The organism is Rheinheimera texasensis DSM 17496 (assembly GCF_000711985.1).
Classification (GTDB): domain Bacteria; phylum Pseudomonadota; class Gammaproteobacteria; order Enterobacterales; family Alteromonadaceae; genus Pararheinheimera; species Pararheinheimera texasensis.
Window position 1 is genome coordinate 1 of sequence record NZ_JONU01000015.1, and the last position, 57,671, is coordinate 57,671.

The window sequence follows — 57,671 nt, forward strand, 5'->3', positions numbered from 1 at the left end:
AAGCGGGAAGCCGGCCAAGAGATGAGTCATCCCTTGTGCCTTGAGCACACATAAGGGTTGTTGGAGACCACAACGTTGATAGGTGAGGTGTGGAAGCGTGGTGACACGTTAAGCTAACTCATACTAATTGCCCGAGAGGCTTAACCATACAACGCCCAAGTTGTTTTGCGCGTGTGTGTTGTGAAACGAATTATCAGCTTGCTTTAGTTAAAGACAGACAAACAGTTTTTGCCTGGTGGCAATAGCGCTGTGGAACCACCTGAATCCATTCCGAACTCAGAAGTGAAACGCAGCTGCGACGATGGTAGTGTGGCAGTTGCCATGCGAGAGTAGTACACCGCCAGGCTCCCAATACACAAAACCCCGCTCAGTGAGCGGGGTTTTTTGTATTTAGAATCCGGCGGTTTACTCTCGCAGAGTAGTACAGTGAAGACCGAAATAGACAACGCCAACAGTTTGGCTCGTCTGGCCGTCACACGGCGGCTGAACGCCCTGAGGTCTGCGAGGGTGCAGACTCCCACGAAGCCGCAATGGTGAGTTCAATAAAACTGTCAAAGGCATGGGAATGAATGATGCCAACAGTTTGACATCATTCCGGGGGAGCACACCCGAAGCTCCGCGAGGGTGCAGACTATCAAGAAGCCGCGATGGTGAAACCACCCGCCACTTCTCACAAAATCTGAAAAGTTAAAATTCCTCCTCGCACCTCGACAAACCCAGCTTCGCCGTTAACACTCAAAAGTCTGATCTGGAGAGTCTTATCGTGATGGAATTGCTGAAGAACTGGTTAACCCGCCGCCCATTTGCCCAGTCTATGGCGCTGTTATTGCTTTTTGCGAACGGCGGATTGGTGTTTTTGTTGCTGTTAGCTGTTCAGGTACTACCCGTTCCTTTTAAAACCCTTATGTCTGTTGGAATTCCAGCATGCTTTATGCTCAATCTGATATCAGCTGTTTTATGGTATTTCGTTTACGAACAAAGTGCTCGGCAGCATCACCAGCAGCAGATGATTGCTGAGTTAACCAGCAGAGTAGATGATTTACTGCAAGACGCTTATCTGCCCGTCAGTCGTGATACCAGCTTAGCTGACCGTCTGACATTGCTGCGCCAGAGCCTCCAACATCAGGTTAGGCGGGAGCAGGAAATTCGTCAGTTGGTGCGGGTGCAGGGCTTGGTTGACCACGAGCTGGCCATCGGTAATCGCATCTATTTTGAAAGCAAACTCCAGCATTACCTGTTAGATCCGGCTGAACCTCAGTCTGGCGCATTATTTCTGATCCAGCTAAGCCACCCGGAGCTCAGTATTGGTCCCAATGATGCGGTACAGCGGCTTGCCGGTAGCGCCGATTTGGTGCAGCAGCTGGTGAATCACTTACCGCTTACAGTGTTGGCCAGAGTGGCCGACGCCGATCTCGCGCTGCTAATTCCGGGGATGGAACAAAAAGATGCCGAGCAGCTTGGCGACCGGCTGGCGATGGTGTTAAGTCGCGCCAGCTTTTTTGCCGGTTACGAAGATTTTGACTTAGTCCATCTCGGTTACGTTATCTATCAGCAAGGCCAAACTGCCTATCAGGTGATGTCTGAGGCTGATATGGCGCTTAAAACAGCGCAGTTGCAGGGGCCGAATGCTGCTTTTGGTTTTTATCCTGAACATAAACCAAAAATTAAAGGTTCGGTTTGGTGGCGGACAGAACTGGCTAATGCACTGAAAGAACAGCGATTTCTGCTGAGTTTTCAACCGGTTTTTTCCTGGCAACAACACGATATTATTCAACATGAGGTATTAGTCCGCTTGCAGACCAGTGATGGGGAAAAGTTAGCGGCTGCGGTATTTTTGCCAATGGCGGTGAACTGCGGTTTAACGGCACAGCTTGATCAATATGTGCTGACCAAAGCGGCGCGGTTGTGTCAGCTGGAGCAGAAAAATGGTCTGCGTTGCAGTGTCAACCTGACGGTTGAATCATTGTTAAATCAGGAGTTTATGCAATGGTTACAGCAAAACCTGCAAAATGGTCAGTTGCAGGCAGCACAGCTGGCGCTGGAAGTGGATGAATATCACCTGATTAAACAATATAAAAAGCTGAAGCCGAAGCTGATCAAGCTGCAACAGCAGGGTTTTAGTCTGATCATTGACCATGTCGGCCTCAATATCAGTCCTTGTCAGTATTTAACCGAGTTGCCGGTGGATGCGGTCAAACTGCATGCTTCTGTAGTCCGGCATATTGAAAACCAGCTGGAGCAACAGTTATTTATTCGCGGTTTAGTCGCCAGCCATCAGAGCAAAGGCGTCAAGGTGATAGCGACCGGCGTTGAGAGTCAGGCAGAATGGCTTTGTCTGCAGAAATTAGGTGTCAGCGGGGCTCAGGGCTATTTCTTCAGTCAGCCGCTCGCCGAACTGATGCCACAGGCGCAGCTCAGCTGATTTGAGCTGCCGATATTGCTCTGATGAAATGCGCTGTTGCTGCAATAAACCATCCAATCCCTGTAATCCGCCGGTATGAAAAAATACGATGCGCTGACCTGGTGCTACCTGCTGTTGTTCCAGCTGTAGCAACAGGGTACGAAATGCTTTGCCGGTATAGATTGGCTCCAACGGCAAATTCTGTGTACTCAGTTCCAGGCAAAGCCCCAGCGTGGTCTGGTCAAAACGGCCATAACGTAAACCGCTACAATCCGGTAGCAACTGCCAGTTGTGTTGTTGTGGAACTAAGGAGTTGATTTGAGCAGCAAGGCCAGAGTCCTGCACCACACTGATACCAAGCACCGGTAAGTGCGGATGACCCAAGGCCAGACCGGCGACAGTTCCGCCGCTGCCGGTGGCGCAACAAATCAGGTTGGCAGGGCCATCCGGCGTTTGACTTAACTGCAGCTCCGCCACGCCTTGTAAACCCAAAGCGCTGGTGCCGCCTTCCGGCACTATCAGCCAGTTGGGGAATTGTTGCTGTAATGTCGAAAGATATTCAGGCTGATGGCGCAGCCGGTACATTTGCCGGTCAACAAAGCTGAGTTGCATACCGTGCATCTGACACGCGGCTAAAGTCGGGTTGGTGACCACCGAATCCTGTCGTACAATCGCATGCGTTTGAAAGCCAAAGGCTTTTCCTGCGGCGGCAACGGCCGCAAGGTGGTTGGAGAAAGCGCCGCCGAAGGTCAGAATTCCCGTTTTTTCATATTGTTGTATATGCTGGATATGGTACTTTAGTTTTAACCATTTATTACCCGCAATCGCAGGGACCAGGCAGTGCAGGTGGCAGACCCACAGTTCGGTCTGAGATTGCTCCAGCAGTGGCAGAGAAATCCGTTGCCAGTGTTGACGATAAAACGGTGAATTCACAAATGCAGCCAGACCCGGCAAAACCAGATCAATAAGGTGTCAGAGTGTTTGCATGATACAGAAATTTACGCACAAGTTCCGCAGTTCAGCCAGCCGCCCGCGTCAGGCTGCGCAGATCGCCGCGATTTATCTGCAGGCTGAACAGCTGAAACTGGTGTTGGTTCGCAGCGCGGATCAGGTGGTATTAAAGACTGAAACTATGCGTCTGGTGGATAGTCAGCAACGCGTCAGTGCCTGCAGTCAGCTGGCCCGTGAATTACCGAAAAATACTGCGTTGTGTCTGGTACTGAGTGCCGACAGTTATCAGCTGGTGCAGCTGGATAAACCGCCACTAGCTGAAGTGGAAATGCGACAGGCCTTGCCCTGGCAGATCCGCGATTTGGTCAGCATCCCGACCGATGATTTAATCGTAGATTACTGTGACGTGGCGGAGCCCGCCAGTCAGCAGCAGGCCAAAATTCAGGTTGTTGCCAGTTCCCGCAGCCTGCTGGCGCCATTATGTAAAGTGTTGCAGCAAAGCCCGGCACAGCTGATAAATATCCAGCCGGATGAGTGGCTGGCCCGCAACTTATTACCTGTTCAGCCGCAGGCGGTGCTGTTGCTCAGCCATCAGCCCGGCCAGGAGCTGAATATCCAGATCGTTCGCAACGGCACTTTGTATCTCAGTCGGAAGCTTCGCGGTTTTACCCGCATTGATCAAATGAGCTTCAGCGACCTGAGTCTGGGCTTGCTCGACAATCTGCTGCTCGAAGTACAACGCTCACTGGACTTTTTCGAAGGGCAGATGCGACAGGCGCCGGTCAAAGAGATTCTGTTTTTATTACCGAGCCCGGAGTTACCGGCGATCCTGCAGTATTTTGGCCAAAATGGTTTTACGCAGGTGCGGGCTTTGGATGTAGCCGCCTATATGCCGGGTAGCAGCCTGGCGGAGCAGGCGGATTATTGGTTGCCGCTGGCCGGCGCTTTGGAGTTATTGCTGAGCGCGGAGGCATCCCTTGAAACAACGCATTAATCTGTATCAGGCCGGCTTACAGCCGGTACCACAGCGCTTCGCGTTGCCAACTTTATTGCGTAGCTGTGCGCTGGTACTGCTGGTGATTGCCGCTACCGCAGGCACTTTGCAATATCAACTGCAACAACAACAAACGCAAACTAACAAGTTTCAGGCCGCGGTGCAGCAAAAGTCAGAAGAGTTAGCCAATTTACAACAAGCGCTGGATAACCGGCAGCCGGAGCAGTCGTTGTTGCAGCAAGTGGAACAACTCAACATTGAGATCGGACAGAAACAGCAACTGTTGCAGTATTTAACTGCCGACCAACAAGCGCAGCCGCCGCAATATGCCGCCGTGCTACAACAGCTCAGTACGCAGGATTTACCGCAGTTCTGGCTGCGCAGTTTCCGCCTTGGTAAAGCCGGTGTCGAATTTAACGGCGTCACCCGCGATGCCGCGTTGGTACCGAAGTGGTTACGTCTGTTGGGCCAAAGTCCGCAGTTCAGTGGCCAGCAATTTTCTGCCGTGTCTTTTCAGCCATTGGCGCAGGACTATCTGCAATTTCGCGTCAGCAGCAGCGATGTTGCGGTCGCAGCGGAGGGTATGCGATGAGTCAGTGGCAACAACTGTGTGAGCAGTATATGCAGCTGCAACTGCGTGAGCGCCGGCTGATTTTTTTCGCCGCACTGGCGATGTTGCTGTGGGTTGGCACTATCTCTGTGGCTGAACCTTTGTGGCGTTCGCTGCAGACCAGTCAACAGCAGCAAAAAATGACGCTGGGCCAGATGGCGCAACTGCAGCAGCAGGTGGACGCAGTCTTACAAGTGCTGAACAGCGATCCAAACGAACAAGTACGCAGCCAAATTAACGAGCGGCAGCAACAGCGGGAACAGTTAAACAGTCAGATTAAACAGCTGACTGGCCGTTATGTCAGCCCTGAGCAAATGTTGCCTTTGCTGCAGGACGTACTGAAAAGCAGCCCTGGCGTGAAGTTAACCCAGCTGCGCAGCCTGAAACCCGAAGTGCTGCAAATCGGCGCTGCTACTCCAACGCCTACGTCAGCTCCGGCGCCGGTGCCTGCAGCGCAGACCAATACAGCGCAGGCCAATACCGAGCCGCCAGCAGCAACCCCTCAGCTGTATCTGCATAAAACCGAAATCATTTTCAGCGGCCAGTACGCGCAGTTGCAACAGCTGCTGCAACAGCTCGAACGCTTGCCATGGCAACTGCACTGGCATCAGTTAGAGTACAAAGTATCAGAACACCCTCAGGCGGAATTACGGCTGGAATTGGAGACTATCAGTGAACAAGCTGAATATCTGCGGATTTAGTCTGCTGTTTGTCAGTATTCTTTGCCTGCCGGTGTGGGCGGCGGATCCGACCGCGCCGGAAGCGGTGCTGAGCGATAGCACTGGCGTCACAGCAGAGGCACAGCAGATCCCGAAATTAAGTCTGATCCGGCAGGAAGGCAAAGAGCGTCTGGCCATTTTAGACGGGCAGCCGCGTCGGGTTGGCGCCATGCATGGCAGCTATAAAGTGATTTCTATCGGTGCGGGTCGGGTGACCTTAGCGCAGGGGCAACGTCAGCTGACGCTGCAATTATTTCCTTCAATGACAAAGTAGCGGATTTTATGGCGAAACCCTTTCCACTGATCGCAGCGCTGGTGCTGCTGCAGGGCTGTAGCATCACGTCAGAATCTGATGTGTTAGCGCGATCGCAGGCTGAACTGAATAAAGCGCAACAAGCGCCGGCCAAACCTAAACCGCTGCAAATTCCGGCGGCGGTCAGCGCGGATGTGTTAAGTGCCAGCGCCATGCCGCTCCAAAACACTCCGGTGTTGCCGCGTTTTAATCTGGCTGCAGCTGCGGTTCCGGCGGCGGATTTTTTTGCGTCCCTGGTGACAGACTCGGATTTTAGTATCGTGGTGCATCCGGATGTGCGCGGCACTGTCAGCTTGCAGTTAAAGCAGGTCACACTGCCGGAAGTGATGGCGGTGGTGCAGCAGATGTATGGTTTTGATATCCGTCAGTCCGGGCTGATTTATCAGGTGTATCCGGCCGGGCTTCGCACTGAAACCATTCCGGTGAATTATTTGCTGATGCAGCGCCATGGTCTGTCGTCGATTGCAGTCAATTCCGGTGGGGTATCGCAGGACCAGCAAAATAGCAACCAGGGTAACAACCGCAATAACCAGAATAATAACCAACAAAATATGGACGGCCAGAATGGCCTCGGCGGGAATAATCAGCAGCAACAATTCAATGGCAGCATGATCCAAAGCAGCAGCAAAACTGACTTTTGGAAAGACTTACAGGAAGCGGTGCGCGGCATTTTAGGTTCTGCACCGCAGCGTTCTGTGGTGGTGTCACCGCAAGCAGGCTTGGTTACAGTTCGGGGTATGCCGGACGAAATCGCTGCAGTGCGGGCCTTTTTACAACAAACCGAGCAACATCTGCAGCGGCAGGTGATCCTTGAAGCCAAAATCATTGAAGTTACGTTGAGCGATGATTATCAGCAAGGTATTAACTGGCAAAGTGCGCTCGCCAATATCGATTCCACCAACCTGACGCTGAGTAATACTGCCGGCAGTTTTGGCAATAAAATCAGCAACGGTCTTGGTGGTTTAACCTCCATCGCCTTTGAAAATGCTGATTTTGACGGCGTGATTAGTTTGTTATCGACCCAGGGCGATGCGCAGGTGCTGTCGAGCCCACGCGTCACGGCGGTGAATAATCAAAAAGCGGTGATTAAAGTCGGCCAGGACGAATACTTTGTTACCGATGTGTCCAGCAATACCACCACTGCCACCAACGGCGTGCAAAGCACCACGCCGAGTATCACCTTACAGCCGTTTTTCTCCGGGATTGCGTTGGATGTGACACCGCAAATTGATGCCAGCGGTCAGGTGATTTTGCATGTGCATCCGTCGGTAACTGAAACTGCCGAGCAGGTCAAAACTATTCGTTTATCAGAAGAAGAAGTGGTGCTGCCGCTGGCGCAAAGCAATATCCGCGAGTCGGACACTATTATCAAAGCCAGCAATGGCGAAATTGTGGTGATCGGTGGCCTGATGCAAACCGTGATCAGTGACCAGGAAAGCGGGGTGCCGGGGCTGCGTTCGTTACCTTTGCTTGGCAATTTGTTTAAGTCGACCAGCAAATCAGAGAAGAAAAAAGAGCTGGTGATTTTGCTGAAGCCAACGGTCACCGGTGCTGAAGTCTGGCAACAACAAATTCAGCAGTCCAGCCTGCAAATGCAGGACTGGCAACAACGGCGCTGATGATGTATCTGAGCCACTTTCAATTGCAGCAGTACCCGTTCAGCCTGACGCCGAATACCGGTTTTTATGTCGGGCTGCAGGGACACCAGCAAGCCATGGAAGTGCTGCAAACCGCGTTAAATCACGGCGAAGGTTTTATCAAAGTGACCGGCGAAGTCGGCACCGGTAAAACCTTGTTGTGCCGCAAGCTGTTGAATGAAGCGCCGGCGCACTGGAGTCTGGCCTATATTCCGGACCCCAATCTTGACCCGCAGCAGCTGCGCTGGGCTTTAGCACTCGAACTCGGCTTAAAGCAATCCGACAATATTGACCAGCTGCAGCTGGCACATCTGTTACAGCGCCAGTTGTTATTGCTGGCCGGCGCTGGCCGGCAGGTGGTGCTGCTGATTGACGAAGCCCAGGCGCTGCCCGACGACACGCTGGAAGCGCTGCGGCTTCTGACAAATCTGGAAACTGAACAACGTAAACTGGTGCAGGTGGTGTTATTTGGTCAGCCAGAGCTGGACAAACGTCTGGCCCAGCCGGGCTTTCGGCAGCTGCGGCAACGCATCAGTTTTTCTTATCAGCTGGCGCAGTTACAGCAGCCGGAAGTGGCGGCCTATCTGCGTCAGCGTCTGCAAATTGCCGGCAGCGCGCTGATGTTATTCAGCCCGCTGGCGGTCTGGTTATTGAGTTATTACAGCAGAGGCATTCCGCGGCTGATTAATCTGCTGGCGCACAAAGCACTGCTGCTGGCTTATGGCGCCGGACTGTCGCGCGCTGGCTGGCGACAAATGTATCTGGCCGCCGCCGATACTGAAGATGTGCGTCATCCGGCGCTGCACTGGCTGCTGGTCGCGACGGCGACGCTGGCGCTGTTATGGTATCTGGCACCTTCAGCATTGCTGAGCTGGAGCCTGCGATGAGTGTGATTAACCAGATGCTGCGCGATTTAGACAAACGCCAGGCGGCAGATCCGGCGCTGCTGCGCACACCGGCGCTGACCGTCGCAAAAAAGCGGCACTGGTACTGGGCGCTATTGTTGTTACCGGCCTTGTGGTTAGGTGTTGAAATTGGTCAGCTGAAGCTGGAACCGGTCTCAGCTCCAGAGGTTGTGTCCGCAAAGCCGCAAGCTGAACCAGATGCAGCGGCTGCGAGCCTCAGCTCCGGGATTGCACCAGCAACGCCGGTCGCAGCCAGTCCAGAACCTGTCCTCATAGCAGCAGACAGCAATGAAGTCGCGCCTGCCGCTGAAACCCAAGTTCCGGCGCAATCAGCCAGCATGCCCCCGCAGCGCGAGGCTGTTTTGCCAACAGTGCAACATTCACAAACTGCGGTGCAACAACTGCCAGAGCCTGCAGAGACTGAAATTGTCGCCGGATCTGATGCCGCTGCTGAGGCTTATGCGTTGGCAGACGCTGATGCAGCGTTTTTGGCAGAGCCTGAGCCAGTAACACAGCCTTCAGCGCCAATTGTCAAACCACAAATGACCATCTCCGCAGCAGATCCGCAGCGCGTAGCCCAGCAGCAACAGCGCGATTTGGTCGCGCTGCAATGGGCCAATATTCAGCAACTTGCCGGCATGCAGCAGTGGCAGGCTCTGTTAGACGCGCTGACGCCGGCCTTAGCGCAACAATATCCCCAGCAGGTTTTGGCGTTGGAAGCGCACGCTGCGCAACAAACCGGTCAGACCGCGCGGGCGCTGCAGGCCTACGAGCGCTGGAGCCAGCTGGCGCCAGAGGATAGCCGGCCCTGGCTTGGGCTTGGCACAATGCTGGACCAGCGCGGCCAGTGGCCTGAAGCGCAACAGGCTTATCAGCAGGCCTTGCAACTGGGCGGCTTGAGCCCGGCCAGCCGGCAATTTATTCAACAGCGTCTTGCCAGCGCTTCCGGACAATAATATGCAAAGACCCCGTTTAAAAATGCGTCTGGGTGACCTGCTGGTGCATGAAGGCATCATCAGCGAACAGCAGCTTAGTAATGCCCTGGCGGCACAAAAACAAAATGGCCGCAAACTCGGCGCTACCTTGATTGAGCTGGGTTACCTGACTGAAGACCAGTTGCTGCAATTCCTCTCGCAGCAGCTCAATGTGCAGTTTCTCGATATCGCACAGCGCCGCATCGAGCCACGTGTGGCGCAAATGCTGCCGGAAGTACATGCCCGCCGTTTGCGCGCTTTAGTGTTGGAAGACCGCGGTGATTCGGTGTTACTGGGCATGAGCGACCCGGCAGATTTATCCAGCCTGGATCAAATCGCGCCGCTGCTGGAGCCCAAGCAGATTGAAATCGCCGTGGTGCGTGAAAGTCAGCTGATCGAAGCCTTTAACAACCTGTATCGCCGCACCCAGGAAATTCAGAGTTTTGCCCACCAGCTGCAGGAAGAATACGAAGAAACCGAAACTATCGACTTCGCCGCGCTCAGCACTGAAGGTGAGCAGGACAACACCATAGCGCGGCTGCTGCAGTCGTTGTTTGAAGACGCAGTGCAGGTGCGCGCCTCGGACATCCACATTGAGCCCGACGAAAAAGTGCTGCGCATCCGCCAGCGTGTCGACGGCGTGTTGCAGGAAAGTGTGTTGCAGGAAACCGGTATTGCGCCAGCGCTGGTGCTGCGGCTGAAATTAATGGCAAGTCTGGATATTTCGGAAAAACGCCTGCCGCAGGATGGCCGTTTTCAGATGAAAATCAAAGGCCGCACTATCGATGTGCGGATGTCGACGATGCCGGTGCAACACGGCGAATCTGTGGTGATGCGTCTGCTGGACCAAAGTGCCGGTTTACTCAGCCTGGAAGAAACCGGTATGCCGCCGGCGATCGTCGCGCGCCTGCGTCGTATTATCCAGAGCCCGCATGGCATGGTGCTGGTCACGGGGCCAACCGGTTCCGGTAAAACCACCACGCTGTATGGCGTGTTGTCGGAGCTGAATCAACCCGGTGTCAAAATCATCACAGTAGAAGATCCGGTGGAATACCGCTTGCCGCGGATTAATCAGGTACAAATCAACCATAAAATCGGCCTCGATTTTGCCGGTGTGCTGCGAACCAGCTTACGCCAGGACCCGGATATTCTGATGGTCGGTGAGATGCGCGATCAGGAAACTGCGGAGATGGGTTTGCGCGGCGCTTTAACCGGTCACCTGGTGTTGTCGACCTTGCACACCAACGATGCTGTCACCAGTACGCTGCGGCTGATTGATATGGGCGCTGCGCCTTATCTGGTGGCCAGTGCACTCAGGGCTATTCTGGCGCAGCGCCTGGTGCGCCGCGTGTGTCAGCATTGCAAACAACCTTATCAGCCGGATGAGCTTGAACAAACCTGGCTGAAGCATTTCCGCGCGCCGGCCAGTCTGCAGTTCTGGCGCGGCCGAGGTTGTCAGTCCTGTAACTATTCCGGTTATAAAGGCCGGATTGGTGTGTTTGAGCTGCTGGTGCTGGATAAACCGCTCTCCGATGCGCTTCGGCGCAACGACACGGAAGAATTCGCCCGCATCGCGTATAGCTCTGTGAATTTCAGCACGCTCGGCACTATGGCGCTGGATTATGCGAAGCAAGGCATCACCAGCCTCGACGAAGTGATCCGGGTGTCGGAATATGTTGATCTAGACGCTATGGCGGGTAAAGCCTGATGGCCAGCTTTCGCTACAGCGCCCGCGATATGCAGGGCCGGTTGCAATCCGGTGAGATTGATGCGCCAAGCGAAAGTGCCGTGGCCGACCAGCTACAACGCCGGCAACTGATCCCGCTGAATATCAGCGAAATCGCGCCAGAGCGGCAGTTAAAACTGGACCTGTCCGGCTGGTTTGGGCCTGTAGTGCGGCTGCCGGAGCTGATAGTGTTTGCCCGGCAAATGTATTCACTGATGAAAGCCGGTATTCCGATCATCCGCGCCATTCGTGGTCTGGCTGAAAGCACCAGCTCCAAAGCGCTGAACACAGTGTTGCTGGATTTGGCCGAGCAGCTGGAAAAAGGCCGCAGTTTGTCGGTAGCGATGGCCAGTCACCCGAAAATATTTAGCCGATTGATTGTCAGCATTGTGCATGTTGGCGAGAACACCGGCCGGCTTGATGACGCATTTGCCCAGCTGTCGGACTATTTTGAACAGGAAATGGAAACCCGCCGCCAGATTAAACAGGCGACGCGTTATCCGTCTTTTGTGCTGCTGGCGATTGTGGTGGCGATGGTGATCCTGAATATTTTTGTCATTCCGCAGTTTGCTGCGATGTTCGCCCGCTTTGACACTGAATTGCCCTGGACCACGCAGGTGCTGATTAATACCTCAGCGTTTTTCGTTAATTATTGGCCCTGGTTATTGCTGGGGTTGGCGGTTGCCGGCTTTTCGCTATACCGCTATCTGCAAACTGAAGACGGCCGCTATCGCTGGAGTCGTTACAAACTGCGGTTGCCGCTGATGGGCGACATTATCAATCGTGCCACGCTTGGCCGTTATGCCCGCAGTTTTGCCCTGATGCTGCGCGCCGGCGTGCCGCTGACCACTGCGCTCAGTCTGGTAGCGGAAGCGGTCGACAATGATTTTATGGCGGACAAAATCCGCGAGATGCGGCGCAATATCGAACGGGGCGAAAGCCTGGTGCGTGTATCGGCACAAAGCGGTTTGTTTACGCCGCTGGTGATGCAAATGCTGGCGGTCGGTGAAGAAACCGGCCAGATGGATGACATGTTGCAGGAAGTAGCATTGTTTTATGAACGGGAAGTCGCTTTTGATCTGAAGTCGCTGACAGCGAAAATCGAGCCTATTCTGATCACTGTGGTCGCGGTGATGGTACTGTTATTGGCCCTCGGGATCTTTACCCCAATGTGGGACATGCTTAGTGCTTATCAAAAAGGCAACTGAGCCAGCTTGGCAATCGACAGAAAAGCTGTCATTAATTAGTGAACCAACAATTATAAATTATTGATTTAAGCCCCGGAGAACTGCTTATGCGTACTATCTCAAGACAACAACAAGGCTTTACCTTAATCGAATTAGTCATTGTCATTATTATTTTAGGTTTGTTGGCCGCTACGGCGTTACCAAGATTCCTCAATGTCACTGAAAAAGCCGAAGACGTTTCAGTAGAGGGCATCGCCGGTGGTTTTGCCTCAGCCGTGGGGCTGGTGCGGGCTGGCTGGGAAATTGCCGGTCGGCCGAACAATAACGTCGCGACGAACCAAACCCGCGTGGAGTACGACAATGTATTTATTGGCGTGGATGGCACTATCGGTTATCCGTCAGGTGACCCAGCCGCAGATACCCGTGCCACGGCAGTAGATGCCGCAGATTGTGTGTTCCTGTTTAACAATCTGTTCCAGCAAGCTGGTGCTGCGACTGTTGATGCTACTTTTGATACCACTGATGACTTCTTTGCCCGTGCCGCTAGCAACGTCTGTGAGTATCACCAGACTGCTGGTTTAGCCGCTGCGCCAGCAGCCGGCGTCGGTGCGACAAATGGCTTTACCTATAACCCAGCAAACGGTAACGTATTGTCTTTCCTGAATAAACCTAACTAATCGAGTGATTTGATGCAAAAGAGTAAAGGTTTTACCTTAGTTGAACTGGTGATTGTGATTGTGATCCTCGGCATTCTGGCTGTGACGGCCGCGCCGAAGTTTTTAAACCTGAGTAGTGATGCCAAAATCAGCACTGTGAATGGCGTCAAAGGCGCATTGCAATCGGCTAATGCTGTGCTTTACAGCAAAGCTGTATTAGCTGGTGAGCAGAAGAAGGCATCAGGATCTGTTACTGTCGATGGTGTGGCTATTGCTCTGGTGAATGGTTACGTCGATGATGATGATGAAGAAGTTGGAAAAGTGTTGGATTTAGAGGGTGGTTTTACTGTCGCTCAAGCGACTGCCGGTACTTATACTTCAACACCATCGAATGTGACGGTCGCGGCAACTGATGTTGTTATCTATACCGGTTCTGTTCCTACAACAACATCAGCTTGTATGTTGGTGTATACCGCAGCGGCGAGTAACACTGCAAAACCCACTTATCAGATAGTCAATAGTGGTTGTTAAGTTGGAATGAAGCGAGTATTACCTTCAGCCGGTTTTACCCTGATAGAACTGCTGGTGGTGATCCTGCTGATAAGTATTCTGGCGGCTACGGCCGCCAGTCGTTTTTTTACTACTGACGACATCCAGCCGCAGCAACAACGCGATGCGGTGATTAATTTATTACGCCAGGTACAAATGCAAAGCATGCAGGACAGCAGCGGGGTATATAGCCGTTGCCCGACTGTGTTATTGCAAATGAACGTCGCCGGCATCGCCCGGCAAAATGCCTGCAATGCTTCCGCCAGTTTCACTGTGGACAGCAGTGACCTTAGCCAAATCAGCACCAGCGGTAGCACCGTCAGCAGCAGCGCGGGCAGCTTGCCGCTGTATTTGCGTTTTGACAGCTGGGGCCGTCCTCGCAGCAGTTGCAGCAGCGGTTGCACCATTAGTTTTGCTGCTGGCGGTGCGACCAGTAGCCTCTGTATCGAAGCCAGTGGTTATATCGGGGCCTGCTAAATGATCAAAAGCCCACGCCCTTTCCGCCGCTACAACAGCAATTTCCGCAATCAGCCCGCAGCCATGCTGCAGCGTGGTTTTACCCTGGTTGAACTGGTGATCGGTATGGTGGTGCTGGCGATTGCGCTAACGCTGCTGACCGGCGTGTTGGCACCGCTGCACCGCGATTCTGGTGCTATCTGGTTGCAGGTACGCAGTGCTGAACTGGCGCAAAGCCTGCTTAGTGAAGTGATGGCACGCTCCTTTGATGAAAATTCCAGCCGCAGCGGCAGTCCGCTGCGCTGCGGTGAAACCGGTGCCGCCAGCTGTGCCGCCAGTATACCCGCCTGTCCGGTCAGCGGCATGTCTGCAGTGACCGAAGAAGCCAACCGGCAGGATTACGACGACGTTGATGATTTCCATTGCCTGCGCGCTGATGCGGCGACTTTAACCGACTGGCTGGGCACCAGTCTGGCCAGCCGCTACGCCAATTATCAGCTGGCGATTAATGTCAGCTACGACGGCGTTAACGCCGGCGCGGCCAGCAATAATCTGGTTAAACGCATCACGCTGAATATCACGGCGCCGGATGGCACAGTGCTGACGTTCAGCGCCTTAAAGGGCAATTGGTAATGCGCCGCCGTCCTGTCTTTACCCGCGGTTTCACTTTGGTGGAACTGGTCACAGTGATGGTGTTATTGGGCATCGCAGTGGTTGGCTTGTCGACGTTGCTCGGCAATATGTCCGGCATTTACCTGCAATCGGCGCAGCGCGAACAGTTGCTCGGGCAAAGTCGCTTTGTGCTGGAGCGGCTCAATCGCGAACTGCGTGATGCGGTGCCGAACAGCCTGCGCGTCAGCAACAGCGGCAGCTGGTCTTGTCTGGAGTTTGTGCCTTTTAGCGCCGTGGTGCGTTATCGCACAATAGCGCTGCAGCCAGATACGCTGATGACGATGGACGTGGTCAGCCTTGATGCGACTTTTACTGCCGCCGCCGGACAGTGGCTATTGGTTTATCCGACCAGCCCGGCGGATATTTATGCTGCATCCAGCCAAAAAGTGCAGCTGCACAACACGCCACTGCTCAACGACAGCGATGGCAAAGCCGTGACTTACCGCTTGCAGCTGAGTCAGGCCTTTGGTTTTGGCACCGCATCGCCGGCGACTCGGGCTTATTTATTGAATAGCCCTGTCAGTTTTTGTGCGCTCGGCAATGAAATTCGCCGCTATGAAGGCTATGGGCTACAAAGCAGCCAGCCTGTGCCCGGCAGCGGTTTGAGCAATGGCGCGCTGATGGCGCGTCAAATCAGCAATAATTTAGCCAGCCAGCCGGTGTTTGAGCTGGCAGCGGATACGTTGACCCGCAATTCATTAGTGCAAATTCAGCTGGAGTTGACGTCGGAGCAAGACAGCGGCACCGTGCTCAGTTACAGCCATTTAGTGCAGGTGAGTAATGTCCCTTAAGCTGCATCTTTTATCACCAAACGCAAAACGCCGCCGCCAGTCCGGCAGTGCACTGGTGATCGCCGTTTTTGTGCTGTTATTCGGCAGCCTGATTTTGCTGGCGTTGGCACGGCTCAGTACTTCATCCGGTACCTCGCTGATTTATGAAGTACAGGGCCAGCGCAGTTATTGGCTGGCAAAATCGACATTGGAATTAGGGTTAGTGCAGCTGTTTCCACTCAATCAGACGGCGCAAAGCTGTGCGGCAGTGAATACCGCGGTACGTAACTGGAACAGCAACGATTGGGCCGGGTGCCAGAGCCAGCTGTCTTGCAGCGAAGACACCGTCGACAGCAAAAAATGGTTCCGTTTGGTCAGCACTGCACAGTGTGGTGACGGCGACTTGCTGACCAGCCGGGTGCTGAGTGCGGAGGCCAGCGAATGAAATTCCGGATGCTGGTGAGTCTGCTGAGCCTGTTCAGTGCCGGTGCACTGGCGGTTGACCCGGTCTGCGACACAACCTGGACGAAAACCACTAGCAGCTGGACTTGCAACGGCAATGGCAAAGTGACCTTCAGCAGTAATACCAGCTTTGTGCCAAGCAGTAATTTAACGCTGATTGCCAACAATGGTTTTGCGCTGAGCGGCAACACGGTCGGCAGCGCCAACATTCGGGTGAATTTTGAATCGAGTTATGGTGATTACAGCATCAGCGGCAGCACTGTTTATGGCAATTTGACGGCGTCGAGCGGCACTTACACCATCAGCAGTTCGACCGTGAATGGCAGTATCACCACAGGCGGCAATATCACGCTGACCAGCACCACTGTCACCAGCCTGGTGACCAGCAGCAGTAATACCATCACTGCAACCAACAGTAATCTGCAAGGGGGGCTGACCTCACGTTCCGGCATCACGCTCAGTGGTGGCACGGTTAATGGCGCTATTACCATGACGGCACTGAATATTGTCCGGCTGACCGGTGTAACCATGCCAACCGGCAGTATCAGCGGCGCCAGTCATGTTTATCTGGATAATTCAGACCTCGGCAGTGCATCGGCCAATGTCAACGTTACTACCGGCAGCAATGATATTTATGTGCAGGGCGGTTCGGTGATTTATGGCAATTTGTCGGCAGCCGTGAATTCCAATGGTACTGTGCAAGTACAAAACGGTACTGTTTACGGCACTTGCCTGCCGAAATCCAATCCGGTCAATGCCTGTAATGCCACGCCACCGGCCAGCGTGCATCATTATGAACTGAGCTACGCTAGTCCGGGCGTCACCTGCGAAGGCGAGCCTGTGACCATAAAAGCCTGTACTAATGCCGCCTGCACCACGCTCTATAGCGGCACGACTTCAGTCACGCTGGCAGCCACCAATAGCGGCAGTTGGACGAACAGCAGCCCCACTTTCAGCGCTGGCAGCGCCAGCAGTGCCTTGCGAAAAACTACCACAGGCAGTTCAGTCATCAGTTTAAGCGCAGCCAGTCCAACGGCCAGTAACGCGTTGGTGTGTAAAAATTCCGGCGCGACCGACAGCAGCTGCAGTATCAGTTTTGCCGACACCGGCCTGAAAATTTTTGCCACCGACAGTGTGTCAGCTGTGCCTAATCTGGTGTCCGGTGTGAATTACACCGTGAAGTTACGCGCTATTCAGACCAATACCACCACAGGCGCCTGTCAGGCCCGGGTGCAAGGGACCCGGACTGTCGGAGTTGCGTTTCGCTGCCTAAACCCAGCGACTTGTGTCAGTGGGCAACGAGTCAGTCAAGGCAATGTTGGCATCGGCGGCACTGCAGCCAGCAGTAACCCGAGCTATACCAATGTGCCGCTGACTTTTGATAGCAACGGTACCGCGAGCGTACCGTTTAACTACAGTGATGTCGGACAAATCGCTTTGCATGCCCAGCTTAGCCTGGCAGCCAGCGGCAATGATCCAGCCATCACGCTGACCGCGCCTGCGGCGACGCCAGTGGTAAAACCTTATCAAATCCGGGTCAATTCGGTCACTATGGCCAATGCGACCGGCACCAATCCCGGCTCGACCAGCAGTGGCAGCGGTTTTGTTGCCGCAGGGACTCCATTCCGGCTGGTATTGGATGTGCTGAATAGCGCCGGCAATCTGACCCCGAACTTTGGTAAAGAAAGTAACGCTGAGACGTTAAAAGTTGGCTTTGTCAGTTTGGTCTATCCGTCAGCCGGTGGCACCGGATCAAACGCTTATCTGAGCAATGTCAGCAGTTTTACTGCTGTCAGCGGTAGCGCCGGGCGTTTTCAAAATGTGCAGCTGCAATGGCTGGAAGCCGGCAGTATCACGCTGCAGGGGCTGCTTAGCGATGGCGATTATCTGGGGGCCGGTGATGTGGGTCTTAAACCGGCAAGCAGCACCATAGGCCGGTTTTATCCGCAACATTTTGTGCTGAGTAACCCCAGCAGCGCCAATCTGTGTGGCAGCGGCAGTGCGGCGTTCAGCTATATGAGCCAACCTGGTGTGCCATTAAACTTTACCCTCGAAGCGGTCAATACCGCCGGCACCAGGCTGTTGAATTACCACAGTGCCAGTTATACCGGCACTGCCGGGATTGGCCTGGTGGCAGAAAACAATGGCAGCAGCCATACAGCAAGTCTGGAAGGCCGGCTGACCGGGCAACCCAGCCTGACCTGGCAACAAGGCCGTTATCAGTTTATTGCCAGCACTTTGCAGCTGGAGCGGGGGAGCACTCCGGATGGCCCTTTCCTGAATTTTCAGCCCGGCATTAAAGTGTTAGCAGAGCAAGACAGCCGTAATCTTGAAAGCACAGTGTTGAACATGAACGCGACGACCAACGGCACTTGCGCCGGCACGGCCTGTGATGCGGCAAAACTTGGCAATGAACTGAAATTTTATTATGGCCGTCACCGGCTGGAAAATGCTTACGCCAACGCCTTTCAGCCAGCGCCGGTGGTGCTTAAAGCCGAAGTCTGGAATGGCAGTCAGTTTGTGTTGCACAGCGCCGACAGCTGCAGTGATGTAAAACCGGCGTCTCTGACTGCCACCGGTACGCCGGCGCTGACCGTCAGCGGCAGCAATACCCAACTCAGTAGCGGCATCAATCCGGTCAACTCCTTGCTGTTGTCGGCGCCGGGGCAAAATGGTAGCTGGAGCCTGCAATATCAGGCGCCGGTCTGGCTGAAATACAACTGGAACACCAACACTGCAGGTGATGAGGATCCGTCAGCTACCGCGTTATTTGGACGCTACCGCGGCAACGACCGGCTGATTTATCAGCGCGAGCAATAACAACGCGTTTACAGCAGCGCTTATCCTCTCACACTCAGCACAATTGCAGCTTGGTTTCAGTGGCGAAAAGTGTAAGATAAAGCTATCCAGCCGGCGCATTGTTACTTAAAATGTGCGCAAAATTTTGTCTAGTAAAGACCGGAGCCTCATCAGAGCAGGCGTCGCCGGTTTTTGCTGTTGTTGGCGCCCCATTCAGAAGGATTAACACTGTTCATGTTAAAAAAATTACGTGGTTTATTTTCCAACGATCTGTCGATTGACCTGGGCACGGCCAACACCCTGATTTATGTCAAAGACCAAGGCATAGTGTTGAATGAACCTTCAGTGGTTGCGATCCGGCAGGAACGCGCCGGCGGTCCTAAAAGCGTCGCCGCTGTAGGCCACGCCGCCAAACGCATGTTAGGCCGCACCCCGGGCAATATCAAAGCCATCCGCCCAATGAAAGACGGTGTGATCGCCGACTTCTACGTCACAGAAAAAATGCTGCAGCATTTTATCAAACAAGCCCACAGCAACAGCTTCCTGCGCCCAAGCCCACGCGTGTTAGTCTGTGTGCCTTGTGGTTCTACCCAGGTAGAACGCCGTGCCATCCGTGAATCAGCCCAGGGCGCCGGGGCCCGCGAAGTTTACCTGATTGACGAGCCAATGGCCGCAGCCATCGGCGCCGGTCTACCAGTCTCAGAAGCGACCGGTTCTATGGTGGTGGATATCGGTGGTGGTACCACAGAAGTTGCGCTGATTTCATTAAACGGCGTGGTGTATTCATCTTCCGTGCGCATCGGCGGCGACAAATTTGACGACGCCATCATCAACTACATCCGCCGCAACTACGGCATCCTGATAGGTGAAGCCACCGCTGAGCGCATCAAGATGGAAATCGGTTCGGCTTATCCAAGTGATGAAATCCTCGAAATCGAAGTGCGCGGCCGTAATCTGGCCGAAGGGGTGCCTCGCAGCTTCACTATGACCAGCAACGAAATCCTCGAAGCTCTGCAGGAACCGTTAGCCGGTATCGTTTCGGCCGTGATGGTAGCGCTGGAACAATCGCCGCCAGAGCTGGCGTCAGATATTTCTGAGCGTGGCATGGTGCTGACCGGCGGTGGTGCTTTACTGCGTGACTTAGACCGCTTGCTGATGGAAGAAACCGGCATTCCGGTGGTCGTTGCTGAAGACCCGCTGACCTGCGTCGCCCGTGGTGGTGGTAAAGCACTGGAAATGATTGATGTACATGGCGGTGACGTGTTCAGTTACGACTAACTGAACCTGTCCGGCGGCCGAGTACATGAAACCTATTTTTGATCGCGGACCCTCACTGCCGCTGCGCTTATTTTTTGCGCTGCTGGCCAGTGTGGGTCTGATCACATTAGATCACTACACCAGCAGTTCAGCCCAGCTGCGCAGTTATTTGACCGCAGCAGTCAGCCCGTTGTTTTATCTCGCGAATTTACCGCAAGACCTGATGTTCGGCGCCTCCGAACAGTTTAAGTCGCAACAAAAAATCCTCGAAGAAAACCAGACCCTAAAAGACACTTTGTTACTGCAAAACGGCCAGCTGCAACGGCTGCAGTTTTTACAGCAGGAAAACGACAAGCTGCGGGCGCTGTTAGGTGCCAGTCCGGTGACTGAAGGCAAACGGCTGATTGCCGAAGTGCTGGCGGTCTACAGCCATCCGTTCAGTCATCAGATTGTGCTGAATAAAGGCAGCAAAGACGGCGTCACTATTGGTCAGCCGTTGATTGACGATTTAGGCGTGCTGGGGCAAGTGGTCAGCGTGGGGCCAACCTCGAGCCGGGCCATTTTAATTGCCGACAACACCCATGCGATTTCTGGCCGGATTGAACGCACCGGTTTAAGCGTGGTGGCCGAAGGCATAGGTCAGGCCAACGCGCTGCGCTTGATCCATTTGCCACACAGTACCGACGTGGTTGAAGGCGACCGCTTACTGACGTCGGGCCTTGATGGTGTCTTCCCGGAAGGCTACCCAATTGGCCGTATCAGCAAAGTCTATCGTGATGCGCGGTTGCCATTCCTGCAGGTCACCGCTGAACCTTACGCCAAGTTGGACCGAATTCGTTATGTGTTGTTGGTCTGGCCGCATCAGGGCACCACAGCGGCTGATCCGGAAATCGTCAATCCGCCGGAAACCACAGAGCCGGAGCAGAAATAATGCAGTCAAACTGGCGTTTTTTATGGATCCACCTGACGTTGCTGTTGGCGTTATTGCTGGCGGTAATGCCATTACCGGCTGAAGTGAAACTATTCCGGCCGGACTGGCCTTTGCTGGTGCTGTGTTATTGGGTGCTGGCGCTGCCGCATCGCGCCAGTATCGGCACTGCTTTTGTCATGGGGTTTCTGGTTGATGTGATGGTCGGCACAGTGCTTGGCGTCAATGCGCTGGGCTATTCGGTGGTCACTTTTATCGTTGCAGCCAATTATCTGAAGATCCGGAACTTTTCCATTCTGCAGCAGGCCTTATTAATCGGCATGTTGCTGGCTTTGTACCACTTATTGCTGTTCTGGCTCAGTCATTTCCTGACCGGTGTGTATTTCCGCGCAGCTTATTTATGGCCTGTGCTGACCGGTATGTTAGTCTGGCCGTATATTTTCCTGTTTTTGCGCCGGATGCGCCGCCAACTGAAGATCCAATAATATGACCCGCATTGCGCTTGCTTCCGCTTCACCGCGTCGCCGTGAATTGTTATCTCAGCTTGAAGTGAATTTTATCGTGGTGCAGGCGCCGATTGACGAAGCAGTGTTGCCAGGCGAAGTGGCGGCAGATTATGTATTTAGGCTGGCCAAAGCCAAAGCGCTGGCCGGTTTTCTGGCGCAGCAGCAGCCCCTGCCGACGCTGGGTGCAGATACCATCGTCGTCGTTGACGGCGAGATCCTCGGGAAGCCACAGGATCAAGCGGATTTCTTACGCATGATGCGGTTATTGAGTGGCCGTTGTCATCAGGTCTATACCGCAGTGGCGCTGTGCCGCGATGTCGCTTGCGAGCCTCAGGCGGTGACAGTCGCCACTGACGTCTGGTTTGGGCCTATGACTGAAGCGCAGATGTTGGCTTATTGGCAGAGCGGTGAGCCAGCCGACAAAGCCGGTGGTTATGGCATTCAGGGCCTGGGTGGTCGTTTTATTGAAAAAATTCATGGCAGCTATTTTGCCGTAGTCGGTTTGCCATTATTTGAAACCGCCGCATTGCTGGCGGACTTGCCGGAGGCTGTATGAGCGCCGAACTGCTGATTAACGTCACGCCGAGTGAAACCCGGGTGGCGCTGATTGAAAATGGAGTGTTGCAGGAAGTCCATATCGAACGTCAGGCCCGTCACGGCCTGGTTGGCAATATTTATATCGGCAAAGTCAGCCGGGTTCTGCCGGGCATGCAAGCAGCCTTTGTCGATATTGGCCTGGATAAAGCGGCATTTTTACATGCGTCCGACATTATCCAGCGCGATGCCAACGATCTGGAAGTTAAAGTGGCGGCAGTCAAAGACATCCGCCTGCTGGTGCATGAAGGCCAGTATTTATTGGTGCAGGTGGTGAAAGATCCGCTTGGCACTAAAGGCGCACGGTTGACCACCGACATCACGCTGCCTTCGCGTTATCTGGTGTTTATGCCGGGTTCACCTCATGTTGGCGTGTCGCAACGCATTGAATCCGATGAAGAACGTCAGCGCTTAAAAGACATCGTCTCGACTTGTCTTGATGACGATAACGGCGGTTTTATTGTCCGCACTGCGGCCGACGGTGCCTGCGAAGTCGAGCTGCTGCAGGATGCGCGGTTTTTAAAAAAACTCTGGGCCAAGATCCAGAAGCGCAAACAAAAACACCGCAAAGAAGCGATGTTGTACGAAGATTTAACGCTGGCGTTTCGCATTCTGCGTGACTTTGTCGGCAGTGATTTAGAGCGTGTGCGGGTCGACTCCAAAATGACCTGGCAGGCGCTGCATGCCTTCACTGAAGAATTTATTCCGCAGATGACCGAGAAGCTGGAATATTACCCCGGTGAGCGGCCGGTGTTTGACCTGTTTGATGTCGAAAACGAAATTCAGCGCGCGCTTGACCGTAAAGTCCCGCTGAAAAGTGGCGGTTATCTCATCATCGACCAGACCGAAGCGATGACGACTATTGACGTCAATACCGGCGCTTTTGTCGGCCACCGCAACCTCGAAGAAACCATTTTTAATACCAATATCGAAGCGACGCAGGCGATTGCCCGTCAGCTCCGATTACGTAACCTTGGCGGTATTATCATTATTGATTTCATCGATATGCAAAGCGAAGAGCATCAGCGCCGCGTGTTGCATAGCCTCGAAATCGCTTTATCGCGCGATAAAACCAAAACCAATATTCATGGCTTTTCCGCGCTTGGCCTGGTCGAAATGACGCGCAAACGCACCCGTGAAAGTCTGGAGCATGTGCTTTGTACTGAATGTCCGGTCTGTGCCGGCCGCGGTTCGCTGAAAACCGTTGAGACGGTCTGCTTTGAAATTATGCGCGAGATTGTCCGGGTGAACCGCGCTTACGCCGCCGACAAGTTTGTTGTGTATGCATCACCAGCGGTTAAGGATGCTTTAATCAACGACGAATACCATAACCTGGCTGAGCTGGAAGTCTTTATCAGCAAGCAGATTAGTGTCGTGATTGAACCACAATATACCCAGGAACAATTTGACGTGGTGATGATGTAGTGGCGCGGCTTCAGCGTGCCGGTTGGTTTTGTCTGCACAAACTCTGGCTGCTGTTTGCGGTCGGTGTGGTGCTGCTTGCCACGCTGGTGACGCTGCTGCGGGTGGGTTTGCCATATGCCACCGGCTACAAAACTGATATCGAACATTTTATCGCCAGCCAATATGGTGCGCCGGTCAAGATTGGCCAGCTCAGCGCCGCCTGGCAAAGCACAGGCCCGGCCTTGTTACTGCAAGAAGTTGCAGTACAATCGCCGGCTGGTGACACCTTATTGCAAGTCGCCGAACTGCGGGTGCGCCTCGATTTTTGGGCCAGCCTGACCAGTCTGCAACTCAAAGCCGATGATTTTGAATTATCCGGCCTGCATCTGACCATCGACAGTCAGCGCCTGCTGCAACAAAACGCTGATACTCCGGCGACCGACGCGGAACCGCTGTTCAGCGCGGTGGAGCAACTGCTGTTTCAGCAGCTGAAAAACTTCACGCTGGTCGACAGCAAACTGACGCTGCGTTCGCAATATACCCCACCGATTGAGATGCAAATCCGCCGGCTGGCCTGGCTCAACGCCGGCGAGCGCCATCAGGGCTCCGGTGAAGTCGAAATCGCCGGCGTGACCGGTAATGCGCTGGCATTTGTGCTGGACCTGACCGGCGACAGCCTCGGCAAAAGTCGTGGCCAGCTGTATTTGTCGAGCAATGACCTGAACGTGTTGCCCTGGTTCGAAACCCTGCTGCCAGAAAGCCGGAAGTTGGCGCGCGCCGATATTAATTTCCAGGCCTGGGGCGATATTGCCGGTGGCACTTTGCAGCAAATTCAAATCGCGCTGGCGGAAAACCGGCTGATGTGGCGTCAGGACGACCAGACGCAGCAGCTGAGCCTGGGCAAAGGCCAGTTATTGTGGCAACCGACCCAAGACGGCTGGCAGTTATTATCCAGCCAGCTGACGCTGACGTCGGGTATACAAAGCTGGCACGACTTCCAGCTGCAGCTGGTCAGTCAGCAGGGCGTTTATTCCGGTTCGCTACAACAATTGCAGCTGCAGGCGGCGGTGCCGCTGGCGCAGTTATTTGCAGAGGACTCGGCTGCGCTGCGGAAAATCCTGTCGTTTCAGACCGATGCGCGCATTACCCAGCTTGGCATGCAGCTGAACGGCGACCGATGGTTTGTCAGTGGCGATTTTATCGATTTTAACTCGGTGCCGGTCGACGATGTGCCTGGCCTGACCGGGCTCACCGGCCATTTCAGCGCCAGCCCCAATTATATTCTGTTGGATTTACAAGGCGTAGATGGTGCACTGAGTTGGGGCGAAGCCTTTAGCCGCGCCACGCCATACCAGAGCCTGCAGACGCGGATTGAAGTGCTGCAGCAACAGGGGCAGTGGCGCGTGCAAATTCCACGGCTGGCATTACGCCATCCGGATATTGAAGCCGACGCCCAGCTGGTGCTGGAGTTAGGTGAAAAGCCCGGCATGACGTTATTGGGTGAACTTCGCAAAGTACCAGTGGCCGATGCGCGGCATTATTTCCCAACCCGGCACATGCCGGAATCGGTGATCAACTACCTGACCCCGGCGCTGATCAGCGGCCAGGTGCCGGTAGCTCGGGTGCTCTGGCATGGCGCTTTTAAAGATTTTCCTTATGACAAACACAACGGTATTTTTCAGGCGCAGGCTTTTATCGCCGACACCGAGTTTTCTTTTGACCCGCACTGGCCGGTGATTAAAGGCATGCAGGCGGAGTTGCTGTTCGAAAATGCCGGCATGCTGATTCAAAGCCAAGCCGGCCAGCTGTTTGATGTGGCGCTGGAAAATGGTGTCACCGCGCGTATTCCGAACCTGTTTAAGGCCGAAACTTTATTGATCGACATCGAACGCCAGACCCAGGCCGAAGGTGTCACTGGGCTGATGCTGGCGTCACCGCTCAGCGATTCGGTCGGTGCGACGCTGGATTATTTGGGCGTCAGCGGGTTGGTTAACGCCAAAGTGCAGTTGCAGATTGGTTTGAAAAAAACCGGTGTGCGGGCGCTGGGTGATGTCGAGTTTTTTGCTAATCAGCTGAATATCCGGGCACCTGCTGTCGCGGTAGAGCAGCTGCAGGGCCATCTGCAGTTTGATAACGACAAAATCGACAGCGAGCAGCTGATGTTTGTCAGCCACGGCGTACCGCTGAATGCCACTTTGCACGGTGCACAGCAGGACGGGCAATATCAGGTGCAGCTCAAAGCCCATGGTGAACAGCAAATCGACCAGCTGCTGGCGCTGGTATCGGAAGAATGGCAAGGGCTTGGCAAAGGTCTGGCCAATTTCAGCTGGGATTTAAATATTCAGTTGCCGCAAAGTGGTTTCAGTTATCAGTCCACCGCCTTGATGGACTTGGCTGCCGCTGAGCTGCAACTGCCGGCACCTTTTGGTAAAACGCCGGCTGACGGTGCCACAGTGCTGTTGCAAAGTTCCGGCAACGAAAATACGTCCAGCATTGAAATGCGCTACGGCGACCAGGCGCAGCTGCAGGCTCGGCTTGACCAGCACAGCGGCAAGATTACCGGCGCTTTGCTCAGTCTCGGCCTGCCGAGCAGCGAGCTGCGGGACGGTTTTTTTATCGACGTGAATTTAGAACAGGCGGACCTTGCTCCCTGGATTAATTTATTGCAGCACCAGCTGGCGGCGATTGAACCCGGTGAAGATCCGATGTTCCCGCCATTGTCCGCCGTTAATGGCCGGATTAAACAGCTGACCTTGTTTGACGATGTGTCGCTAAATCAGCTGAGTTTTCAACTGAAGCCTGAAGCTGACAGTTATCAGCTGAACTTGAATGCCAATGAAGCCGAAGGCGACATTTGGTTTGCCAAAGCGCTGAAAGAAACCGGCATCAAGGCCGATTTGGCGCGTTTACAGCTGATTTTTGCCAATCAACAAGCTGCCAAACTGGCGGCTGCAGAATTAAAAGCCCAGCAGTTGCTGGAAGCCGAAGTAGCACAAAAGCCAGATTATGCCGCGCTGGAAGCTGAAACTTTTGCCAGACTGACCCCCATGCCCTGGCTGGCGGATTTACCACCTGTGCAGCTCTATTGCCGCGCTTGTCAGGTTGGCGATTATGATTTGGGTGAAGTGAATGCCAAAAGCCACAGCGACGGTGTCAGCTGGACTCTCACAGAGTTCAGCTCTAAACGTGACGGTCACCGCTGGACTTTAACCGGCAGCTGGCAAAAAGACGATGGCCTCGGCGAAACCCGCTTATCCGGCACTTTGCAAAGCCCGGCGCTCGGCCAGCTGCTGCAGGAATATGACTTGAGCCGCAGTATGAGCGGCAGCAAAGCCAAAGTAACGCTGGACCAGCTGAGCTGGCAGGGCGCACCTTTCCAATTTAACCGCCAGACTTTAGCGGGCGGTATCGCCTGGGATTTAGGTGAAGGCTCATTGGTGGAAGTCAGCGACGGCGGCACCCGGATTTTCTCCTTATTCAGCCTGGATTCGCTGGTGCGTAAACTCCGGCTGGATTTTCGGGATGTATTCGCCAAAGGCTTTTTCTATAACAAGATGAATGGCTCGATGCAGATCGACGCCGGCGTCGCCAGCACCACAGATACCAAAGTGGATGGTGTGGCCGGGGACATCGAAATGTCCGGCAGCGCGGATTTAAAAGCGCGGCAGATTGATTATCTGATGGCGTTCAGCCCGAAAGTGACGTCCAGTCTGCCGGTGATCCTGGCCTGGATGGTCAATCCGGTGTCCGGTGTTGCCGCTTATGCGCTGGATGAAATGTTCCAGTCGGCGGAAGTGATTTCCAAGATTAACTTCAGTGTCAGTGGTGATTTGGATAACCCGACTGTCACTGAACTGGAACGCAACAGCAAACAAGTCACTATCCCGGCGGATGCGTTGCCGAAACCAGTGAAACCGCCGTTGGCGACGGCGCCAGCCGTTGCGGCAGAGGCCGCTGTTGGTGAGGAGTCGGTGCAGTTAAGCCCGCTGCTACCGCCCGATGCGCCAGCCGAAGCCGCCTTGCCAGCAGAACGGGTGATGCCGGAAGCCACACCAGAAATGGGTTCAACCGAAGATCCGCCGGTGATAGATGCGGCAGGGGGGCAAAATGACTGAGACGACCAGCATTTGGCAACTGACGGCGCTGCAACTCTGCAGCAGCCCGGATCCGGCAGAAAATTTGCGTCAGATCGCGGATTTACTGCAACAGCTACCGCCGGCCAGACCGCAATTAGTGGCACTACCGGAAGGGGCTTTGTGTTTTGCCGGTGCAGATGGCGCCAACCTTGCCATCGCTGAGCCTTTGAGTGGGCCCGGTGTACCGCTGAGCGCTGATCAGCCGATACAGCAACAACTCAGTGCCTTGGCGCGCCTGCATTACATTTATCTGCTGGTTGGTACTTTACCGACGCTCTCTGCACGCGCGCAAACGCTGCCGTCCCAAAGCGACGAGCCAGCCCGTTTCAGTGCCAGCAGCCTGTTGTTTGGCCCGGACGGCACTTTACTCAGCGATTATCAGAAAATTCATTTATTTGACGCTGATGTCAGCGACAATACCGCCAGTTATCGCGAATCGGCCACGACCAAACCTGGTGACAAAGTCACTGTGGCGGATTTAGGCGCAGTGAAAGCGGGCCTGGCTATTTGTTATGATGTGCGTTTTCCGGGTCTGTTTGCCCAGCTACGCCAGCACGGCATGAACCTGCTGTGCCTGCCGTCAGCTTTTACCACAGTGACGGGCGCCGCGCACTGGCATACACTGCTGCGGGCGCGTGCCATTGAAACCCAGAGTTTTGTGCTGGCACCGGCACAAACCGGCACGCATGCCAATGGCCGCCAGACTTATGGCCACAGCCTGATTATTGACCCCTGGGGTCAGGTGCTGGCAGATGCCGGCACTGAACCCGGACTGATTTCAGTGCGTATCGACTTGCAGGAAGTGGCCAAAGTACGCCACAAGATGCCGCTGGCGCTGCATAATCAATTTATCTGTACCCAAATGACTAGTGAGAAGCTATGACCAATATCGCGATGCTCAATGCCGTGGAACAAAATCTGATCGCAGCCAGCGATTTGACCGATCAGGACGTGGCGCAAAGCCTTGGTTTCCTGTTCGCGCACCAGCTGGACTACGCCGATTTGTATTTTCAGTCCAGTGTGCATGAATCTTGGGTACTGGAAGATGGTCTGGTCAAAGACGGCTCTTTTAATATCGAACGTGGCGTTGGTGTGCGCGCTGTGACTGGTGAAAAAGCTGGTTTTGCCTACGCCGACACCATTTCCAAACAAGCGCTGCAAACTGCAGCCACAGCCGCGCGCGGCATTGCCGCACATGGCCAGCAAGGTCAGGTTAAGGCGTTCAGCAAATCGGCCAACAGTGCGATTTATCTGCCATGTGAGCCACTGCAAAGTTTGAGCAACACCGACAAAGTCGCGCTGCTGCATCAGATTGAAGCTTTTATCCGCACACTGGATAGCCGCGCCGAGCAGGTGATGGTGAGCCTCTCCGGTGTTTATGAAGAGATGTTGGTCGCAGCCAGTGACGGCACTTATGCCGCCGACATCCGCCCGCTGGTGCGGCTGAACTGTTCGGTGCTGCTGCAGCACAATGGCCGGCGTGAACGCGGCGGTGCCGGTGGCGGCGCCCGCACCAGCTACGCCTATTTCAGTGAAGATTTAGACGGCGAACCACGCTGGATGAGTTATGCCCGCGAAGCGGTGCGTCAGGCGCAAGTGAATCTGACCGCCATCGACGCGCCGGCAGGCATGATGCCGGTGGTGCTGGGTGCAGGCTGGCCTGGTGTCCTGTTGCATGAAGCAGTTGGTCATGGTTTAGAAGGTGATTTTAACCGCAAAGGCGCTTCGACTTTCTCCGGCCGCATTGGCGAGCAAGTGGCGTCGAAACACTGCACTATCGTCGACGACGGCACTTTATCCGGCCGCCGTGGTTCTTTGAATATCGATGACGAGGGCACACCAGGCCAATATAACGTGCTGATTGAAAAAGGTATTCTAAAGGGTTATATCCAGGACAAACACAACGCGATGCTGATGAACGTGCCGGCCACCGGTAACGGCCGCCGTGAATCTTTTGCCCATCTGCCAATGCCACGGATGACCAACACTTATATGCTGGCCGGTGAATATGCGCCGGAAGAAATCATCGCCTCGGTGAAAAAAGGCATTTATGCGCCGAATTTTGGCGGCGGCCAGGTTGACATCACCTCAGGCAAGTTTGTGTTCTCCGCCAGTGAAGCCTATCTAATTGAAGACGGCAAAATCACTGCGCCAATCAAAGGTGCGACGCTGATTGGCAACGGCCCGGAAGCCATGCAAAAAGTGTCGATGGTCGGCCATGACCTGAAGCTGGACGCCGGCGTTGGCGTCTGCGGCAAACAGGGCCAGAGCGTGCCTGTTGGCGTCGGCCAGCCAACATTGAAGCTGGACAGCATGACCGTTGGCGGCACCGCCTGATTGGCCGGCCGTAGCTTAGACGCTTCGGTCACAGAGCGGGCGCAGCTTTGCCAGCGTGCCCGCTTTCCCGCATAATACGGCAGCTCTTTGATCAGATGATCTGCAGCCGGTCACAGAAACCGGCATGACCCGATACATACTCGCAGGGATCCACGGACCTATGTTAGAACAGATGTTGAACAAACGCCGCTTAGCCGCATTGCCGGCCACGGGGTTTGAAGCAGCCGCAGTAGAAGTTTTATGCCACGCTACTGAATACAAAGACAAAGTGCTGGCGCTTATCGCCTCAGCACGCCGCCGTATTGTACTGACCGCGTTATATCTGCAGGCTGACGAGGCCGGCGAAGCCGTGTTACATGCCTTGTATCAGGCCAAACAACAGAATCCGCAGCTGGATGTCCGCGTTTATGTCGATTTTCACCGCGCCCGCCGTGGCCTGATTGGCCAGAGCGGCATGAAAACCAACGCCGATTTTTATCGGGAGATTGCTGCGCAGTATCCGGTGCAAATTCAGATTCTCGGCGTGCCGGTTAAACGGCGTGAACTCTTTGGCGTGTTGCATTTAAAAGGTTTTGTGTTTGACGACACGCTGCTGTATTCCGGTGCTTCACTGAATAACGTTTATATGGGCGTGCCGGTGCGTTATCGCGCTGACCGCTATCTGCTGATTCACAATCAACCACTGGCCGATGCTTTTGTCGCCGGTCATCAGCAAATTCTCGACCAGGAACAAGTGGTGCAAAGCCTGTTGTCTGACGACCCTCAACTGGCGCAACATTACAAACCGCATCACCGCAGCTGGTTAAAACATGCCCGCGCCAATCGGTATCCGCAAAGCGGTAAATCTTCGGCCCCGCTGCGCGCCAGTTTATTAATGGGCATGGGCCGGCTGAAAAACCAGCTGAATCAGGCGTTGCTGGCCATACTGGCGCTGGCGGAAAAAGAAGTACTGATTTATACGCCTTATTTTAATCCGCCGCCGGTGCTGGCGCGGGCGCTGCGTAAATGCCTCAAACGCGGCGTCAAAGTCACTATTGTGGTCGGTGACAAAACCGCCAACGATTTTTATATTCCACCGACGCAGAAATTCAGCCGCATTGGTGGTCTGCCTTATCTGTACGAAACCATTCTGCGTAAATTTGTGAAACGTAATCAAAGCTTTATCGACCATGGCCTGCTCGATATCCGGCTGTGGAAACACGAAGACAACAGCTATCACTTAAAAGGTGTCAGCGTGGATGGCCGCCGTCATTTATTTACCGGCCACAATCTGAATCCACGCGCTTTTGCGCTCGATTATGAAAACGGCATTCTGGTCGAAGACGAGCTGGGGCAATTGCAGCCGAAACTGTTGCACGAGCAGCAGCAAATTTTCCTCAATACCCAGCGGATCAGCCACTTCAGTCAGATTGAAATGATGCGAGATTACCCGGAACCGGTGCAAAAGCTGCTGGCGAAAATCAAAGGGGTCGGCGTGGATATGGTGCTTAAACGGCTGATTTAAGCGCTTCAGCTAAGGAATAATCTGACGATGCAACTGGAACTCTATCAGGTTGATGCTTTCACCAATCAGCTGTTTGCCGGCAATGCTGCCGCCGTGGTGCCGTTACCGGATGATATGGCTGGCTGGCCTTCGGAGCAGCTGATGCTGCAAATCGCGGCCGAAAACAACTTGTCGGAAACTGCTTTCCTGAAAAAGCTCGCACCAGCGCATTATCAAATCCGCTGGTTTTCACCACTGTGCGAAATCGACTTTTGCGGCCACGCCACGCTGGCGGCGGCTTTTGTGTTGTTTGCCCGCGATGCGGTGGCTGAACTCAGATTCAGCACGATGAAAGTCGGCGATTTAACTGTTCAGCAGGGGCAGGACGGCTGGCTGGAGATGAATTTCCCCAAGCGGCCAGCCACGGCGCAAGCCGAAATTCCACCCGCGTTATTGCAGGCGCTGAACTATCAGCCAGTTGAAGTGCTGCGCAGTGAGCAGGCCTGGTTTTTGATTTACGACGATGCCATCAAAGTACAGCAGCTGACGCCAGACATGGCGCTGCTGAAAACGTTGTGGCCTTTTGATGTGGTGGCGACTGCACCTGGTCGGGGTTTTGCCGACGGCCAATATGATTTTGTCAGCCGCTATTTCTGGCCCGCCAACGGCGGTGAAGAAGATCCGGTGACCGGTTCTATTCATGCCGGACTTACGCCATATTGGGCAGAGCAGTTCGATAAAACCAGTTTGCTGGCCTATCAGGCATCGAGCCGGGGCGGCGTGCTGCGCTGTGCGCTGCAGGGCGAACGGGTGCAGGTCAGCGGTCAGGCGCGGTTGTATCTGCAAGGCCGCATTACAGTGCCCGAGTGAGCCGGATGCTTGCTTGTTAAAATAAACAGGCCGCATTTGCGGCCTGTTTGTTTTGATTCAGCGGTGTTGATAGCGCAGTACTGCGAACTTACTCGCCGAGGATCGCCGGTTTAATCAGTTGAAACAGCTCACGGTAAGATTTGGCCGGCTGATTCTTTTCCTGCTCTTTTTTCGCGTTGCGGATTAAAGTCCGCAGCTGCTGAATTTCCACTTGTGGATACTCCGCGATAAATTCAGTTACTGCATCGCTGTTGGCGATGAGCTTGTCACGCCAGTCTTCAATTAAGTGGAATTTGCGGGTGGCCGCCTGATTGGTATTGCGCACTACGGCTAAAGCGCGTTCAATCGGTTCTAAATCAGTACCGCGCATGATTTTGCCGATAAACTGCATGTGGCGGCGGTAGGCTTCGTGTTTTTTCACCAGCTTGTCAGCCAGTTTTAACGCCTCGACCAGGTCGTTATCCATTGGGATCTTCGCGCGGGCTGCCGGGCTTAATGCCACCAGTTCCTCACCAAGTGCCTGCAGCGCATGCATTTCTTTTTTGACCTGCGTTTTGCTTTTGCCTTCCTCGCGGTCCCAGTCGTCGCCGTGGGTAAAATCAGTAATATCTGCCATAACTTCAGTTTTGTTGCCGGAAATCCGCACAGTATATCAAAGATGGCGGTGAAAAGCCGCGTATGCACGACAACAGCCGCAGACTTCTGTGCTTTTGTAACGGCTGTGGTAAGCTTGCCAGTCTGCAACCCTGAGGATTTTCAGCCCGTTATGAGTCAAGCAATGCCGACTATTCAGCAAGAAATCGATGAAGTAAAAGCCGCCGTCAGCCAGGTGCTGGCGCACGCGCGTCAGTTAGGGGCCAGCAGTGCCGAAGCGTCGATGAACCGCACGCGCGGCTTGAGCGTCGAAACCCGTCACGGTGAAGTGGAAACCATGGAGTTTAATCAGGACGGCGGCCTTGGTATCAGCGTCTATGTCGGTCAGCGCAAAGGCTCTGCCTCGACGGCAGATTTAAGCCCGGCCGCGCTGAAACGCACTGTTGAAGCCGCTATTGATATCGCCCGTTATACCTCAGAAGACCCATGCGCAGGCTTGGCAGAGGCGAGCTGGCTGGAATTCAGCCCGCCGGATTTGGATTTATTTCATCCGGCAGAAGTCAGTACCGAGCAAGCCACCGCCTGGTGTGCCGCCGCTGAAGAAGCGGCTTTTGCCGTAGATAAACGCATCACCAACTCAGACGGCGCCTCGTTTTCTTCGCATCAGGGCTTAAAAGTCTATGGCAACAGCCATGGCCAACTGGTGGGTTATCCAAGTAGCCGCCATAGCATGAGCTGCTCAGTGATTGGCGAAGACGGCGACGACATGCAGCGCGACTATAGCTACACAGTCGGCCGGCGTTTACAGGATTTAAAAGACGCAGCGGCTATTGGTCGCGAAGCTGCAGCAGAAACAGTGCAGCGCCTCAATAGCCGCACATTACCGACGCAAAAAGTGCCGGTGATTTTCCGCGCCGATGTTGCCAGCAGTCTGTTTGGTCATCTTGTATCGGCGATCAGTGGCGGCAGTATTTACCGCAAATCGAGTTTTTTACTGGATAAACTCGGCCAGCAGGTGATGGCGTCCAAGCTGAATATTCTGGAGCGGCCACATGTACTGCAGGGGCTGGCTTCCAGTCCTTTTGACAGTGAAGGCGTCAAAACTACTGATCGCCAAATCATCACCGACGGAGTGTTACACAGCTGGATCACGTCGAGTTATTCCGCGCGTAAACTCGGTATGGCAAGCACCGGCCACGCTGGCGGTATTCATAACTGGTATGTACAACATGGCGACGCCGATTTAGCCCAGCTGCTGCGGGATATGGGCACTGGCTTGTTAGTGACTGAGCTGATGGGGCAAGGCGTCAATGGCGTTACCGGCGATTATTCGCGTGGCGCTGCAGGTTTTTGGGTCGAAAACGGCCAAATCCAGTTCCCGGTCAGTGAAGTCACTATCGCCGGCAATCTGACACAGATGTTTATGGATATCGCTGCCATCGGTAACGATGTCGACCGCCGCGGTGGTGTGCTGACGGGCTCAGTACTGCTGAATCAAATGCAAATCGCCGGGCATTAAGCCTGTCTGGAACTCCGACAAAGCCTGAGTCAAACTCAGGCTTTGTCGTTTATGACCGGGGATGGTCGGTACACCGCAAATGCAGGAGCAATTTTTGGCGATTTTCAGCGCTCTCACTCTGTTACTTTCACCACCACATCAATAGGGCAGACCTGGACACAGGTTGGCTCCGGATAAAACCCTTCACATTCAGTGCAAAGATTGGGGTCTATCTGGTAAATCTTTTTGCCGCTGGCGATGACCTGCAACGAAATCGCGCTGTTCGGGCACTCAGGCCCGCACATGTCGCAATTGATGCAGCTGTCGAGAATTTTTAGCGCCATCAGGCACAACCCTGGCTGCGGTTGTCGGCCTGTGGTAACTCACGAATCAGCAGCACAAAGTCTGGTGCCATGCCTTGCGGCAGGTCGATTTGGACCCGATGGCCGGCGCCGGGCGCCCGTAAGATCAGTTCGCCTTTGGCATTCCACAGCTGCTGCAAGCAAATCTGCTGATTACCGGTTGGTGACATCAGCACCAGCGTATCACCGACATTAAACTGGTTTTTTACTTCAACCCAGGCGCGGCCGGTTTCTGCATCGAGACCTGTGACCTCACCAACGAACTGCTGCTGGTCACTGCTTGAAGCGCTTTTTTCATAGTTTTGCAGTTCATGAATAGGGATGTGCCGGCGCAGAAAACCTTCGGTGTAACCGCGCGACGCCAGCCCATCCAGTTCGGTCAGTAGCTGCGGATTAAAAGGCCGGCCAGCGACGGCGTCTTCTATAGCACGGCGATAAATCTGCGCGGTGCGGGCGGCATAATAAAACGACTTGGTGCGGCCTTCGATTTTCAGGCTGTGCACTTGGGCCCGTGTCAGACGGTCGACGTGCTGAATGGCGCGTAAATCTTTGGAATTCATAATATATGTGCCGTGCTCGTCTTCAAAGGCCGGCATTTGTTCGTCCGGTTTTTGCGGGTCAGTCAGCAGGATAATATCGTCGACTGGCTGATGCTGGTGAAGTGACAACGCCGGTTCGGCAGCGGTAGTAGGTGTTGCGGGCACAAACTGACCTACTTCGTTTTCAGTGGCGGTGGTGACCTCATAAGGCCAGCGGCAGGCGTTGGTACAGGTGCCCTGGTTTGGGTCGCGTTTGTCCATGTAACCCGACAACAAACAACGGCCGGAATAGGCCATGCACAGTGCGCCATGCACAAAGACTTCCAGCTCCATCTGCGGCACTTTTTGGCGGATTTGTTCGATTTCATCCAGCGCCAGTTCACGCGACAAAATCACCCGCGAAATACCGTTTTGCGCCCAAAACTGCACAGCGGCCCAGTTCACCGTATTGGCCTGCACCGACAAATGCAGCTCCATCTGTGGAAAATGCTGGCGGATGAGGTGAATGACACCGGGGTCGCTGACAATCAGTGCATCAGGCCCCAGCGCGACGACTTCAGCGATGTCTTCAATCAAGGTGTCGAGTTTGGCGTTATGTGGTGCGCTGTTCAGTACGCAATATAACTTCTTTCCAAGCGCATGGGCTTCCTGAATACCAAGCGCCAGCGTAGGTAAATCAAACTCATTGTTACGCACACGCAGGCTGTACCGCGGCATGCCGGCATACACTGCATCAGCGCCGTAGGCAAAGGCGTAACGCATCGCTTTGAGCGTGCCGGCCGGCGAGAGTAGTTCAGGGCGGAAATGATTGGCTGCAGGGTGAGTCTGATTTTGGGTGGAAGTCATAATGCCGCTCCTGAAAAAAATGGCGCGGATTATGGCAGGGATCGCTTTGGGTTGTGTTGATCTGGCGCAAGCTTTAGGGCGTCACCTCAGCCTGATTTTTTAGCAAAATACCACGGTACCGGTGTCAGACCGGAAATGTGGTGAGCCACAAAAGCAAAATCCCCTGTTGCAGCAGGGGACTTTGATAGTGCCAATGGCTTATTGCGACTGAGGTTTATTTGCGCCGGCGCAGTGTCAGGCCGACCAGAGCCAGCCCCACTAAAGCCAATGAACCTGGTGCCGGCACTGTCTCATTCACGCCAGCGACCTGAATGACCAGATTGTCCATTTCAAAGGCGTAATTGCTGCTGCTGAATACCAGTTTGTCGAATTGCTCGTCTTCGCCAAACCATAAGTTCACATAACGGTTGGTATTTGGGTCGTTGCGGTCGCCTGAAGTGCCGCCAAATTGCAGAATATCAGCACCATTGAGTTTGGTTTTATTCAGCACACTGCCATTGATACTGGCGATGTTGATCGCCTGACCTTGTGCGTAAAATGTAATGTCGTTGTAGCCATCGATAGAACCCCAGTACAGGCCGAGGTAGTTAATCTTTTTGCCAGGTAAATTGGTGGCTAAAAAGTCTGTCCAGTCGATAGTTGCAGTGTTGCCGGCCTGACCACCATTGTTCAGATTCAGCGGGCCTGAAGCATAACAAGTGGAATCGTTTGCTGGCGCAGCTGCTTTGCCTGAACCACTGCCAGTGGTTAACCAGAAGTTTCCGCTGACATCAATGCCTTGAGCTGCTGAATTCACCTGACAACCGCCATTTGGACCGTCAAAGGTTTCGTTAAAAATCCCTAGCGCAGGGTTGATGCTATTGGTTGGAGTTAAAGCACTGGTCAGGTAAGAACCATCTTCCGGGTCGACACCGCCGAAAGTGATAACGACGGCGTTTGCTGACAAGCTGAGAGTTGCAGCTGCGGTCACTAATACGGATTTGATGAATGGATTCATGGGTTGTCTTCCTCAATACTTTAGCAGTGTCTTGATTAGAGCAAGTTGAATGCCAAAGATTAAAAAAATTAAATCATCAATAAAAACATAGATGTAGCGCTGTTGATTTTAGTGGTGTCGAAGAAGTAGGCAGTGACTGTAAATTTTTTTGACATCACAATAGCGCGATTTTTAATCGCTGGAGTCTTGCCGGAGCAATTAGAAGATTTTTACCGCGTGTAGAATTTAACGATATATACCGATTGGTACAATAGTGGTAAACTCCTCAGTGTACTTAATTGGAGTGAACCAGATGTCAGAGACCTTACGTTTATTGTCATGGCGTTATGCCACCAAAAAAATGGATGCCACACAGGCCGTCCCTGAAGAGAAAGTAGAAAGGATCCTCGAAGCGATTCGCCTCAGTGCCAGTTCGAGTGGCTTGCAGCCCTATCAGGTGCTGGTGATCACCGATGCGGAAACTAAAGCAAAAATTCGCGCCCATGCCTGGGACCAGAGCCAGGTGACCGATGCCTCCCATCTTTTAGTATTCGCAGCCTGGGACCATTACAGTGCCGATCGTATTAATCACATGTTTGATTTAGTTAACGAGCAACGTGGTTTTCGCAACGAAGGCTGGGAAGCCTACCGCCAGAAATTACTGAGTTTTTATCCAAACCGCACGCCGGAAGAGAACTTCCAGCATGCTGCGCGTCAGGCCTATATCGGCCTTGGCAGTGCCTTGATTGCTGCAGCGGAAGAGGGCGTTGACAGCACACCGATGGAAGGCTTTGAACCAGAAGTGGTCGATGAGATCCTGGGGTTAAAAGCGCTGGGCCTGCGCTCGGTGTTGTTATTGCCGCTGGGCTACCGTGCCGCTGAAGGCGACTGGCTGGTGAATTTACAAAAAGTGCGCCGCAGCACTGAAGATTTTGTGATCCGGCGTTAAGTTTTCTGCACCAGCGGCCCGCAGTAGCACCTTTCGGCTCCGGGTCGTTGGTTTTTTTTCCGTTGCCGCGGACAGGTTTAGCGCTATACAGCAATTAAGGTTCTGTCTACACTGGTTTTTTGGTCGTATCCGGAGCCAGACGATGAGCCAGCTGAATTTAAATCGCCCTGATGAATTACAACGCGACTGTGTTGATGATTTTTTTGAAGATTTTCGCGATGCGTATGATCAATGCGAAGCGACGTTAATCGAGCTGGAACAACACCCGCAGCAACCGGAACTGTTGCACGGCATTTTCCGCGTAGTGCATACCATCAAAGGCAACCTTGGGTTTATCGGACTGTTTTCATTAATCCCGCTGCTGCAAAGCCTCGAAGACGTGCTGGACGACATCCGCAAGGGTCATATGGCTTATGACAGCTCGCTCTGTGATGTGATCCAGCTGACCTTAGACCGCACGCAACAATGGGTCGAAGCCAGTATCGCCGATGCGCCAAAACCTTTAACTCCGACCGAATTACAGCAAATTTGCCAGCGTCTGACCGGCCTCACCAGCGCTGATGAACGTTCACGCGGTGTGCGTATTCGCCAGGTGCTGGGTTTATTAGACCCGACGCACGTACAAGCGCTGGCGATCAAAGATGATGTACCGGAAGTGGTCAACAGCAGCGTTGCTACAGAGCCAAAAGCGTCTTCAGCCGTCGATGCTTGCCGGCGTTTGCTGCAGTATTACCGTATCCGGATGGATGCCGACCTCGAATTTTTTATCCAGCTGTTACCAGCACTGGAACAACGCCACCCGCGCTGGCAGGGTCGTTCTGCCCGGCAGTTATTTTTGGCGCTGGAAATGAACCGGCTGGCCGGCAATAAACTCGATCAAATTCAGCTGGCGGTCGCCGTAATGCTGCACGATTTAGGCATGTCGTTCCTGCCGCTGCAAATGCTGGATGCGCAGGGCCGGGCCGATCCGGAACAACTCAGTGTCTGGCAGCGCCATGTCGAAATGAGTGCTTCACTGGTCGCCAGTTCGCCGCGCTGGCAGGATGCCGCTGCGATGATTTGGCAACACCATGAACATCAGGACGGCAGCGGTTTTCCGGATGGCCTCGAAGGCGAAGATATCAGCGAAGGCGCCCGCCTGTTGCGGATAGTCGATGAGTTTGACTTGCTGACTAATCAGCATGAGCAACAGGAAGCGAGCAACCGGCAGCTGATCACCGCGTTGGTTGAGATCAGCAAAGCCGCCGGCACTAAGTTTGACCCGTTTTGGGTCGGTTTGCTGAACGAAGCGGTGAAGCAACATAAACAACATTTTCAGCGTTAAGGTCTCTGTACCTTTTCGCACTACAATGGTGCAAAAGTCGGGCAGCTATATCGGTTAAGAAAATTGCTGGTGCATTGAATACGTATTCATGTTGTTCTTGCACCAACGCTGGTCAATTAATGTTCGTTGCATAACAACATTACATGGCCAAGGATGTGCAGTTGATCCCGGTCCATGTTCACTGACCGGGAAGACATCATGTTCAGAAGCAAACTCAGCGCGATCACGCTGGCGTTAGCGGCGGCTGGCTGTGCGGTAATGCCTGCATGGGCTGCTCAACAGACCGCGCAAGACACGCCACAAGCTGTCGGCACTGCCGCAGACGCTAAAGCCAGTAGTAAAAAGCAAACCAAAGAAGATATCGAAGTGATTGAAGTCAAAAGCTATTCTGGCTCTTTGATCAAATCGCTGAACCTCAAACGTTTTAACGACACAGTGTCCGAAACCATTTCGGCCGACGATTTAGGCGCTTTGCCGGACGTGTCGATGGCGGATGCGTTAACGCGCTTGCCTGGTATTTCGGCGGTACGGACCGGTGGTCAGGCGGCGGAAATTAATATCCGCGGTATGTCAGGTGGTTTTGTGTTTTCCACCTTAAACGGCCGCGAGCAGGTCAGTACCAGCGGCAGTCGCAGTATTGAGTTTGACCAATATCCGTCCGAGCTGATTTCATCAGCTGCGGTGTATAAATCGCCAAAAGCCTCGCTGATTGAAGGTGGTGTGGCCGGTACTGTGGAACTGCAAACAGCCAGCCCACTGCGTAACAGCGAACAACATACCTTTACCGTCAATGCGCGTGGCATGTTTAACGACCGCGCCAGCGAAGTGCCGGACGGTCAGGAAATGGGTGACCGCTTAAGTTTCTCTTATCAGGGTAAATTTGCTGACGACAAGCTCGGCGTAGCATTCGGTTATGCCCGTCTGTACCAGCCTTCTGTCGCCACGCAATTTATTGGTCTGGCGTACAACACCAGCATGGATGTTGACGGCATCAAAGAAACCGCGCCGAATGAGTTTGTCAGCGAAGGTTTTGAAATGCAGCACAAAGGCGGCGAAGAAGTCCGCAACGGCTACATGGCCGCGCTGGAATGGGTGCCGCATGATGCCTTTACGTTAAAGGCCGATGCTTTTGTTTCTAAGTTTGACTCTGAAGCTTTTGCCCGCGGTTTCCGCGTGAAGTTGGGCGGTGCCAGCGCTTCAGTCGCCAACCCGATTTTAAATGGCAACTCAGTGATTGGCGGCACTTTTAACCGCACTTCTAAAAGCTTCACCCGGGTGGAGATCGTCAACGACGACAACCAGGATTTTGACCAGGTACAAAGCTTCGGTGTCAATGCCGACTGGGATATCACTGAAAACTTTAAGCTGAATTTCGACTTGTCGCATTCGGCCGCGGAAAGTGATTTCCGCAACGGTCTGCTGTGGTCATTAGTGGCCAAAGACGCCAACGCTGCGACACCGGTGTTTGACGACAACGTCTCTATTTCTTACAAACTAAACGGCCTGAACCTGCCGGATTTAGGCTTTAACCAGGCTGCAGCGTTTTCGGATATCAACCGCGTGATGCTGAGTAAATACGGCATTTATCCATATGAAAACGAAGACCGCGTCGATGCGGTGCGCTTGGATGCCACCTGGCGGTTAGATAACCCGGTGATCGCGTCACTGGAAGCCGGCGTGCGTTATTCCGACCGCGAATACAGCAACGACCGTTCAGTCTATGAATATGGTAACGACGGCGCGTTTTCGGCCGCGCAAAAACCGCTGAAACTGACCGCGGATATGGTCAAAGTGGTGAACTTCACTGGCGATTTCAGTTACTTCCCAAGCTACCTGGCCATAGATCAGCAAAAAGCGCTGGCGGCATGGTTCCCGAATGGTATTCCGCAACCGGTGAAAACCTGGGGCACCGGCAACAGTGGTGTGCTGGCCAGCCAACGTGTCACCGGCGGGCCGGATACCGGCTGGTCAATGCTGCAAAGCGGCGAAGTGTACGAAAAAGTGCTGTCGGCTTATCTGATGGCCAATATCGATACTGATCTCTGGAACATTCCGCTGTCCGGTAACTTTGGTGTGCGGATGGTGGAAACTGACCAGTCGGCCACGTCGCTGCAAAACGTCGGTGGCGACCCGAAACTGGGTGCGCAAAACATCGTTGATGATGCCGGCCTGGTGAATAACCAGTATGCACCTTCCGTGCTTGGCGAAACCTACCGTGACTATCTGCCACAGCTGAACCTGAATTTCCGCGTCACCGACGACGACCAACTGCGTTTTGCAGCGGCGCGTGTGATGTCACGTCCGCCGATTAACCGCTTAGCGTCTGACACCAGCACCAACATCAACAACGACGGCATTATTTCCGGTTCCAGCTCAAACAACCCGTATTTACGGCCGTTTTATGCTGATCAGTACGATATCTCCTGGGAGCGCTATTTCAGCGAAACCGAAGGGGCCTTTGTGGCGGCGCTGTTCTACAAAGATATTAAGTCCTTTATCAGTACCTTCACTATTGCCGAGTTTGATTTCAAAGGCGCCGGTTTCTTTGTACCGGACGTGATTATCAATCCGGAAAGCGGTGTACCGGTGCCAGTCACCAATGGCAGCTACACCACGGCGGTCAATAATAGCAAAGGTGGTTATATCCGTGGCGCCGAGCTGGCCTATACCCAGGTATTTAAGTTCCTGCCGGGGATCTGGCAAGGCTTAGGCGTCAGCACCAGCTATTCCTTCACCGAAAGTGAAATTCAGCAGCAGACCAACCTCGGTGGTTCGACGGTGGATATCAGCTTGCCGGGGCTGTCGGAAAACGTCTTTACCGGCACTGTGTTCTGGGAATATGAAGGTTTTGAAGCGCGCGTCAGTGCCCGTTACCGTGACCCATTTGTGTCGGAACAAGTGGCCGTGAACGAGCAGATCGTTAACTTCGACGGCGAAACCGTGGTCGACATGCAGACCTCGTATCAGGTGAACGACCAGTGGAGTGTGCTGTTTCAGGTCAACAACGTCACTGACGAACCGACCAAAAGCTATTTCGGCGATGAAACTCAGACCGGCACTATCCAGTTCTTTGGCCGGCAGTATTTCCTCGGTGTGACTTACTCAATGTAAGACGCTGCAGCTTCAATGGAGAATAAATTTATGTTGAATATCAAAACGATGCTGCAGACGCTGGCCAGTGCCGCGCTGCTGCTGACGTTAGCCGCCTGTGGTGGCAGCGGCGGGGACTCAGTGTCTCCGGGCAAAACCTTATTGACCTGTAATGTGCCGCAAGTACCAAACGAAGCCGGCACGGCCTGTGTTGCCCCAAAACCTATTAAGTGCCCGGCGCCGACAGTGCCGGATGCGCGCAATGAAAGTTGTGTGATTGGTGTCGACCCGACTGCGCCGGCGCCAAGTGTCATGGCAGCGGCCGGTCAGGCAGTGCTGTATTACAAGCGTGCTGACGGCAACTATGACGGCTACCGCCTGCATACCTGGAACAACGAGACCTGTAATGCTTATCAGGACAGCTCGTTGGCAGCCAGCTGGGATAATGGCCTGCAAATCACCGGCGTCGACCAAAACTACGGTGCCTATTGGTTGCTGAATCTCAAAGACGGTGTCGGCAGCAAAACCACAGATTGCGGTAACTTTATTATCCACATCGGTACTGATGACGCCGGCAAAGAGCTGGGCGGCAGTGACATGCAGCTGCCACTGGGCCCGAAAGATGTCGCGAAGTTCTCCCGGATGGGCTGGACTTTCTCTGGTGTGCCTTCGGTGTTTGCCTACCCTGTGGTGTCGCTCGGTGTGCAAATCAGTGACAGCGCTGCGCATTGGCTGGACCGCAACACACTGGTGTGGAATGCGCCGGCAGGCGGCGTCGCCAAGTGGAAACTGCACCACAGTGCAGCCGCTGATCTGGCGATTGACTCAGATACGCTGACTATTAACGGCGATGCGGTTGAAGCCACGCCAACCAGCTTAACCGACGAGCAAAAAGCCAAAGTGCCACACCTGGCCAACTGGCCGGCTTATAAGCTGAACCTGAGCGCTGAACAAGCCAAAACCATGGCAAAAAATCAGCTGGTGCTGGCGTCTTATGACTCTGCCAACAAGCTGATGGCCGCTTCACATGTGCAGGCCGGCAAAGTGCTGGATGACTTGTACACCGCAGGCGCCAATGACGCCAACGAAGCGACTTTAGGCCTGGTTTATGATGCCAGTAATATCAAAACCTCGGTCTGGGCACCGACTGCCCGTAGCGTGAAATTAAAAGTATTTAACGCTGCCAAAGCCGTAACCGCGACCCATGCGATGACGCTGGATGCCAATACCGGCATCTGGAGTTACAGCGGCGCCAAAGCGACGCTGGACCGTCAGTTCTACCGCTTCGAAGTGCAGGTCTATCACCCGCTGACGAAAAAGGTAGAGACCATTGAAGCCACAGATCCGTATTCGCTGAATACTGCCACCAATGGCCGCTATAGTCAGTTCGTCAATCTGGCTGATGCGGATACCAAACCAGCCAACTGGGACGGCCATGAAGTGCCGGTGGTGGCTAATGCTGAAGATATCGTGATTTATGAAGGCCATATCCGTGATTTCTCGGCGCGCGACACCACAGTCTCTGCCGCCAATCGTGGTAAATATCTGGCCTTTACCGAGATGGAATCGCAGCCGGTCAAGCACTTAAAAGCCCTGGCGGATGCTGGCCTCAACCATTTCCATCTGTTGCCGGCAACCGACATGGCCACTGTCAATGAAGATGCCAGCAAACGGGTGGATTTAACCAATACCGTGGCCGACCTTTGTAAGGTCAATGCTAAAGCCTCAGTCTGTAACCAAAGCGCGTCCGCTAAACTGGAAGATGTGATGAAAGGCTTCCAGAACTCTGGTGAAAATGCCCAAACGCTGGCCGGCGAAATGCGTGGTACTGACAGCTTCAACTGGGGTTACGATCCGCAGCACTTTAATGTGCCGGAAGGCTCGTATGCTTCAACGCCGGAAGGCGTGGCCCGCATCAAAGAAATGCGCGCGATGAACCAGGCGCTGCACAGCATTGGTTTACGCGTGGTGCTGGATGTGGTGTACAACCATACCTCTTCATCGGGCCTGTTTGAAAACTCAGTATTCGACAAAATCGTGCCGGGTTATTACCACCGCTATAACCCAACCACCGGCAATATCGAGCGCTCAACCTGCTGTGAAAACACCGCGACTGAACATGCGATGTTTGACAAGTTTGTCGCCGATTCTTTAGTACTGCTGGCCAAAGAATACAAGTTTGACGGTTTCCGTTTTGACATCATGGGCCACCATCCAAAAGCGTCGATTCTGGCGGCGCGCGATGCGGTGCGTAAAGTCGATGCTGACACTTATTTCTACGGCGAAGGCTGGAACTTCGGTGAAGTAGCGAATGACGCGCGTTTTGTGCAGGCTCGGCAGGCCAATATGGCCGGTACTGAAGTGGGCACTTTTAATGACCGCGAACGCGATGCGGTGCGTAATGTGGCACTGTTCAGCGGCGACAGCGATGTGGGTAAGCTGAAAGATCAGAACCTGATTGAAATTGGTCTGGCCGGCACGTTAAAAGACTATGTGTTTAAAGATTATCAGGGTAATACCGGTAAAGCCTCGGGCCTGAACTGGAACGGTCAGCCAGCCGGTTATGCCACAGATCCGGCCGACATTATCAACTATGTGTCAAAGCACGATAACGAATCGCTGTGGGACAAACTGCAGTTTGGTTTAAAAGCCTCCGTCAGCATCGACGACCGCGTGCGTATTCATAACATTGCACTCGGTATTCCGGTCTTGTCACAAGGTATTCCGTTCCTGCAGATGGGCGATGATTTACTGCGCTCTAAATCGATGGACCGCAATAGCTACGACGCCGGCGACTGGTTCAACTTTGTTGATTTCAGCAAACAAAGCAACAACTGGAACGTCGGTCTGCCTTTGGCGCAAGACAACCAGGGCGCCTGGGACAGCATCAAAACCATTGCGAACAATCCAAATGCCACGGCTTATCCGGAGCATATTGAACTGGCCGGTGCAGTGTTCCAGGACTTCCTGAAAATCAGAAGCTCCAGCAAGCTGTTCCGCTTAACGTCTGGCCAGGATGTAATGGACCGCGTCGGCTTCCACAACATCGGTAAAAACCTGACGCAAGGCCTGATTGTGATGAGCATTGACGATGGTCTGGGCCTGACGGACTTAGATCCGGCACATGATGCTGTGGTAGTGGTCATTAATGGCACTGCCAGCGAAAAAACACACAAAGTGCCGACAGCGCAAGGCTTTACCCTGCATGAAGTGCAGCAGGGTTCTGCTGACAGCCGTGTCGCCGACGCGCGTTTTGAAGCGCAAGGCGCCGATGGCAGCTTTGTGGTGCCGGCTTATACCATGGCAGTCTTTGTCAAAGCACAGGCTGGTGCACAGGGCGTTGGCCTCAAAGCCGATGCAACCATGGGCGCACCGGATATCGCACCATATGGCCTGACCAAAGTCTTTGTCCGCGGTGGCATGAACGGCTGGGGTGAAGTCGACGCCTTTGAATATGTTGGTGCTGGTCTGTATCAGGCAAAAGTGAACATTGGCAGCAGCGGCAGCCAGGAGTTCAAAATTGCCTCGGCTGACTGGTCAACGGTAGATTTTGGAGCCAAGAGCGGTGAGCAGGACGTGCAGTTTGGCGTCGCGCAAACACTGCAACGCCAAGGCGCCAACATGAAAGCCAACTTCAGCGCCGGCACTTATGTATTCACGCTGAATGCGGCAGTGCCAGCGTCTCCGGTGCTGACAGTGTCTGAGTTTGTGCCTTACGGCGCGACCAAAGTGTTCTTGCGCGGCAGCATGAACGGCTGGGGCGAAGCCAGTCAGTTCGTTTACACCGGCGGCCTGTACCAGTTCAGCATTCCACTGACAGCTGGCGACTACGAGTTTAAGTTTGCCTCCGCCGACTGGTCGACAGTGAACTACGGCGCAGGCAGCGATGGTCAGGCTGTGACAGTAGGCCAGAATAAAACGCTGGCGCAGAGCAATGACAACCTGAAAATCAACATTGCAGAAGGCGGTACTTATCTCTTTACCGTCAATGCCGCCACGCCAACAGCACCAGTGCTGAAGGTGGTGAAACAATAACTGCGCTGATTTAAAGCTGCTTCGCAGTGACGAGAATCCAACGCCGGCTTTTGCCGGCGTTGTTGTATCCAACCGTGACTGACCGCTTGATTAATCAGTTAAAGCACTGAAGAATACGGCCATCCCTGAAGGCGCGGCGATGAGCGTCGTTGCCATATTGACCGAGTATTCCGATGATCCTTGCCCAAGCCCGTGACCTGCTCGCCCAGGTGTTGCATCCACTGAGTTACGAGCAGTTTTTTCAGGAAGTAGTCAGCCGGCGGCCAGTGTTACTGCCGGCGGATACAGCGCTGTCGGCTCGAAAGTTGCTGGGTGAAGATCCGAAGTCGTTGCTGCTCAGTCACTTTGCTGAATACGCAGCTACGCTGACCTGCCATATTCGCCAGGCACAGGTGCCTGCGCCCAAACCCCGTGCCGTACCTGACGCCGCTGCGTTTGCGGCTTTGCTTGCCGAATATCACACCAATGACTACACGGTACGTTTTCCCGATGTCACCAATGCTACGCCGGAACTGGCGCAGCTGAACCGGGCGCTGACGCTGTTGTTTGGCAATCCGGCCAGCACAGTGTTGTTCTGGAGCCTGACCGGTGCCGAAGCGCCGGTACATGATGATGAAGTCGATGTGATTGCGATTCAGCTGGTTGGTACTAAACGCTGGTTTATCTCGGACGAGCCGCCAAAACTGCCAAATAAATGGAAAGCGCTGGGAGCCAGCGTGCCGCCGCTTGGTACCCACAGCGTGTATGATGTCAAACCCGGTGATTTATTGTATCTGCCGCGTGGCTGTACACACACGGTGCAGTCCACCGGCGAATCGCTGCATATTTCGATTGGTTTTGTGCCTGTGACCATTCGTGAAGCCATTAGCAGCGCGCTGGACTACATGGCTGATTTTGAAAAACCATTGCGGACCAATCTGACCGGCCGCGCTGATGCACTGTCGCATGGCCAGCTGTTGGATGTGGCCGGCGCACAAATGCGGGCCGGTCTGGAGCGGCTGCTGCAGCTGTGCCAGCAACCCGGTTTTGTTGAAGCGGCACTGGCGCACCGTCAGGCCCGCATGCTGATGGAATTGCCGAAGCTTGATAAGCCCAAAACGGGCATACCGCCAATGAGCCGAGAAACCAAAGTGCAACACGCACCGTTGGCGATAGGACAAGTCAATGTGCAGGCGCATATCCTTGATTTTCGTTTCCCTGGCGATCAGCTGCTGGTGCACCCGGCGGTGGCCGACAGCATGGAATTTATCCGCCAGACGCCGCAATTTACAGTCAAAGACATTCCAGGGCCTATCGGCGACGATGTGCGTTTAGTGCTGGTGGAAAAACTATTGTATAGCGGGTTTTTGCAATTGGTCTGAACGGTGGCCCGGGCCGGGCCAGAGCTTTTCCGCTCAGATCTTGCAGCCAGCCCAGGCCTGGATGGCGGGTGTCAGCGCATCAACCACAGCTTTCCCCTCGACAAAACTACCCAGCTGGCCTTCACGGGCCAGCATCGCCAGATAGCTGTATTGATAGTCGATCAGTGGATAAGCGCCATAAGCACCCGGACTGGAATGCCGCTGCGCACTGGTACATTGGCCACTATTGCATTCCAGCCAATGCCCCAGGCCATAAGGCCAGTCAGCACCAAAACCGCTGACCGCCGGGGAATTCAGCACTGTGGCATTGCCGCGTTGATTCGCCAGCATTTGTTGCTGCAATGCGGCGGATAATAATTTGCCTTGTTGTAAGGCTCTGAGAAAATCCAGATATTCCTGTGCTGTCCAGTGCATACCGCCGGCGAGGCGGGGATTGCTGGCAGACGGCAGATCATAACGTGCAGTGCTGAATAAGCCGGTTTGCTGCGTGAATTGACGAAACAGCGCTTGCCAGTCGGTAACACCGGCGGCGCGAATGGCCATCAGCCCGGCGACTTGTAAATGCAGGCCGTTGTAATCAAAGACGTTGCCGGGCAGTCGGCCATTAGCGCTGTTGTTGCTGAGCCCTTGGCGCACACATTGAGCAAAATCGGCGCCAGGTAAATTCAGACACAAAGGCTCTTCGGTGAGGCCTGACGTAAAGCTCAGCAGTTGCTGCAAGGTCATTTGCGACAGCGGATGGCTGATGCTTAACGGCCAGTCACTGAGTCGGCTGGCGGCAGTGTCGCTGAGTTTCAGCACACCGCTGTCCACCAGTCGCAGAATGATCACAGCGCTGACCCATTTCGACGTCGAAGCGGATTCATAAGATGTCACAGCGCTGGACCCGCCGCGCGAATAGCTAAAACTGCGGCCGTCAAAACGTTCCAGTAACAAGGTAAAATCAGTGTCGGTTTTCAGCGTTGTTGCCTGCTGGCGCAGGCTTTGTTCCAGCGCGCTGAGGTCACAGCTGGTTTGTGGTGGTTGGGTAGGAGGTGTCGGGTTTCCGCTGCCGCCGCAAGCAGCCAGACAGAACGCCACAATCACAGTGCTGATGATATTTTGCTGCACCGGCATCTCCCTGACTCCCTGTATGGTCTTGACTGCTGCCAGTGTGGCAGAAGTTTCCGCTGCATATAGTCAAAAACAGGTAAAGGTCTGGTAAATTTGTTGGCTCAGGTCAGTTCGTGCTGGCTGGCGACATGCAGCTCTGGCGTCGTTTGGCGCCGCCAATACGCTTCCAGTATCAGCAAATTCAGGCTCAATGCCAGCAGTCGGGCATAATCGTGTTGCCATGCGCTGACCGCGGTTTGCCAGCCATCGAGTTGTCCCAGGGTTAAAGCTGCAATCAGTTCCAGCAATAAACCACTTAAGGTGGCAAGGACAGCTGCCAAGCCCCGGCACATCCAACGCTGATGGGCAACAAAACGGCGCTGGCACACCCGGTAAAACGCCATGCTGAAACAGCCAATAATGCAGAGGCTCAGCGCCCACAAACCCACATAACGTGGGCCAAGGTCAGCCGGTGTCAATGTATGATGCATCCAGACGCCGGAAGCGGCCATCAGCAAGCCGCTGCCAAGCGCCACCCGGCCGCTGTTCCGGTGCCAGCGCGGCGCCCGCTGTCTCAGCCGGGCGGAGAACTGTAGTGGTACAGTCAGAAAAAACAGCACGCCAGTGCCCGCGTGCAGCAGAATCGGGGCCGGTGTCTGCAGATACCGCGGATTGAGCAGGCTGAGCAGTTCAGCGGGTAACCACGACTGCCACAACAGCAGCACGATGATCAGCAGCGCCGGAATGCCGGGCACGGCCAGCAGCAGATATAAAGTCACGACCAGTGGCCACTGGGCTGCGTGGGTTGCAGCAGGGGGACTGGATTGCGCATCATGAGCTATCAGCATTTTGAGTTCCTTTGCAGTTTGGATTCACTGACTGTGCAGCAGGGCACCGAAGCTGTCGTCCGGTACCACAGGCCCGGACTTCAGCTGTCCGCCCCTGCAGGCCTGGACGGCTGCTCAATAAATAGCTGTATGATTTTAAGAGATAAATAAAAGCACTGAGGTGAGGTTTGACTGAAAATCCGCTGGGCTATTTTTTTACCTGCAGCTCCATGGCGGTGATTGCGTTCAGCATAAATCTGCTATTGCTGCGTGCCCGGCAACAGCAGATGTATCTGGCATTAGCTGGTTGCCTGCTGGCCGTCGCTGTGTTGATTTGTCAGCCGGTGCTGGCGGCACTGGCGCCGGAACTGCGTGTGCCGGCCCTGATGCTGGCCTTGCCGGCGTTGTATCTTCTTCCTCCGTTATTTTGGTGTTATGTCAAAGGCATTACCAGCAGCACCGGCTGGCGCTTTAGTCGCTGCGAATGGCCACATTTTGCCTTGGCCGGACTGTGTCTTGGCATTGTGCTGCTGACATTACTGTTGCCCGGCGACGTGCGCTATGCGCTGCTGGCTGAAGGCCGTGAGGATATTTTACTGCAGGTCGCTGCATCACTGCGTTATCTGGTATATGGCCTTGCCATCATTACGTTTTTGCTGGTCACTGGCTGGGTGCTACAGGCTGGTTTTTATCTGCATCGGGTGATGCGAAGGCTACAGCAGTACCGGGCGCAGCTACGCCAGCTGTTCGCCAGTACCGAAGAGGAAGAAGCGCGTTGGATTAACGGCTTGTTGCTGGCTGTGGCTGCTGGTGGCGGTCTCTTTGCTACTGCCTTGCTATATGACAATCTGGTGGCGCCGCTGCCTTCAGGCTTGCTGCTCAAAGATGTGCTGGTGTTGCTGTTGGTCTGGTATCTGGCGCTGTGGGGGCTGCGGCAAAAACCCGGGTTTGCCATGCTGGCACAGTCTGAGCGCGTTGATTTGCCAGGACAAGGACCTGCCTCGCCCGAAGATCTGCAGGAAGTGCTGCAGGCGGTCTTTGAAGGTAAATATCAGCGTTCAGCACTGGGCGCAGAGCAGGCCACCAGTATTGCCAATAAGTTGCAGCAGGCTATGGAGCAGGACGAGCTGTATCTGGATGCGGCGCTGTCATTGCCCAGGTTGGCGCGGCACATCGGTTGCTCCGCCAATTACATCTCGCAAACGTTGAATGAGCGGCTTGGGCTGAATTTTTTTGATTACGTGAACCGCTATCGGGTACAAGCAGCAGCCCGCCAGCTGCGGGATACCGATTTGACTGTGCTGGACATTGCGATGAACGTTGGTTTTAACGCCAAATCGTCTTTTTATACCGCGTTTAAAAAAGAGCTGCAGCAAACGCCCAGTCAGTACCGTGCGGCCGCAGGTACTGCCCGGACCTGACCGATTCAGCCAAGATAATCGCGCCGGCGGCGGAATCTGTCCTGCGGTACTTTCTCCGGCCCGCACCAATAAGCTTCGTCTGCCATCAGCTGGCGGATGCCGACGCTGTTGTTGGCGACCAGCAACGGCTGCAGTCGCTCACGGCTCGACGGTGTGTAGTCGCCGCGATAGCGTAAATCCACCACCAAATCCCGTACTTTGGCTGGTAATGCCGCCCAGTCGGTTGCGCCATAACGTTTGACCAGATCTGGCTTCTGGCAAATACGCAGCACGTCACTGACCATTTGTTGATAGGTCAGCGCAAATAACAATTTTTGCTGGCCGGGGCTGATTTCAAAATTACTCAGGTTGTTCTGGGTGATAAATGATTTCCCGGCCGCCCCGCTTAAACCGGCAGCTTTAGCAAACTGCGCAGCGGCAGTGGTGCTGAGGCCACAGGCCAATAAATCGGCCTGGATCATTGTCGGGGTTTTATCGCGCATATCGTAGCCACGGCCGAGCGTCACGCCTGAGCTGTCCGTTGGCACATGCGGATGGCGGCTGAAATAACGACCGCGTTGTTCCATGCCTTCGGCGTCAAAAGTCAGCTGACCGGCTTCAACCTGAAAATCATCAGTGCCTGAGGTTGGAGCAGCGGCACTGGCCAACGGCACTGGGCTAGCTGGTGGCAACGGTGACGACAACGCAACGTAGGCTTTGGCGGCATAACCCTCCTGATTACCGGCGCGCACACGGTACCAGTCACCCGCTTCGGCCAGCACCTGCACCGGCCGGTCTTTACTGAGCCGGGCGACAATAACACTCTGGCTGTCCGGCGCCTGGCGCAGATTGAGCTGGCCAGATTGAATATTAATCGATGCACTTTGGTTCATGGCTGCGCTCCGGTTTCAGCTAAACATCTGCAAACAGCGGATAAGGTCGCTGCGAGCCTGTTAGCTGGATCCAAGCCTAGTGGAAAGCCGGCGAAGCGCCAGTTCGCGCTGCCCGGTTAAAGCATTACTCAGTGCTGAAAATCGCCCGTTCTTTCACGCGGCAGCGTCAATCCCATACCAATCGAAGCCGGTGCCACGTCGGCAAAGCCAAACTGCTGATAGAGAAATTTCGCATCGCCGTCGGCGATCAAATTGACGTAACAACTGTCCGGCAATTGACTGTCGACATAATCCATCAGCGCCTGCATGATTTGTTTACCAAGGCCTTTGCCCTGGTGTTGCGGTAGCACGGCAATATCACAAATCTGGCAATGACAGGCACCATCGCCAACCAGCCGGCCCATGCCAATGACCTGGCCTTCAAAGCGGATTTGCACCGCAAATAAAGTCGCTGCAAGGCCAATCCGGGCCGCTTCCGGTGCTTTTGGACTGAGGCCAGTGGCAACCCTTAAGTGACAATAGTCTGCGACATTGGGGGTTTGCTGTTCCAGCAGGTAAGGCATAGGGGGACTCCTGAAAATAAAGCCGGCAAAACGACAGGTTTGTCGTGGTTGTCCAACACATCTTTGCTAAGCTGCGGGCGCACACGAAGCATAAGCTATAGTGCAAAATCACAGGAACAGGTGCAATGGAGAATATGCAAGCATTTGTATTGGATGTATTTTGTAGTGACGTAGCCAGCGGCAACCCGGCGGCTGTTTGTGTCCTGACCACCTGGCCGGAAGATTCAGTGTTGCAGACGTTTGCAGCGACACAATCGGTGCCGGTGATAGCGTTTGTGCTGTTGCCGCCGGCGCAAACGGCACCTCAACCCATTCCGGTGCGCTGGTTTGCCGGCACTCAGGAAATCAATTTGTGTGGTCATGGCAGTCTGGCGGCTGGCGCTGTTGTGCTGGAACAAGGTCCGGCATGGCCTGATGCAAAGCTCACCAGCCGCTTTGGCGACATCAGCATCACGCGCAGTAAGCTGTTATTGCCGGAACTTGCTGCCGGCCATCAAGCTTATGCGATGTGTTTACCAGCTTGGCCAGCGCAAAAGCCTGTGACGCTCGCGCAGATGACAGACAGACTGAATTTGTCAGCGCAAGGTTTAGTCCTGACCGATTGCTTCGCCACCCGCGATCTGATTTTAGTGCTGGAAACTGCTTCGCAGGTGCAAGCCTTTGTGCCGGATTTTGCCGCGCTGCGGCAACTGCAGCCTTATCATGCCACTATTCTGACGGCACCGCTGTTTGCGGCTGATGGGCAAACCATCACGGGTTATGTGCTGCGCTATTTCGCCCCCAATATCGGTATTAACGAAGACTTGGCGACGGGTTCAGCCCAGTGCTCACTAGCACCTTATTGGCTGGCCCGGTCGGGCACGACTCGCCTGCAGGTGCAGCAGCTCTCATCAGCAGGTGGCTATTTTGTAGTGGAAGCGCAGTCAGCAGATCAAATCTGTGTACATGCAGCCGTGCGGAGCTCAAAGGGGCCTGTGCTGTCAGTCTGATGCAAAATTTCAGCTAAAAAAAGCCCGGGACAGAGACCGGGCAAGATTACTCACAGGAAAACGAACAGATGGGTGAGCTGTTTTGGCAAGAAGCAAAACCAGATGTTCAGTTGAAGCTTAGGTGACACTACGTCGGCATGGCTTGAGGCAGATCAAGTCCACAGCGTTTTCTATTGGGCAGCAAAAAGGGGACCGCAGTCCCCTTGGTATTCACAGCAAACGTTGTTGCTTAGTTCACCGGTGCTTTCAGGCCACGGCGGATCAGCAGACCATCAGTGGTTGGCTCTTTGCCGCGGAAGGCTTTGTAAGCTTCCATTGGATCTTTGGTGTTACCGACCGACAGGATATTTTTGCGGAAGTTAGCGCCGTTTTCCAGCTTCAGACCACCTTGTTGCTGCACGAATGCAAAGGCGTCAGCTGCCAGAATTTCCGACCACATATAAGCGTAATAACCGGCTGAGTAGCCGCCGCCCATCGAGTGGCTGAAGTAAGTCGACTTGTAGCGAGGTGGTACAACCGCTAAATCTACGCCGTGTTTTTTCAGCGCGTCGGCTTCAAATTTTTCCACGTCGTCAATTTTGGTGCCGGCCGGAATAGAGTGCCATTCCATATCGACTAATGCCGCGGCCATATATTCCAGCGTGTCGAAACCCTGGTTGAAGCTGCGTGATTTCATGATTTTCGCCAGCAGTTCGGCCGGGATTGGCTCACCGGTTTTGTAGTGTTTGGCGTAGTTACCAATCACGTCCGGGTGCGCTGCCCAGTCTTCCTGGAAGGTGGACGGGAATTCAACGAAGTCACGCGATACTGAAGTACCGGCCAGCGTCGGGTATTTCACTTTGGAGAAAATGCCGTGTAAGCCGTGGCCTAATTCGTGGAAAATGGTGGTGACGTTGTCATAGCTGACCAGCGTTGGTTCGCCGGCCGGGCCTTTTGGAATGTTCATCACGTTAACCACTACTGGCTTGTCGTTCAGCAGTTCACTTTGCTCGACAAAAGAGCTCATCCAGGCGCCACCGCGTTTGCCTTCACGGGCAAAGTAGTCGGCGTAGAAAATTGCCAGGCTGGTGCCGTCAGCGTCAAACACTTCATAAGCTTCAACGTCCGGGTGATACACCGGCAAGTCAGGCCGTTTTTTGAAGCTGATACCAAACAGTTTGTTCATGGTGTAGAACACACCGTCATGTAACACGCGGTTGAATTCGAAGTATGGTTTTACTTCGTTTTCGTCTAAATCGTATTTGGCTTTACGCACTTTCTCGGCGTAGAACTCCCAGTCCCATGGTTGCAGCTCGAAATTGCCACCGGTCTGTTTGATCATGTCCTGAATAGCTGCCGCTTCTTTTTTGGTGTTTTCCACCACAGTCGGCGCCATGCTGCCCAGCATGTCCATCACCGCTTTTGGATTTTTCGCCATGCTCTGGTCCAGCGAGAAATGCGCATGGGTGTCAAAGCCGAGTAACTTGGCGCGTTCGGCACGTATTTGCGCTAAACGGGCGACGATTGGCCGGTTGTCGGTTTCGCCTTTGGTACCACGGTAAGCCGAAGCTTCCCAGATTTGCTGGCGCAGTTCGCGGTTTTCCAGCTGAGCTAACGCTGGCTGACGCGTGGTGTTGGTGATTTCAATCACATACTTGCCGTCCTGACCTTTGGCCTTGGCGCCTTCAGCGGCGGCAGCGATTTCAGCGTCTGAGAAACCAGCCAGTTTGGCTTTGTCATCAACAAAAATCGCGATGTCTTTGGTGATTTGCAGCAGGTTCTGGCTGAACTTAGTGGTCAGTTTTGAACTTTCTTCGTTCAGGGCGCGAATTTGGGTTTTCTGTTCGTCGTTGAGCAGTGCACCGGCGCGGACAAAACGCTCATAAGTCACTTCAGTCAGACGCAGCGATTCCGGGTCCAGGTTCAGGCTGGCACGGTTGTCATACACCGCTTTGACGCGGGCGAACAGCGTTGGGTTCAGGTTGATGTTGTCGCTGTGCGCTGCCAGTTTTGGTGAGATCTCAGCCTGGATTTTCAGGATCTCAGCATTGCTGTTTGAACCTGACAGGTTGAAGAAAATACCGCTGGCGCGGCCGAGTAAGTCGCCGGTTTTTTCCATCGCCACGATAGTATTTTCAAAAGTCGCAGGTTCAGCGTTGTTGGCGATCGCTTCGATTTCTTTGGCATGTTCTTCAATGCCTTGCAGCATGGCAGGCAGGAAATGCTCAGTTTTGATTTTGTCGAATTCCGGCGCCTGATATTGCAGCGAGCTGCGTTTCAGTAACGGATTCTCAGCAGCTACTGCGGCCGGTGCTGTTTCAGTTTTGGCGGCTGCAGCTTCGGCCGGTGCTGCAGCTTTTTGCTCTGGCGCGGCTGGTTTATTGTCCGTACAGGCACCTAATGCCAATACAGTGGCGACTGTGGTCGCAACAAGAGTTTTTTTCATCGTGGAGTCCTCTGGCACAGAAGTTTGACTATGGTTATCTCTGGAATGGGTGTCCCGAGTATGCCAAATACTGTGACAATATCACGAATTTTTTGCAGCCAATGGCAGGCAAACTGCGCCGAATGGAGATAAGCACGGGGTGAAATGGAACAAATGGCTGCGATGTCTCAGGTTTGGTGCTTTGCTGGGTGGTTTCAGCCTGTTCTGTGGTCTGGCTACGGCAGCTCAGCCCGTCATGCATATCGGCACGCTGACACAAGTGTCGCCGCAGCATCCGCTGGTATTAAAACTGCAACAGGCTTATCAGAATATTGGTCTGCAGATGCAGCTGGAAACCATGCCATTGGAAAGATTACGTCTCGAAGCGGCCCGTGGTGTGTTGGTCGATGGCAATCTGGCTGCTGCGGCGAGTTTGCAGCAAGTGATCCCCGAGCTAATCCGCATTCCGGTGCAGGTTTATCAGCTGGAGTTAACGGCATTTGTCCGTGACCCTCAGCTCAAACCGGCGCAATGGGCTGATTTGCCATCGTTGCGGGTCAGTTACATGGCAGGCATGTTGTCTGTGGAGGCGCGGTTAAAACAACATCAGGTCAAAGCACTGACTGCGGCGCTGACGCTGGAACAGGCGTTGCAGTATGTGGCCAAAGGCCGGGTTGATGTGGCGGTTTTGCCGAGGGCTGAAGCCGAATATGTTTTGCGGCAGTTGCCAAACTTAAAGCTGCAGGTGGTATTGCCAGCACTGGAACAATTACCGATGTATCACTACATTCATCAGAAGCATCAGGCGCTGGTTGGTCCGCTGACCGCGCAATTACAACAAATCATGGCGCCAGTCGAGACGACCGGACCGCAATAAGCGGAGCTTTGTATGTATCGCATGACCGAAGTGGAACTGACAGATCCGGCCTTGTTGGCCTTGTTTGCCAAACTGGCTGACGCCTTAGGCCATTCGCAGGAGCAGGAACCGGAAAAGCTCAGCTTTGAGGAAGCCGGTTTATTGCTTGCTGTGGTGGCCTGGCATGATGGTCATGCGGTTGGTTGTGGTCTGTTGCGGCGCGAAGATGCCAACCGGGCCGAAATCAAACGGATGTATTCCAGTGAGCCTGGTGTTGGTTCGGCCATGTTACACTATCTGGAACAAAAAGCGCGCAGCCAGGGGTTCAGTTCAGTGCTGGCCACTGCACGCATCATCAACAGTAAAGCGCTGAACTTTTATCTGCATAAAGGTTTTAAAAAATGTCCCTCCTATGGCAAATATCGCTACAGCTCCCAAACCTTCAGCATGGAAAAACCATTGAATTAACCGCAGTGCCGGAGTGGGTACTTTGAAATCACCGCTGGTCCTGCCCAAAGCGTTGTGGCTGAGCGGTCTGGTATTGCTGGCTGTAGTCGCCCTGTGCCTGTCTCTGATGTTTGGCAGTGGCCGTGACGACCTGGCGCCGCAGCCGGTACAGGTCTGGTTGTTACAGGACGCTGCGGTGCAAAGCCCGCAGCAAGCCCGACAAATCCCGCCTGAACGCTGGCAATTGCTAGCAGATCCGGGGCGGCCGCTCGGCTATGGCCTTGGCACCCTCTGGTTCCGGCTGGTGCTGGAACCGCGGGATGATTATGT

At 54.1% G+C, this 57,671-nt stretch carries 48 protein-coding genes and 2 rRNA genes (1 of these 50 running past the window's edge); 40 read left to right on the top strand and 10 right to left on the bottom strand.

Annotation, left to right across the window (positions count from 1 at the left end):
- From Q399_RS0109580 to Q399_RS0109590, 3 genes are all read left to right on the top strand, one after another.
- A 23S ribosomal RNA gene (locus Q399_RS0109580) occupies positions 1–148 on the top strand; the annotation flags it as partial.
- A gap of 83 nt (positions 149–231) precedes the next feature.
- A 5S ribosomal RNA gene (gene rrf / locus Q399_RS0109585) occupies positions 232–346 on the top strand.
- A 585-nt stretch (positions 347–931) separates the two neighbouring features.
- A complete protein-coding gene (locus Q399_RS0109590) occupies positions 932–2,422 on the top strand; it encodes an EAL domain-containing protein (RefSeq protein WP_031568129.1) in 1,491 nt (496 codons plus the stop codon).
- Here the strand turns inward: Q399_RS0109590 and Q399_RS0109595 are convergent.
- The gene (locus tag Q399_RS0109595) at positions 2,345–3,334 is read right to left on the bottom strand and encodes a 1-aminocyclopropane-1-carboxylate deaminase/D-cysteine desulfhydrase (RefSeq protein ID WP_157836265.1); all 990 of its coding nucleotides are present in this window, start codon (positions 3,332–3,334) and stop codon (positions 2,345–2,347) included. The genes Q399_RS0109590 and Q399_RS0109595 overlap by 78 nt on opposite strands.
- A gap of 52 nt (positions 3,335–3,386) precedes the next feature.
- Here Q399_RS0109595 and Q399_RS21480 point away from each other — a divergent pair, with 52 nt between their 5' ends.
- From Q399_RS21480 to Q399_RS0109725, 26 genes are all read left to right on the top strand, one after another.
- On the top strand, positions 3,387–4,346 hold the full coding sequence (locus tag Q399_RS21480; RefSeq protein WP_051685877.1) for a type IV pilus biogenesis protein PilM: 960 nt from the start codon (positions 3,387–3,389) through the stop codon (positions 4,344–4,346).
- Complete coding sequence (locus tag Q399_RS0109605; RefSeq protein ID WP_031568132.1) at positions 4,330–4,938, top strand: PilN domain-containing protein; 609 nt, start codon at positions 4,330–4,332, stop codon at positions 4,936–4,938. Before Q399_RS21480 ends, Q399_RS0109605 begins: the two co-directional genes overlap by 17 nt.
- The gene (locus tag Q399_RS0109610) at positions 4,935–5,657 is read left to right on the top strand and encodes a hypothetical protein (protein WP_031568133.1); all 723 of its coding nucleotides are present in this window, start codon (positions 4,935–4,937) and stop codon (positions 5,655–5,657) included. Before Q399_RS0109605 ends, Q399_RS0109610 begins: the two co-directional genes overlap by 4 nt.
- Positions 5,629–5,949 carry a hypothetical protein gene (locus Q399_RS0109615; protein ID WP_031568134.1) on the top strand — a complete coding sequence of 107 codons (321 nt, stop codon included), beginning with the start codon at positions 5,629–5,631 and terminating at the stop codon, positions 5,947–5,949. Before Q399_RS0109610 ends, Q399_RS0109615 begins: the two co-directional genes overlap by 29 nt.
- Positions 5,950–5,957: 8 nt before the next feature.
- Entirely contained in the window at positions 5,958–7,607 is a 1,650-nt protein-coding gene (gene mshL / locus Q399_RS0109620; RefSeq protein ID WP_031568135.1) for a pilus (MSHA type) biogenesis protein MshL, read from the top strand.
- Positions 7,607–8,512, top strand: coding sequence for an ExeA family protein (locus Q399_RS0109625; RefSeq protein WP_245612867.1), 906 nt, complete (start codon positions 7,607–7,609; stop codon positions 8,510–8,512). Before mshL ends, Q399_RS0109625 begins: the two co-directional genes overlap by 1 nt.
- Positions 8,509–9,486 carry a tetratricopeptide repeat protein gene (locus Q399_RS21485; protein WP_031568137.1) on the top strand — a complete coding sequence of 326 codons (978 nt, stop codon included), beginning with the start codon at positions 8,509–8,511 and terminating at the stop codon, positions 9,484–9,486. Before Q399_RS0109625 ends, Q399_RS21485 begins: the two co-directional genes overlap by 4 nt.
- Before the next feature lies 1 nt (position 9,487).
- Entirely contained in the window at positions 9,488–11,212 is a 1,725-nt protein-coding gene (locus tag Q399_RS0109635; protein ID WP_031568138.1) for a GspE/PulE family protein, read from the top strand.
- Positions 11,212–12,438 carry a type II secretion system F family protein gene (locus Q399_RS0109640; RefSeq protein ID WP_031568140.1) on the top strand — a complete coding sequence of 409 codons (1,227 nt, stop codon included), beginning with the start codon at positions 11,212–11,214 and terminating at the stop codon, positions 12,436–12,438. The genes Q399_RS0109635 and Q399_RS0109640 overlap by 1 nt, the downstream gene beginning before the upstream one ends.
- Positions 12,439–12,524: 86 nt before the next feature.
- Positions 12,525–13,094, top strand: a complete 570-nt coding sequence (locus Q399_RS0109645; protein ID WP_037046006.1) for a prepilin-type N-terminal cleavage/methylation domain-containing protein — start codon at positions 12,525–12,527, stop codon at positions 13,092–13,094.
- A 12-nt stretch (positions 13,095–13,106) separates the two neighbouring features.
- Positions 13,107–13,604 (top strand): prepilin-type N-terminal cleavage/methylation domain-containing protein, encoded by a 498-nt coding sequence (locus tag Q399_RS22455; RefSeq protein ID WP_031568142.1) that lies wholly within the window; start codon positions 13,107–13,109, stop codon positions 13,602–13,604.
- A 6-nt stretch (positions 13,605–13,610) separates the two neighbouring features.
- Entirely contained in the window at positions 13,611–14,099 is a 489-nt protein-coding gene (locus Q399_RS0109655; RefSeq protein WP_031568143.1) for a prepilin-type N-terminal cleavage/methylation domain-containing protein, read from the top strand.
- Positions 14,100–14,711, top strand: a complete 612-nt coding sequence (locus Q399_RS0109660) for a type II secretion system protein (protein WP_245612868.1) — start codon at positions 14,100–14,102, stop codon at positions 14,709–14,711.
- Positions 14,711–15,541, top strand: a complete 831-nt coding sequence (locus Q399_RS21490) for a PilW family protein (protein ID WP_031568145.1) — start codon at positions 14,711–14,713, stop codon at positions 15,539–15,541. The genes Q399_RS0109660 and Q399_RS21490 overlap by 1 nt, the downstream gene beginning before the upstream one ends.
- Positions 15,531–15,965: a hypothetical protein gene (locus Q399_RS21495; protein ID WP_051685878.1), complete on the top strand. Its 435-nt coding sequence runs from the start codon at positions 15,531–15,533 to the stop codon at positions 15,963–15,965. The genes Q399_RS21490 and Q399_RS21495 overlap by 11 nt, the downstream gene beginning before the upstream one ends.
- Complete coding sequence (locus tag Q399_RS0109675; protein ID WP_031568147.1) at positions 15,962–18,802, top strand: DUF6701 domain-containing protein; 2,841 nt, start codon at positions 15,962–15,964, stop codon at positions 18,800–18,802. Before Q399_RS21495 ends, Q399_RS0109675 begins: the two co-directional genes overlap by 4 nt.
- 213 nt (positions 18,803–19,015) lie before the next feature.
- Positions 19,016–20,059: a rod shape-determining protein gene (locus Q399_RS0109680; protein WP_031568148.1), complete on the top strand. Its 1,044-nt coding sequence runs from the start codon at positions 19,016–19,018 to the stop codon at positions 20,057–20,059.
- Between the two features lie 25 nt (positions 20,060–20,084).
- Positions 20,085–20,969, top strand: a complete 885-nt coding sequence (gene mreC, locus Q399_RS0109685) for a rod shape-determining protein MreC (protein ID WP_031568149.1) — start codon at positions 20,085–20,087, stop codon at positions 20,967–20,969.
- Positions 20,969–21,451, top strand: a complete 483-nt coding sequence (gene mreD, locus Q399_RS0109690; RefSeq protein WP_031568151.1) for a rod shape-determining protein MreD — start codon at positions 20,969–20,971, stop codon at positions 21,449–21,451. Before mreC ends, mreD begins: the two co-directional genes overlap by 1 nt.
- Before the next feature lies 1 nt (position 21,452).
- Complete coding sequence (locus Q399_RS0109695; protein ID WP_031568152.1) at positions 21,453–22,028, top strand: Maf family protein; 576 nt, start codon at positions 21,453–21,455, stop codon at positions 22,026–22,028.
- Complete coding sequence (gene rng / locus Q399_RS0109700; RefSeq protein ID WP_031568153.1) at positions 22,025–23,491, top strand: ribonuclease G; 1,467 nt, start codon at positions 22,025–22,027, stop codon at positions 23,489–23,491. The genes Q399_RS0109695 and rng overlap by 4 nt, the downstream gene beginning before the upstream one ends.
- Positions 23,491–27,585, top strand: a complete 4,095-nt coding sequence (locus Q399_RS0109705) for a YhdP family protein (RefSeq protein ID WP_051685879.1) — start codon at positions 23,491–23,493, stop codon at positions 27,583–27,585. Before rng ends, Q399_RS0109705 begins: the two co-directional genes overlap by 1 nt.
- Positions 27,578–28,489, top strand: a complete 912-nt coding sequence (locus Q399_RS0109710; RefSeq protein WP_031568155.1) for a carbon-nitrogen hydrolase family protein — start codon at positions 27,578–27,580, stop codon at positions 28,487–28,489. The genes Q399_RS0109705 and Q399_RS0109710 overlap by 8 nt, the downstream gene beginning before the upstream one ends.
- Positions 28,486–29,943 carry a metalloprotease TldD gene (gene tldD, locus Q399_RS0109715; RefSeq protein WP_211253271.1) on the top strand — a complete coding sequence of 486 codons (1,458 nt, stop codon included), beginning with the start codon at positions 28,486–28,488 and terminating at the stop codon, positions 29,941–29,943. Before Q399_RS0109710 ends, tldD begins: the two co-directional genes overlap by 4 nt.
- A 124-nt stretch (positions 29,944–30,067) precedes the next feature.
- Positions 30,068–31,447 carry a CDP-diacylglycerol--serine O-phosphatidyltransferase gene (gene pssA / locus Q399_RS0109720; RefSeq protein WP_211253272.1) on the top strand — a complete coding sequence of 460 codons (1,380 nt, stop codon included), beginning with the start codon at positions 30,068–30,070 and terminating at the stop codon, positions 31,445–31,447.
- Between the two features lie 27 nt (positions 31,448–31,474).
- Positions 31,475–32,296 carry a PhzF family phenazine biosynthesis protein gene (locus tag Q399_RS0109725; RefSeq protein WP_031568160.1) on the top strand — a complete coding sequence of 274 codons (822 nt, stop codon included), beginning with the start codon at positions 31,475–31,477 and terminating at the stop codon, positions 32,294–32,296.
- Between the two features lie 88 nt (positions 32,297–32,384).
- Here Q399_RS0109725 and yjgA read toward each other — a convergent pair whose 3' ends face one another.
- The gene (gene yjgA, locus Q399_RS0109730) at positions 32,385–32,912 is read right to left on the bottom strand and encodes a ribosome biogenesis factor YjgA (RefSeq protein ID WP_031568161.1); all 528 of its coding nucleotides are present in this window, start codon (positions 32,910–32,912) and stop codon (positions 32,385–32,387) included.
- A 150-nt stretch (positions 32,913–33,062) separates the two neighbouring features.
- Here yjgA and pmbA point away from each other — a divergent pair, with 150 nt between their 5' ends.
- Positions 33,063–34,409, top strand: a complete 1,347-nt coding sequence (gene pmbA / locus Q399_RS0109735; protein ID WP_031568163.1) for a metalloprotease PmbA — start codon at positions 33,063–33,065, stop codon at positions 34,407–34,409.
- A gap of 113 nt (positions 34,410–34,522) precedes the next feature.
- Here pmbA and Q399_RS0109740 read toward each other — a convergent pair whose 3' ends face one another.
- From Q399_RS0109740 to Q399_RS0109755, 3 genes are all read right to left on the bottom strand, one after another.
- A complete protein-coding gene (locus Q399_RS0109740; protein ID WP_051685881.1) occupies positions 34,523–34,732 on the bottom strand; it encodes a YfhL family 4Fe-4S dicluster ferredoxin in 210 nt (69 codons plus the stop codon).
- Positions 34,732–36,135 carry a prephenate-dependent tRNA uridine(34) hydroxylase TrhP gene (trhP, locus tag Q399_RS0109745; protein ID WP_051685882.1) on the bottom strand — a complete coding sequence of 468 codons (1,404 nt, stop codon included), beginning with the start codon at positions 36,133–36,135 and terminating at the stop codon, positions 34,732–34,734. Before trhP ends, Q399_RS0109740 begins: the two co-directional genes overlap by 1 nt.
- Before the next feature lie 214 nt (positions 36,136–36,349).
- The gene (locus Q399_RS0109755; RefSeq protein WP_051685883.1) at positions 36,350–37,132 is read right to left on the bottom strand and encodes a PEP-CTERM sorting domain-containing protein; all 783 of its coding nucleotides are present in this window, start codon (positions 37,130–37,132) and stop codon (positions 36,350–36,352) included.
- A 292-nt stretch (positions 37,133–37,424) separates the two neighbouring features.
- Here Q399_RS0109755 and Q399_RS0109760 point away from each other — a divergent pair, with 292 nt between their 5' ends.
- The 5 genes from Q399_RS0109760 (at position 37,425) to Q399_RS0109780 (ending at position 47,870) form a co-directional block, all read left to right on the top strand.
- Entirely contained in the window at positions 37,425–38,060 is a 636-nt protein-coding gene (locus tag Q399_RS0109760; RefSeq protein WP_031568167.1) for an NAD(P)H-dependent oxidoreductase, read from the top strand.
- 142 nt (positions 38,061–38,202) lie between these two features.
- On the top strand, positions 38,203–39,384 hold the full coding sequence (locus Q399_RS0109765) for an HD domain-containing phosphohydrolase (protein ID WP_031568168.1): 1,182 nt from the start codon (positions 38,203–38,205) through the stop codon (positions 39,382–39,384).
- Positions 39,385–39,582: 198 nt separating this feature from the next.
- Complete coding sequence (locus tag Q399_RS0109770) at positions 39,583–42,495, top strand: TonB-dependent receptor (protein WP_031568169.1); 2,913 nt, start codon at positions 39,583–39,585, stop codon at positions 42,493–42,495.
- Between the two features lie 30 nt (positions 42,496–42,525).
- Positions 42,526–46,509, top strand: coding sequence for a pullulanase-type alpha-1,6-glucosidase (gene pulA / locus Q399_RS0109775; protein WP_037046025.1), 3,984 nt, complete (start codon positions 42,526–42,528; stop codon positions 46,507–46,509).
- Between the two features lie 173 nt (positions 46,510–46,682).
- Entirely contained in the window at positions 46,683–47,870 is a 1,188-nt protein-coding gene (locus Q399_RS0109780) for a JmjC domain-containing protein (RefSeq protein WP_031568171.1), read from the top strand.
- 33 nt (positions 47,871–47,903) lie between these two features.
- Here the strand turns inward: Q399_RS0109780 and Q399_RS0109785 are convergent, their stop codons facing one another.
- Complete coding sequence (locus Q399_RS0109785) at positions 47,904–48,980, bottom strand: serine hydrolase domain-containing protein (RefSeq protein ID WP_157836266.1); 1,077 nt, start codon at positions 48,978–48,980, stop codon at positions 47,904–47,906.
- 104 nt (positions 48,981–49,084) lie between these two features.
- On the bottom strand, positions 49,085–49,810 hold the full coding sequence (locus Q399_RS21500) for a DUF2306 domain-containing protein (RefSeq protein WP_031568174.1): 726 nt from the start codon (positions 49,808–49,810) through the stop codon (positions 49,085–49,087).
- 167 nt (positions 49,811–49,977) lie between these two features.
- Between Q399_RS21500 and Q399_RS21505 the strand changes: the two genes are divergently transcribed.
- Positions 49,978–51,210, top strand: coding sequence for a helix-turn-helix domain-containing protein (locus Q399_RS21505; RefSeq protein ID WP_051685885.1), 1,233 nt, complete (start codon positions 49,978–49,980; stop codon positions 51,208–51,210).
- A gap of 5 nt (positions 51,211–51,215) precedes the next feature.
- On the opposite strand, the gene Q399_RS0109800 is transcribed toward Q399_RS21505, so the two are convergent.
- Positions 51,216–52,082, bottom strand: a complete 867-nt coding sequence (locus Q399_RS0109800) for an SH3 domain-containing protein (RefSeq protein WP_051685886.1) — start codon at positions 52,080–52,082, stop codon at positions 51,216–51,218.
- 128 nt (positions 52,083–52,210) lie between these two features.
- Positions 52,211–52,645 carry a GNAT family N-acetyltransferase gene (locus Q399_RS0109805; RefSeq protein ID WP_031568177.1) on the bottom strand — a complete coding sequence of 145 codons (435 nt, stop codon included), beginning with the start codon at positions 52,643–52,645 and terminating at the stop codon, positions 52,211–52,213.
- 125 nt (positions 52,646–52,770) lie between these two features.
- On the opposite strand from Q399_RS0109805, the gene Q399_RS0109810 reads away from it, so the two are divergent.
- Positions 52,771–53,634 (top strand): PhzF family phenazine biosynthesis protein, encoded by an 864-nt coding sequence (locus Q399_RS0109810; protein WP_051685887.1) that lies wholly within the window; start codon positions 52,771–52,773, stop codon positions 53,632–53,634.
- A gap of 229 nt (positions 53,635–53,863) precedes the next feature.
- Here Q399_RS0109810 and Q399_RS0109815 read toward each other — a convergent pair whose 3' ends face one another.
- Complete coding sequence (locus tag Q399_RS0109815; protein WP_031568179.1) at positions 53,864–56,059, bottom strand: M3 family metallopeptidase; 2,196 nt, start codon at positions 56,057–56,059, stop codon at positions 53,864–53,866.
- A gap of 139 nt (positions 56,060–56,198) precedes the next feature.
- Between Q399_RS0109815 and Q399_RS0109820 the strand changes: the two genes are divergently transcribed.
- The 3 genes in view from Q399_RS0109820 to Q399_RS0109830 are tightly spaced (at most 22 nt apart) and all read left to right on the top strand, a layout consistent with a single transcriptional unit that may run on beyond the window.
- The gene (locus tag Q399_RS0109820) at positions 56,199–56,915 is read left to right on the top strand and encodes a substrate-binding periplasmic protein (RefSeq protein ID WP_031568180.1); all 717 of its coding nucleotides are present in this window, start codon (positions 56,199–56,201) and stop codon (positions 56,913–56,915) included.
- A 12-nt stretch (positions 56,916–56,927) separates the two neighbouring features.
- Complete coding sequence (locus Q399_RS0109825; RefSeq protein WP_051685888.1) at positions 56,928–57,362, top strand: GNAT family N-acetyltransferase; 435 nt, start codon at positions 56,928–56,930, stop codon at positions 57,360–57,362.
- A 22-nt stretch (positions 57,363–57,384) separates the two neighbouring features.
- Positions 57,385–57,671 carry the start of an EAL domain-containing protein gene (locus tag Q399_RS0109830; RefSeq protein ID WP_157836267.1) on the top strand. Its footprint extends 2,320 nt past the window's final position, so 287 of the gene's 2,607 nt are visible here — the first part of the coding sequence; its start codon is at positions 57,385–57,387; its stop codon lies off the right edge, out of view.

Coding starts and splice junctions, on each gene's coding strand:
- Q399_RS0109590 (WP_031568129.1), top strand. CDS start 932: ATGCTCAATCTGATATCAGCTGTTTTATGGTATTTCGTTTACGAACAA.
- Q399_RS21480 (WP_051685877.1), top strand. CDS start 3,387: ATGATACAGAAATTTACGCACAAGTTCCGCAGTTCAGCCAGCCGCCCG.
- Q399_RS0109610 (WP_031568133.1), top strand. CDS start 4,935: ATGAGTCAGTGGCAACAACTGTGTGAGCAGTATATGCAGCTGCAACTG.
- mshL (WP_031568135.1), top strand. CDS start 5,958: ATGGCGAAACCCTTTCCACTGATCGCAGCGCTGGTGCTGCTGCAGGGC.
- Q399_RS0109625 (WP_245612867.1), top strand. CDS start 7,607: ATGATGTATCTGAGCCACTTTCAATTGCAGCAGTACCCGTTCAGCCTG.
- Q399_RS21485 (WP_031568137.1), top strand. CDS start 8,509: ATGAGTGTGATTAACCAGATGCTGCGCGATTTAGACAAACGCCAGGCG.
- Q399_RS0109635 (WP_031568138.1), top strand. CDS start 9,488: ATGCAAAGACCCCGTTTAAAAATGCGTCTGGGTGACCTGCTGGTGCAT.
- Q399_RS0109640 (WP_031568140.1), top strand. CDS start 11,212: ATGGCCAGCTTTCGCTACAGCGCCCGCGATATGCAGGGCCGGTTGCAA.
- Q399_RS0109645 (WP_037046006.1), top strand. CDS start 12,525: ATGCGTACTATCTCAAGACAACAACAAGGCTTTACCTTAATCGAATTA.
- Q399_RS22455 (WP_031568142.1), top strand. CDS start 13,107: ATGCAAAAGAGTAAAGGTTTTACCTTAGTTGAACTGGTGATTGTGATT.
- Q399_RS0109655 (WP_031568143.1), top strand. CDS start 13,611: ATGAAGCGAGTATTACCTTCAGCCGGTTTTACCCTGATAGAACTGCTG.
- Q399_RS0109660 (WP_245612868.1), top strand. CDS start 14,100: ATGATCAAAAGCCCACGCCCTTTCCGCCGCTACAACAGCAATTTCCGC.
- Q399_RS21490 (WP_031568145.1), top strand. CDS start 14,711: ATGCGCCGCCGTCCTGTCTTTACCCGCGGTTTCACTTTGGTGGAACTG.
- Q399_RS21495 (WP_051685878.1), top strand. CDS start 15,531: ATGTCCCTTAAGCTGCATCTTTTATCACCAAACGCAAAACGCCGCCGC.
- Q399_RS0109675 (WP_031568147.1), top strand. CDS start 15,962: ATGAAATTCCGGATGCTGGTGAGTCTGCTGAGCCTGTTCAGTGCCGGT.
- Q399_RS0109680 (WP_031568148.1), top strand. CDS start 19,016: ATGTTAAAAAAATTACGTGGTTTATTTTCCAACGATCTGTCGATTGAC.
- mreC (WP_031568149.1), top strand. CDS start 20,085: ATGAAACCTATTTTTGATCGCGGACCCTCACTGCCGCTGCGCTTATTT.
- mreD (WP_031568151.1), top strand. CDS start 20,969: ATGCAGTCAAACTGGCGTTTTTTATGGATCCACCTGACGTTGCTGTTG.
- Q399_RS0109695 (WP_031568152.1), top strand. CDS start 21,453: ATGACCCGCATTGCGCTTGCTTCCGCTTCACCGCGTCGCCGTGAATTG.
- rng (WP_031568153.1), top strand. CDS start 22,025: ATGAGCGCCGAACTGCTGATTAACGTCACGCCGAGTGAAACCCGGGTG.
- Q399_RS0109710 (WP_031568155.1), top strand. CDS start 27,578: ATGACTGAGACGACCAGCATTTGGCAACTGACGGCGCTGCAACTCTGC.
- tldD (WP_211253271.1), top strand. CDS start 28,486: ATGACCAATATCGCGATGCTCAATGCCGTGGAACAAAATCTGATCGCA.
- pssA (WP_211253272.1), top strand. CDS start 30,068: ATGACCCGATACATACTCGCAGGGATCCACGGACCTATGTTAGAACAG.
- Q399_RS0109725 (WP_031568160.1), top strand. CDS start 31,475: ATGCAACTGGAACTCTATCAGGTTGATGCTTTCACCAATCAGCTGTTT.
- yjgA (WP_031568161.1), bottom strand. CDS start 32,912: ATGGCAGATATTACTGATTTTACCCACGGCGACGACTGGGACCGCGAG.
- pmbA (WP_031568163.1), top strand. CDS start 33,063: ATGAGTCAAGCAATGCCGACTATTCAGCAAGAAATCGATGAAGTAAAA.
- Q399_RS0109740 (WP_051685881.1), bottom strand. CDS start 34,732: ATGGCGCTAAAAATTCTCGACAGCTGCATCAATTGCGACATGTGCGGG.
- trhP (WP_051685882.1), bottom strand. CDS start 36,135: ATGACTTCCACCCAAAATCAGACTCACCCTGCAGCCAATCATTTCCGC.
- Q399_RS0109755 (WP_051685883.1), bottom strand. CDS start 37,132: ATGAATCCATTCATCAAATCCGTATTAGTGACCGCAGCTGCAACTCTC.
- Q399_RS0109760 (WP_031568167.1), top strand. CDS start 37,425: ATGTCAGAGACCTTACGTTTATTGTCATGGCGTTATGCCACCAAAAAA.
- Q399_RS0109765 (WP_031568168.1), top strand. CDS start 38,203: ATGAGCCAGCTGAATTTAAATCGCCCTGATGAATTACAACGCGACTGT.
- Q399_RS0109770 (WP_031568169.1), top strand. CDS start 39,583: ATGTTCAGAAGCAAACTCAGCGCGATCACGCTGGCGTTAGCGGCGGCT.
- pulA (WP_037046025.1), top strand. CDS start 42,526: ATGTTGAATATCAAAACGATGCTGCAGACGCTGGCCAGTGCCGCGCTG.
- Q399_RS0109780 (WP_031568171.1), top strand. CDS start 46,683: ATGATCCTTGCCCAAGCCCGTGACCTGCTCGCCCAGGTGTTGCATCCA.
- Q399_RS21500 (WP_031568174.1), bottom strand. CDS start 49,810: ATGCTGATAGCTCATGATGCGCAATCCAGTCCCCCTGCTGCAACCCAC.
- Q399_RS0109800 (WP_051685886.1), bottom strand. CDS start 52,082: ATGAACCAAAGTGCATCGATTAATATTCAATCTGGCCAGCTCAATCTG.
- Q399_RS0109805 (WP_031568177.1), bottom strand. CDS start 52,645: ATGCCTTACCTGCTGGAACAGCAAACCCCCAATGTCGCAGACTATTGT.
- Q399_RS0109810 (WP_051685887.1), top strand. CDS start 52,771: ATGGAGAATATGCAAGCATTTGTATTGGATGTATTTTGTAGTGACGTA.
- Q399_RS0109815 (WP_031568179.1), bottom strand. CDS start 56,059: ATGAAAAAAACTCTTGTTGCGACCACAGTCGCCACTGTATTGGCATTA.
- Q399_RS0109825 (WP_051685888.1), top strand. CDS start 56,928: ATGTATCGCATGACCGAAGTGGAACTGACAGATCCGGCCTTGTTGGCC.